A 57,671-nucleotide genomic window follows, 5' to 3' on the forward strand; every position below is an offset into this window, starting at 1 on the left:
CTTATTGGTCCATATTTTGATATCGGGTTTGACAATGGAATTTACGCCAATCACAGTCTCCTCCCCGATCACCGCTCCCTCATATACCTTTGCGTTTTTTTTCAGTGTCACCTTTTTCGCCAGCACGGCACCATCGACATAGCTGCCTTCATCCAGATAAGAGCCGCAGTCCACAACGGAACCGCTGGTTTTCACCCTGTCAGACACTACGCAGGAGGAGCCGATAACCGAATAAGGCATAATTTCCGCTCCTGATTGGATATAAGTATTTTTTCCAATGTAAACCGGAGGCATTATGGTTGCCCCCACTTCCAGAAAGGCACCCTCCTCCAGAAAGACCCCTTTATCCCGGATGATTCCCTCCAGAGAAATATTTACTTTGCCATCCAACAAATCGCGGTGACATCGGAGGTAAGCTCTTAAATCCCCCATATCACACCAATAACCAGGTGCGTTATACCCAAAAAAGCGATCCCTATTTTTCAAGATGGCCGGGAATAGATCTCTGGAGAAATCCATATTGATCCCGGGCTCAAAATAGGACAGCATCTTTTTATTCAATATATAGATTCCGGTATTCACTGTATTGGAAAACGCCTCGCTGGGACTGGGCTTCTCCAAAAAACGCTGTATCCGTCCTTCTTCATTGGTGACGACAATTCCGTATTCTGACGGATTGTTCACCTCGGACAGAACAATAGTGGCAGCTGCATTGTTTTCATTGTGAAAAGAAACCGCCTTTTCCAGGTCAATATCGGTCAGACAATCTCCGCTGATAACCAAAAAGTCCTCTGAGAGAAAATCTTCTGCATTTTTTACGCTGCCGGCAGTACCCAGAGGTTTTTCCTCAACAAAGTATTCAAGGTGCACTCCGAAACGGCTGCCATCTCCAAAATAGTCTTGGATAACATTGGGAAGATAGAGCAGCGTCACTGCGATTTCGGTGATGCCATGCTGTTTCAAAAGTCCGATGATATGCGCCATCATCGGACGGTTCAAAACGTTGACCATTGGTTTTGGAACGTTCAATGTCAGGGGCCTTAAACGGGTGCCTTCCCCGCCTGCCATGATAACTGCCTTCATGTAAAAATCCATTCCTTTCATCAGTCGTTTCTTCTAGTATTGCCTGATGATTGGGGGAATTATACAAGATATGAAATTCATTTTTCAACCGTATTCGGATATAACTGCGGGCAAGATGTCCCCCGCCTCTTAAGGCGGCGGGTTCCATATCCGCAGTCGGCGGGAGTACAATCTCCCGCTGATTGCGGCACTGCTATGCAGTGTTCTTGTCCTCGTTGAATGACGGGACAAGCCCTTATTGAATAATAAGATGAAGCGCTTTTGTCAGACACTGCATGCAAAAGCCGCCTGAAGACTGCGAAACGTGGGGCAGGAACCGTCGCTTGCGCATAAATTTGTATATCAGCAGAGGCGGGGCATGAAAGCCGCAGATAGATTATAAAAACATTAAAATAACCGTGATGTGTTACGATACAATAGATGGGAGACAAATAAAAAAAGAAAATAGACTCCAATATGATATAATGTTAAGTGACTAAACCAAACATATGCCAAAGGAGCTATTTTCATATGAATATAGTAGCATCAAATGCGCACTTTCGTCAACGGGTAATTAAAAAAAGTTACAAAGTGGGAGTAACGGCGGCATCAAAATACTACAGAATCAGCCGGAATGCAATCTACGAGTGGCGAAAGAAATATGATGGGAATTGGAAAAGCCTGATAGACAAAAGTCACAGACCGGCTCATCATCCAAACGAGCATACACAAGCCGAGAAAGAAATGATTTTAAGGCGGTATCCGCGATACAAAGACGATATGATTATGCTGTGGGGCAGCCTTAGAAAAAGCGGGTATACACGCAGTTACACAAGCTTGGTACGGGTGGTAAACAAGTGGATAAAACCTGAAATCAAGAAAAAGGCTGCAAAGAACTGGAAGCCATATAAAAAAGCGGACTATCCGGGACAAAAAGTGCAGGTTGATGTGAAATTTGTGCCGTCATATTGCGTTGTAAGTGGACAGAAATATTATCAGTATACAGCAGTAGATGAGTGCACAAGATGGACGTTCCGAGAGATGTATGATGAACACAGCACTTACAGTTCAAGAGATTTTTTGCTTAAACTGATAGCAGCAGCTCCTTTTCAAATAAGAGAAATACAAACAGACAACGGCAGTGAATTTACCAACGCCAATGTTGATCGTCCGGATGCTCCGTTAACCTCATTTGAGTTGTTACTGCAAAAGATGGATATTATCTACCACCGGATTAAAATAGCAACGCCGCGGCACAACGGCAAGGTGGAACGCCAGCACAGAACCGATGAACAGCGTTTTTACAAGAAAATGAAAATGTATAATCTTGAAGATGGCAGGAAACAGCTTGCCAAATATAATAAAAAATCGAATGACATTCCTAAGATATGCCTTGAATTCAAAACACCAAACGAGGTTATGGCAGAATATTTAGGAATTATGTGAAGATAAAACAGGACGTTATATTTTTTTGGAGAAACTGTCACCCATCATTGACAATTGAACAATAAAAACATTAAAATAACCGTGATGTCCCTTGTATTATTGAAGGAAAGGTAGTATAATAAATATAAATAAGGTTTATTCGGAAAGAATATTAAATAATTAAATTAAGTTTTAGAGGTGTTATATTATGAAAATCATCCGATGCAAAGATTATGATGAGATGTCTGCAATTGCAGGAAAAATTATGGTGGATCAGGTAAAGGAAAAACCGGACAGTATTTTGGGACTTGCTACAGGGTCCACTCCAATTGGCATGTACAAGAAAATGATTGAGGCTTATAAAAACGGTGAGGTCAGTTTCAAAAACGTGCACACTTTCAATTTGGACGAGTATTATAAAATTGAAAAAACCAATGATCAGAGCTATTATTATTTTATGAACGAAAACCTGTTCTCCCATATTGATATTGACAAAAACAACATTGACATTCCGAATGGGCAGGCAGACGACTATCAAGCGGAATGTGAACGGTACGAAAAGGCAATGGAGGAATCCGCGGGAATTGATATTCAGGTTCTCGGCGTCGGTGTAAACGGGCATATTGGTTTTAATGAACCGGAAGAGCTATTATATGAAAAAACACATTTGACCGGGTTAACGCAGTCTACCATTGAGGCAAACTCCAGATTTTTTGATTCGATTGATCTGGTTCCGACCAGTGCGCTCACCATGGGGATGGGCTCTATTATGAAAGCGAAAAAAATTCTTGTCCTTATCTCCGGCAAATCAAAACACGACGTGGTGACCAAAATTCTCGGGGATAGAATGAGTACCCAAACTCCTGTCACTCTTCTGAAAGGCCATCATGACGTGACTGTCATTGTGGATGATGAAGCCTATAATGGTTAATCGAAAAGCCCTGCTAAGCAGGGCTTTTTCTATTAAAACTTAATTTAATATTTTAAACAAGATATGTTGAAAGATAGTTGGTTTTTGGCAAATACAAATGAGGCGAACGGCGCTATAATGATATCGTTCATATGAATTGAATAACGAAAAGCAAGATGTCTCTCATCGCTGAATAATGGGACACAGGCCTTTATTGAAAAAAGGAGGAAGAAAAGTGAGAAAAAAAGTGTGTTCGCTTTTGCTGTGCGCAGGGATGATGCTATCCCTTGCCTTTCCGGCAGGATCTGCTGAAAAGAGCCGGATTGAAAGTGTGAAAGTGGGATCTATGGAGCATTTCGGATATCCTATACAGGCGGCTCAGACAAATAGTTCGGTCTGTTCTGTCATGGATGGAAACAATATTTTCGGCGCTATGATTGAAGGAAAGCCCTCGGTTTTTTATGTTTATGACTTGGACAATAACAAATTGATCGGGCAATATCCGGTAGATGGTGTCTCCGACGGCGCGCACGGTTTTGGAAAAGCGCCCAACGGCGACATATATGTCACCACACAGAGCACTGCAAAGCTTTGTCGCTATTCGGTTTCTGCCAAAGAGTTTACCGTTATCGGTGATCTGCCCGGACAGTCCGCCTCCTATGGCGTTACCTTTGACGAGGAGGGAAATGCGTATGTGGGAACCTATCCGGATGCAAAAATTTTTAAATATGATCCGGTAAAAAAAGAACTGACGGACATGGGAACCCCTTTTCCAGGGCAGAATTATGTGCGGGCTTTGAGCTATCATGGAGGTTACATTTATTGCGGCGGTTATCACAATGAAACAAAGTTTGCCCGTATGAATGTGAAAACCGGCGCCTTTGAAATGCTGGAGAATCCAAACTTTGAAGGTGTTGTAAACAAGGATAAAATCAAGCTTTATTGGTTTATGGATACCGTGCATGACGACGAGGCGGGGGATTTCCTTACAGCTCTTGTCACCCCTTTGGACGGCTCATCCTTTACGGGGATTTACGACCTGTCCAAGCAAAAATGGATTGACACCATCAATGTTTGCTATGGATACCGTACTCCTTCCACTACCGATAACGGTGTTATCTATACCGTTAAGAATTTTCCGGTTTCCGCCGGCGAAGAGGCAAGCTTTTCATCCGGCAACAACCGTATAGCAGGCTATAATCTGAGAACCGGCGAAGAGTTTGATACGGGAATCCCGTATCTGGAACCTGGGTCCGGGGACGGCTTGAGGGGTGCAAGCCTCTTAAGGCTCAAAGATCAGCAAACCTATCCGGGACTGAGTATTGTCACCACCAACTTTGAATTCGGCGTTCCCGCCATCATCAATCTGCAGAATAAAACGGTGACTGTTTTAAAAGAAGAACTGAGAAGCCAGAATTTGATCACCCGTCCCGTTAAGTTGCGCTCCATTGGCTATGCGGGGGAAAACCTGATCGGCTATGGCGGTTATAAAGCCAGAAGTGGTGGTGTTTTTAACACGGACACCAACACGAACATTGATTTTCCTATCGAGCAGGTCGAAGATGTGGAGGGAATTGACGGGAAGGTTTATTACGGTCAGTATGCGGGCGCCAAGCTGTTTGAGTTTGATCCATCGAAACCGCCCGCAAAAGGGGAAAATCCAAAGCAGGTCGCGCGCTTGAACAATGAACAGGACCGTATTTTTGACATGACGAAAGCAGGAGATAAAATCGCCCTTTCCTCCTATCCGATCACCACTTCCCATACCGGAGCCCTTTCCTTCTATGACCCGGAGACAGGGGATCTAGAAGTGGTGCGTCCTATGGACGGGCATTCCATCACCTGCTCCGTGTACAAAGACGGATTGCTGTATGTAGGGACGAATGTTTGGGGCGGCCTGGGGACAAAGCCTGTTGTGGAGCATGCGAAGATTTTCATCTATGATATGGTGAACAAAAAGATTATCAGGGAAGCGCAGCCAAAAATAGAGGGGTACGACAAGCCTATTTTGAACTATGGCGATTTGATTTTCGGGGATGACGGCCTTTTATGGGGAAATACCATAGGCGGAATATACGCCTTGGATCCGCAGACTCTGGAAGTAAAGAAATCCAAGGTGCTGGATGATAAAAGATGGCCGGATTTGATGTCCTCCACGGGGATTGTTCTGTTCCCACAGGATTTGTACCGGCTCAAAAACGGTTTGCTGGTCTCTAAGTCCAGTTCCAATGTACATTTGGTGGATCCGGAAACCCTGGAATCAAAGCAGATTCTTTCCAATGCATACCGTCTGACCGTAGGCGGCGATGGAAATATATACTATACCACTCTGTATGATTTGAGAAAAATACCCCTGTATTTTGAAGGGGAGACGGTTTCTTCGGATCAGGAGGTAACCGAAAAATTGGCGAAGACGATCGTGCTGCAGCTTGACAACAGCAAAGCTTTGGTGAACGGTACCTCCGTGCCGATTGATACAAATGACGGTTCTGTCACAGCGCGAACCATCAATGACCGCACTGTTGTTCCTGTCCGGTTTGTAGGGGAATCGGTGGGAGCTTCGGTGGATTGGGATGATGCCAGCCAAACGGTTACTGTCCGGGCAGGGAGCACGGTGATAGAGACTGTCCTCGGTGAGCAAAAAATCATTGTGAACGGAGAGGAAAAGGCGATTGATGTGCCTGCCCAGACGGTTAATGACAGGACATTGCTTCCGCTTCGCGCCTTTGTAGAAGCGCTTGGGAAAACAGTTTACTGGGATGAACGGGGCTTTATTTTGGTTGGTGACGGGATTGCGTATGACGGGCAGAAGGATCGGGAGCTCATTGACCGCATCCGGTACCAAATCGCGCCGGAACTCCTGGAGGATCTGCAAAAGGGCGGTTCTACTTCCCCGTTTATCGAGGAGTGTAAAAAAACGGTGAAGTTTGAGGCGGTCAAACTGATAGAGCAGGCCGGGACATCCAGCTGGGAATTGGTTCCATTCTCCAATTTGGATCTGAAAAAGCCTATCCAACAGATAGACGACACCAGCTATGAAGGCGCGGCAGGAGCTTATTACAAAATACCGGGAATGGTATTCGGAAAAGATGCCGAAATGCTTTCCTTCCGTCTGATGAATGCCGGTTCCATCAAGAATTCAAACTATTCAAAAAATCCGCAAACCGTTGAAATCATTGACGGCAGCGGGACAAAAGCTTTAAAAATCAACTCTCCTGTCCCTGGAAATGCAATCAATATGTATATGCCTACACTGTATTTTAACGAGACCTATACCAAGGACTGTGATTATAAAATGACATTCCTGGCAAAACGGGCGGCTTCGGCAGAAGGACAGAGTTCTGCTTTCACCGCGAGGATACGCTATGGCAATGATTCTTCCGCCAATCTGGGACAGACAACGGCTGTAGAAATCCCTGTCACTGACGAATTTATGCCGTTTACCATTAAGGTGGAGGGGAACAAAATCCCTTCGGATGCGACCTACTTTACAGGACTGTTTTATGTTACCAGCCAGAATGTATGCAATGACGTGATTTTAAAGGATATCAAAATAGAAGTGAACTTTAACAAGGATAAGTAAAAGTGAGGGACCGTTGCAGAATGAAAATTTCTGAAACGGTCCTTTCGTATTTGTGAAAGTCACCGATTCAGAAAAACACACAAATTTCATATCCGCCTAATACGATCAGGATACCCGCGGAGCACAATTCCAGAACCTTTTTTAGAATGTGATTTGTGAGGTGGCTTCCGATGCAATGCCCGCCCAAAATGAGAAAGAAACTTAAAAGCGCGCACGCGGCAGAGGTGAAGACAGGGGATAGCCCGCTGATGCTTGCTCCGATTCCTATCCCTATATTATTCATACAGAGAAGAGCGCCCAGAAGGATGGATTCTTTGCCTTCAATCACCTGTGAATGATCCGCATCAATTGTCTCGCTGTCACAGAGATCTTTTTTATGTGTGCGCAGGCTTTGCATCAACATATAGGTTCCAAGGCCAAACAAAATACAGGCTCCGATAAGGTCCGAGGCGTTCCCAGGGAGCAGCCGGCTCAGGAAACTACCCGCGGTCATCGCCAGATATGTACCGGTAAAGCAGATGAGTGTAATAAATATATTGGAGAGAAACGGGATTTTTATGTTGCGGGCACCGTAATTGAACCCGATGATAAAGCTGTCGCTGGTGGCCGATAATGCAAATAGAATAAGTGGAATCATAAGAGCACCTCCGTTAAAGATAAGTTTTCGCTTCTTTATCTTATGAGGGGCAATCGGATCTGGTGAAAGGTTGAAAAGCAAGATGCCCCGCTCCCTGCAGACGGATGAGAACCCTCTTTTCAGCGATGATTGAAACTGTCTGTGAAATGTAAAATAACAGGACAAGCTTTTGTTGAAAACAGGACGAAAACGGTTATTGTAGTCAAATAGATAGTGTGGTATAATATGCACAGGGCATATTATACAGGATGTCCGGGCTTCTCGTCCGGAACAAGTCTGGACAACCGAAGCCTATGGACAATGATACCATGAAAAGCCTTGCTTTTATGGTATCATAACCTCACAAACATCATTGGAAATGGATGTGCAACTTTTGGATCTAAAAGAAAAAATTATAAATATAATGATAGAAGAAGGAGCATTTGAAGCAGGCTGTTTCAAGGATTCTTTCAAAAATTTTAACAATGGTATTTCCTTCAGCGTCAAACTGTCTTCTGCGGTGATAGCGGAGATTGACGACAAGCCTACTTACGCATATTTTCATCATTACCGCACTGTGAATGCTTTGATCGATCGAATCCTATTGAAAGCGGGCATATTTCTGGAAAAGAACGGGTACCGCTATTTTCCAATCGGAGCATCTCAAACGGTAGGCGGGCACGATACATATGCTGGGTTATATTCTCATAAAAGAGGGGCGGTGCTCGCCGGCTTGGGCACCGTGGGGAAAAACGGACTGTTCCAATCGGAGAGATGGGGGACTGGTGTCCGACTGGGGACGCTGTTTACGGATCTCGATCTGCATGCGGCGAACGATCCGAAACCATCCAAATGCGGTGCGTGCCGCAGATGTGTTCAGGCATGTCCAGCAATGTGTTTGAGTGGGGAAGCTTTCGATATTGCCCAGCCAGAAAAGTCTCTTGTGGATCGAAAAAGCTGTTCCGATTATATGAAAAAAGCATTCCAAAAGATCGGAAGAGGTTCTGTGTGCGGAATCTGTATGAGTGTGTGTCCGTACACGCAAAAGTAATGGCAAGCAAGATGGGCGCGCCATCGGATCCCATCTATTTTTTAGTGATGTGATTTCATATGAAACGATGCAACAAAAAACGCATCCGGGAAGGATGCGTTCTTATTGGCCTTTTGAAAGATTAGACAGTGAAAGGTTTGATTTCAGAGAGAAAGGCTTCGCAGTCGTCGCTGTGCACTTCTACTTTGATTGGTTTTGACAAATCAAGGCTGAAAATACCCATAATAGATTTTGCATCGACAACGTATCTTTCGGAAGTCAAATCAACGTCAAAGTCGTATTTGCTTACAACATTTACAAATGTTTTGACGTCGTTGATGGAGTTCAACATAATATTTACTGTTTTCATAATTACCAGCCTCCTGTATTTTTATTATGTGCACAGATAAGCGCACATTATTTATCTATGATATTATAGAAAAACCTTCAATAAGTCAATAGGCAAAATGGATAAAAAAACCGAAATTTTTTTGACTAATTATATATTTTGAAAAACGGAGAAGAAATCCGTTTTTCTTCCTACATTTGAAAGACCAGAAGGATGCCTGCAGGATAAAATCAGACTGTGCCCGGGCATAGCGGCAGAATGGAGAATGAAAAATGAAAATTGGATTTTACACCCTTGGATGCAAGGTGAATCAATATGAGACAGAAGCCATCGCGAAACTGTTTACAGATGAGGGATGGGAAACCGGTGATTTCAGAGAGAGCTGCGACGCATATCTCATAAACACCTGTACAGTCACTTCTTTGAGCGATCGAAAATCACGACAGATGATCCGGCGGGCAAAACAGGCAAATCTGGATGCAGTGATCGCCGTATGCGGCTGTTACGCACAGATGGCAAAGGATGAGGTCGCAGCCATAGAAGGCGTGGATATCGTTATTGGAACAAAAGAGAAGGGAAGAGCTTACGAGCTTATTACAAAAAGTCTGCGGGATCATAAAAAATACAATATTGTTTCCGAACTGGGTGAAGAATCCTTTGAGGATATGCAGGTCACTACCTATGAGAATAAAACCAGGGCAATCATAAAAGCACAGGACGGCTGTAATAATTTCTGTTCCTATTGTGTAATTCCCTATGCAAGGGGAAGGGTGCGCAGCCGCGATCCGGAAAGTATATACCGGGAATGCTGTGCGTTGGCGGAAAAAGGATTTCGGGAAATTGTTTTATCCGGCATCCATATTTGCTCTTATGGAAAGGATTTTGAACAGTTTGGACTGGGAGAGCTTCTTCAAAAGATACACGACATTGAGGGAATCCGGCGGATTCGGTTAAGTTCGATTGAACCGAATGCGTTCACGGATCGTTTTATTCAGATCATTCAATCTCTGCCCAAAGTATGCCATCATTTTCACATGTCCCTGCAAAGCGGATGTGACGCTACGCTGAAACGGATGAACCGGAAGTATACTGCAGAAGAATATCGTCAGATTGTAAAAAAACTGCGCGCGGTTTTCCCGGATGTTTCAATCACCACCGATATTATTGTAGGGTTTCCCGGTGAGACGGAGGAAGAGTTCGAGGACACGCTTCGTTTTGCCCGGGAAATTGGATTTTATATGATCCATGTGTTTAAATACTCTGTCCGCAAGGGAACCGCTGCAGAAAAGATGACGGGGCACATTCCTCCGGAAACGAAAGAGCGGCGCAGCAAAATGTTGATGCAGCTGGCCGCTGAGTCAAAGACAGCGTTCGAAAAAAGTTATGTTGGAAAAATGCAGGAGGTTTTATTTGAGCAGCCTCATGATGGTTATTTTTTTGGACTGACGCCCAATTACCTTCATGTCTATGTGAAAACGGAAAAAAATTTGGAGGGGGAATTCCAAAACGTTCAGATAGAGAACTTTGAATCCGGAAAGCTGCAAGGCAGAATTCAGGAAAAGGAAGATCCAAACCTGTAATAATCATGAATTATTTGTGAATTATTTGAGAAAATTTCAAATAACTATTGAATTTTTTTGTATTATCTACTATAATTAGGACAGATACAAGATTTCTTGTACTATTTTACACTGCAATTAAGAGCTTATCTTTGTATGAAAAAGTTCACTGTACAATCAAATTTCTATCCTTTTTAGTTTTATTTTAGTTTTCCCTATAACTAAATATATTTACGTTGATAGGCTCTTAATGTATATAACAATGATTCCCGCAGGATTGTCCTGCGGGATTTTTTTGTCAATGGAATCCAGCAGCAAAATGCGGATGTTTTGATTGTAGAGGGTTGTATCGTGTTTTTTTCAGTTCGAAACAGTTTGTTTGGAAACATGGAGTATATTGGCTCAATTCTTTTGATTGAGACGATATGACTTTCTTAAAATCTTGTTTGTTCTCCAAACATTGTTACCATCATGTTGTTAAAATATATATTTCATAGCTATTCTTGTGTATTATTGCAACTTCAACGTTTTTCGTTTTCATAATATTACAATAAAAAAGAACCCTTTAAAATAGGTTCATGAATAAAAATAGGAAAAGTGAACATTTTAAATGTTATCAGGTTTTTGTCTAAGGATTTCCATACAGATGTGAAACTGAAAAAATCTCTTTATTTTTTCAAAAAACTGTTGACAAACCCCCTGAAAACTGATATCATATGATAGTCACATGTGAGAGACATGATGATTTTTTGATAGTGCGGGTGTAGTTCAATGGTAGAATCTCAGCCTTCCAAGCTGATTGCGTGGGTTCGATTCCCATCACCCGCTCCATTTTTATGCGCCTGTAGCTCAGTTGGATAGAGCAACTGCCTTCTAAGCAGTAGGCCAGGAGTTCGAATCTCTTCAGGCGCGCCACTATTTTTCCGGATCCCTTCAAAACAAAAAATTTGAAAGGGCTGGAGACTTATTAAATATGGTGGGTATAGCTCAGTTGGTTAGAGCACCAGATTGTGGCTCTGGGGGTCGTCGGTTCGAATCCGATTACCCACCCCATTTAATTCATATAATGGGATATAGCCAAGTCGGTAAGGCACAGGACTTTGACTCCTGCATTTCGCTGGTTCGAGTCCAGCTATCCCAACCAAAATAAAATCTGTCACAGATTTTATTTTTTTGTTTTCAGACGAAATATGGGCCATTAGCTCAGTCGGTAGAGCACTTGACTTTTAATCAAGTTGTCCGGCGTTCGAATCGCCGATGGCTCACCAGATAGTCCTGTCAGACATGAAACTGATGGGACTTTTTTTGTTTCTTGTATGCCGCGCCTCTATTTATTTCCTGTAAAAACAATTCCATTATCAGTTTTTTCATTGATAAAAATATTTTTTTGTGATAATATGGAAGAGATTTTAGGGGGGGAGATGTCCGCGATGCTGTTTCAAAAAAATACGCTCAAATTTTATATTATTCAAATTTTTGCATTTCTGTTATCGTTTTTTCTGATTGTGAATGCTATGCTTGGATTCTTCTTAAGAATGAAGGTGACAGAATATAATCAAGAAGAGATGTACGCAATTGAAAAGTTATTATACAATGGTTTTGAAAATTTAAATACGGTGATTCGTTCGGCAGAAAAAATTATCCGCGATAACGGCGCTTTTTTCCAAAATTACTCAGAGACTGGCGGAAGCGAAGAGATGGTCCGGATTGTGCAGCTGGCTAAGGAGATGATGACATACAATACATATATAGAAGACGTGGTGTTCTATAAGGTAGGCAATGACCGGCTAATTACCACGAAGGGAACCATCGATAAACGGGATTTTTTCAATTATGCCTATTTTAATGAAGACACCGGCATTGAATTTTGGGACGAAATTATGCTGAAATATAACACGCCAACGATTATACCTCTCTCCAGCTATACGGATCCTTTTGAGAGTGCCAAGAGGCTGTTTGTAGTACCAAAGATTTGCGCACTATATGACGTGGGAGTGTTGCTCTTTGTGAACGAACAGAACTTTTTGAGCTTTTCGGGTTTGTCCAGCGATGAGCTTCACGCCAAGATCAGACTGTATGACGACAAGGGATATTTGGTTCTTAGCAACGCCAATGATGCAGTCAATTCAAAGCTGAATATTGACGAACTTCAGAAAAAACCTGTAATTACGAAAAACCGCATCTACGGCAGCTATTCCTGCCTAAAGTGGTTTGACTATGAGAACAGCATCTTTTCCTTTGAAAAGTGGAATCCTTTGATGATGGGATTCTTCATCTATATGCTAGTTTTCTTCGCTGCAGTCTGTGGCGCAGGAGTTTATTTTATAAAGATTGCCGACAAGAAAGCGGGGCTTTTCGGGGGCGGCGATAAACGCATTGGTTATCCTATTTTACTAACATCTGCTATTGACAGTGAATATTACCTCTCAAATCGTCAGCTTTCAGACAGCGTTCTGATGGCAAAGGAGGGAGCGAGTTATGCGGTTTGCTGCCTTTTTTCTAATCAAAATGCTCTTACTCAAGAGGAGGCAAGGCAAGCCGGAAGACTGGGAAACATTTTTTATTGGAATTCCTCAATTTGTATGATGCTAATTACCTTTCGGGATGATGAAGGACGGCAGCGGCAAATTTCAAAAATAGCGGAATACAGTTCGCAGCATGGATTTCGTTTTGCGGAAGGGGAGTCTTTTGCCGGAATCGAGAAGCTGAATAAGGCGGCCAGATCAATGTATATGAATATTGGCACATACGAACTGAAAGGACAGGAGGCAGGAGGAAGAAACGTGCTGATTCCCTCTAACTTCCGATCCTCGGTCACAAAATTGGTTGCATCCAAAAACCGGACCGGCTTAAAGAATTATTTAACCGGGATTGTTGATGAAAACATTAAGGCCGGACTTGCTTTTGACTGCCTGTATTATCTGCTGTTCCATCTGTATTATGAACTTGCGGAGGTGACTGCTGTCGCTGACAAGAAGGAAATTTTTGAACCGATTGATGTGATGTTCTACACTGGTCTAAAGACAAACTATTTTAATTTTGATATGGGTCGGATGAAAAATGTATTTTTTAATGTACTCAACGCTTTCATGGATGAAGCGGAGAAAGGGGAAAACAGACTGGATAAGAGAGAGATTATCCGCTTTTTAGAAAGTAATTACCGGAATAATATCTATATGGAACAGGTTGCGGAACATTATCAGATGACAGGAAAGTATTTTTCCTATTATTTTAAAAAGGAATTCGGGATAGGATTCAACGAGTATTTGACACAACTTCGATTGGAGGAAGGGAAAAGGCTGCTTCTGAAAACAGATCTGTCTGTCAATGAAATCAGCAAAAAATCAGGATATGCAAACCCAGCGACTTTCATTGTCGCCTTCAAAAAATATTGCGGCGAAACGCCGGGACAATTTCGGAAAGATAATTTATAAAATTCCTGAGTTTAAAAAATCTGAAAATCTTTAAAAGCGTTGGCATATAAGGGTTTTTCCTTTTTTATGACCGGCGTTTTTTCTTTTTTTAAAATTGAGAATTATTTCTCTTTACTTTCCTTTGAGAATGATCTAATCTTAAATATATCAAAGGAAGACGAACGATTAAAATTCAAGGCTAAAAATGAAATATATTGAATGAATTGCAGAAATGGATTTCAGATATATTTGTATTTTGAAAACTGCATGACAAATAGAGTGTCATTGCAGGCACTCAAAAGGAGGTTATCCAAATAAAGAGAAATAAAAAAATAGCAGGCTTTGTTTTGAGCGTTCTGCTGGCGCTTCAATGCGGGAGCTGCAACTTTTCCAGCAGCGTCACTGCTTCCTCGGAAAGCAAATTGATGGAAGAGTTCAACGAGACCAACGGCTTGAAGCTCCCCTTCACGGATAAACCGGTAAAGCTGAGGCTGCTTACCGAGGGAGAAAACACAGAGCTCAACGATACTGTGTTTACCCGCACGCTGAAGGAATTGACCGGAATTGAACTGGAAATTATGGTTGTCCCCGGTTCCATCATGAGGCAAAAAACACAGATTATGTTTGCTACAAAACAGCTTCCGGATCTTTTTAACAACTCTTTGGACAGGAAGGAAATGGAGGGGTATGTACAGAAGGGAATGATTGCAAGCTTTGATGAAAATCTGGATAAACTCCCCAACATCAAACAGTTATTTTTTGATGATCCTGCCGCGCGGGAGGCGCTGGCAGGAGCAACTTTTAATGACGGGCATGTATACTATGTTTCCGGCTATAACATTGCCAGGGATGTGAACCATGGATTTCTGTACCGGAAGGATATTTTCGACAAGCACCAGATAAAGCTGTGGAGCAATACGGATGAATTTTATAGTGTGTTGCGTAAACTCAAGGATATCTATCCCGAATCCACTCCCTTCGCCACGAAACAACAGATGAAATTTCTGGACAATTTATCAGTAGGGTGGGGCTTGCAGGGGAGAGGCTTTTACTTTGACGAGCAGAGCCAATCTTTTCTGTACGGCGCGGTGCAGCCGGCCTTTCGGGAGATGCTGGACTTTGTAAAGCGTCTGTATCAGGAAGGACTGCTTGACCCTGACTTTCTGACCTGTACAGAAAACAGCTGGATGTTCAAAATGATAAAAGACAACAATGCTTTTGTTACCTATGATTGGATCGACCGCATGGATTTGTTTTATGAACAGGCTAAGGAGAACATACCGGATTATGATCTGCGCTTTGCACCCCCTGTGGGTCCGAAGATGGTATATCAGCGGCAATCCAAAATCGGGAATGCGAACATTGCCGTCTCCAACAATGCCAACCGGGAGTTCTCCTTAAAACTAGTTGATTTTCTTCTGAGCCCTGCGGGAGCGAAGCTGACCACTTTGGGCGTAGAAGGGGAGACTTATGTCTTCGATGACAGCGGAACGGTCAAATATCTTGGATTCCAGCCGGAAGAGATGGTTAACATTCGTTCTTTAGAAAAGAAATACGGACTGTTCACCCAATCGGTTGCCCTGCGGTATGACGACCGCTGCGTATATTATCAGTATACGCCAAAAGTCCGTGAGGTGCAGGAACTGGTTCGGCAGAATCAATATCTTACCGCCGAGCCTGTCAAGGAAGTCGGCGTCAAACCGGAATTTCGGGAGCGCTATGTGGAGTTGGAGTATGCCATCCGTGTAAAGGCTGATCAGTTTATCAGCCGGTATATCTTTGAAAGCGGTGAGCCGGAGGAAATCTGGACAGAGTGGCTGCAGACAGCGGAAGAACTGGGGATTGAAGAGGTGACCCGGATATACAATGAATCCAAAATAACCTTTTAATGCAGAAAAACATTTTGTTAAAAATAAAAATGGGAAAAGAGGGTTTATATGAAACAATTTCATAAGCTTTTTTCAGTAGTAATCACCATCTGCCTTCTGCTGCAGGGCTTTCCAGCTCTCGCCGGGCCGGAGGCAGACGCAGGGGAATACCTGTACTACAATTCGTTTGATCAGAATATGGATGGGCTGACTCGAGATCCCGGTTTTACATCGGGGGATGTCAGCCTTGCAACCACAGAGGACGGCGCCTCTGTTCTGCGCTTTCTGCGCACGCTCAATAGCGGCGAGACGGACGCTTCCTGGGGCGGCGACAGATTTTATTTGTCTGCACCTGTGAAACCAAAAGAGGGGTTTCCAAAGCTAGTGTTTGAATTTCGTTACCGGGTCAACACCACGCTGGGCTATATGTATGGACGGATGCAGGATAAAACACCAATGTATAATCCAAACAGCCCTACTGTGGCAATCTATGATAACGAGGTGTGGTCGGACATCAACAAAACCACCAAGATTGGCGACGCTCCGATAAAAGAATGGCACACTGTAACAATCATCTATGACAACGAGAGCGCCAATCGGATTATCAGGGTGGATAATCAGCCTCCTGTCACGGTGGCGGGAAACAATTACTTTAATCAAAAGCAGTTCCAGTTTCATTGGGCAAGCTATGCCAGAGGCAATGCAGAGGTAGACTATGATTATTTAAAAATATTTGAAGTGCCGGAAACCTTTACGGCACAGGTTGTCAATGAGAGAGCGGCGGAGATGGACAGCATCGCGCTGGAGTTAAACACACCGCTGGATCTGGCCGCGGCAACGGCAGATAAATTCCAGCTGGATGGAAACACAGTGACAGGGATCACGCCGGATCCTGACAACAACCTTCGCTGCACACTGGAGCTGGCGGCTCCTCTGGCGCCGGAGACCGATTACACCTTACATATTGACAATGTGGAAAATATCTATGGCGTTTCCCTCACGGGGGATGTGAGCTTCCGTACCCGGAGCCTGATGCAGTACGCAAAGGACATCGACGTTACTGCTTCCTCGGCAGAGCAGATCACGGTAACCAGCACCTTTGTCAATGAGAAGGAAGTTTTTAATCCCGTGCTGGCCGCGGCATTCTACCGCGCCGACGGTAGCATGAGAAGCTTTGAGACACAGACAAATGCGGTGGGGCTGATCACAGAGGACAACAGTGAGACCTCCGCCTTTACCAACCAGTTTGCCGTCCCACCGGACGCGGAACAGACCGACGTGCTGGAGCTGTATTACCTGAGAGGGGAGAATGTCTGGGAATCGGTTTCCGGAAAATCTATCTATACGGTTGACGGAAAGCAGGAATCCGGGTTCAGTCCGGTTGTTCCGCCCTATGATGGAACCTGCATCGTGACGGTGACACCGAATCCTGAGACGGAGGAGATCACTCTGCTGGCGGACACCGGCGAGGCGGATATCCAGCGGGAAGTGCACTTTGCGGTGTACACTGTGCCGGAACCGGAGGAAACGGAAGCCCTCGTCTACGCGGCTTTGGCAAAAACTGAGGCAGGAACAGCGGCCGCCACCTTCAAGATGGCGGATGCAAACGGTCAGTATCGGGTTTCAGCTTATATCCGGGGCGCTGCTCAGGCGGAGGAGGACAAATCTTTCACCTTCTTCAGCAAGACCATTCTGGACGGAGAGCTGGCAAAGGTAAACCAGACGGCTGATCCAAATGATGTGGGGGCTTTCATCAACGGTTACGGAGAAGCCTGTAATCTGGATATGGAGGGATTCGTAAAATTAAGCGACGCGGGCAAACAGCAAACCTATAAAGCGCTGCTGGCACTGCGGGACGAGCGGACAGACAAGGTGTTTGCATCGACTGCTGAGCTGAATGAGGATCTGCAGACTGCGGTGCTGATGGGCCGTATTCTGGACGGAGACGAAGTGGGAACTTTGCTGACAGAGAATAAAGATGTCCTTGAACTGGACAAAACCGCTGCGGAGCTCTATGCGGGCACCATTTCCAAGGGGGCGGCCAAGGCGGTTGCCGAGAATCTGTCCGGAAAGGAATTTCTTTTGCCGGCGGAGGTGGCGGAAGCCTATACCCAGCGGGTTGTCCTGGACGGAATTGCGAAGGCGGAAAGTTATATTCAGACCCGGCCTATTCTGGAAAAAATGAAGGATACCATTGGTTTGAATTTCGCCGCATACAATACACTGAAAAATCCTGAGAAGATAAGCATGGCTTTGAGCGGAAAGACATACAACGATTATACTGCTTTAAAAAGCGGATTTGATGCCGCAGTCGATAGGCAGAAAAAGACGGAAGATGACAGCGGCAAGGGGAACAGCGGCAACGGAGGCGGAGGATACCGCCCGCCCCAGATCTCTTTTGAACAGACCCCGGAGCCAACCTCCACCGCTAAACCGGAAAAGCAATTTAATGATATGGAGGGGTATGAGTGGGCGCGGACTGCGGTACTCGCTCTGGAGAAGAAGGGAATCGTCGCCGGGAAAACCGAGGACACCTTCGCTCCGGCGGATCAGGTCACCCGCGCAGAATTCTTAAAGCTGATTGTGGGCGCCTTCCGCCTGCCGGGCAAGGACGGCGAAAATCCCTTTGCGGATATCGGTCGGAACGACTGGTATTATGATTATATCTTAAACGGTTACCAAAACGGCATTGTCAGCGGTCTGGAGGCAGACCGGTTCGGTCCGGAGGAGCAGGTGACCAGAGAGATGGCGACGACCATGATCTACCGCGCTTTTCAGGCGATTGACGCAACACTGGTCAACGAGAAAAACGACTTTACAGACCGCGCTGATATCAACGATTACGCCAAGGAGGCAGTCAGCCGTCTGTGCGGGCACAATATCCTCAGGGGCTTTGAGGATCAGACTTTCCGCCCCAGCGCTGTGTGCAGCCGTGCCGAGGCGGCGCAGATGATTTACGCCGCCATGGGACTGTTTGAATAAAAGGAGGATGGCTTGTGAGACGAAAACAATGGATTGCCCTGCTTTTGGCGGCAGTGACGCTGCTTGCGATCTGCCCGGCTATGCCGGCCATGGCGCTGGAGGGCGATAACCTGAAGCAGTATGCGAATCAGCATCCCCGGCTCTTTATTGATGAGGACGGCTTCACGGAACTGAAGCAGAAGATTGTAAATAATGCGGACATGAAGGTTCTGCTGGAGGGATATCTAGCTAATCTGAATACCTATGCTGAGCAGGACGCGCCGGAGTATCACATCGCCGATCTGGAGGATCTCTGGATGCGGAATGTGGGGGATCGCATTGGCGAATTTGCCTTCGCTTACCGGATGACGGGGGATCAAAAATATCTGGACGCGGGGAAACGGTGGATTGTCACGGCAATTTCCTACCCTACCTGGGGACGGAGCGCCTATGAAAATAATGACCTGTCCTGTGCCCATATGCTGGTGGGAATCTCGGTCTTTTATGACTGGTGCTATGACGAGCTGACCGCAGCCGAGCGCAGCCAGATTGTGGATGTGTTCAAGGCCCGGGGCGGCCGGATGCGCCAAGGCTCCTGGTGGAATCAGGCGTATATGCAGAACCATATGTGGATCAGCGTCTCCGGTCTGATGACTGCCGCGGCTGCCATCTATGACGTGTATCCGGAGGCAGAGGAATGGTTTTCCTATGGCATTGAAAAATTCAACAAGGTGTTCACCTTTCTGGAGGATGGCGCGTCCCACGAGGGATATCTTTACTGGCAGTATGGGATGCAGGCGCTGGTCTATCTGTGTGAGATCGGAAACAAATTTTTGAACATCGACTACACCCAGCAGCCCTATATGCAGAAAAGCTGGGAGTACGCTCTGTATATGACTCTGCCCTTCGGCACTATGGAGAATGCGAATACCCTGGGCGTTTTCAACTTCGGCGACGCAACGGCCAGCAACGCGGAGGGTTCTTTGGCCTTTCTCTCTTACATGGCAGAGGTCAGCGACAGCAAGGTTTCCCAGTGGTATGCCAACCAGTGCGTGGATATGTATCTGAAGGCAGGAAAGATGCCTACCTGGCGGGATTTCGTCTTCTACAGCTATGACATGAAGGAGGAAGAGCCTGCAGTCAGTATGCCCACGACAAGACAGTTTGAAGAGCTGAATTATGTGTTTATGCGCTCCGACTGGAGCGGCGACGAGTCGGCCATCGCCTTCCGCTGCGGCCCTGTGATGGGAAAAGCGGCGGCGGCGGATACCTCGCCCTATGATTTGGGGACGGGGCACTCCCATTCCGATGTGAATCATTTTCTGATTTTTGCCAACGGGGAATGGCTCTTCCCCGATGACGGCTATGTGACCAACAGCTCCTTCCAGCACAACACCCTGATTGTCAACGGTCAGGGGCAATATGGGATGGGGAGCTGGACCAAGGAGGCGGTCGCGGCCATGCCCACCATCGACTCCCTGCAGGAGAGCAAGGAGCTGAACTATGTGGTAGCTAACGGCACGGCGGCCTATCCCTCCGCCACAGGTCTGAAGGAATACAAGCGGCATTTCCTCTATGTTAAGCCGGATGTGCTGATTGTGATTGACGAGGTGGAGGCAAACAACCCTACTCCGCTGGAGCTGCGGTTCCACCCGGCAAGCCAGTCGGGCTTCCAGCAGGCGGACGGCGGTTACATCTTCTTTGGCAACAACAGCAAATACGTGGTTAAGCCTTTTCTGGAGAATGGGGTCACCTCGGAGAGCTCAATGATCCCCCAAAATGCCGACAAATCCGGCGGCAAGCGGGATAAGCTGGCCATCCAGGTGAAGAATACTACCGACAACTGGGTGCAGGCCACCGCAATCTCCTGGGCGGACAAGGCGGGCAATCCCAAGCAGGTGGATATGAAACGAAATGGAAAGGAGCTGCGCTTTACCATCGACGACACCACGGTTACTGTCGATCTGGAAAAGATGACCACTGAGATGGAAAAGATGTCCTTTGACCTGAACGTGAAATATGACGGAACCTTCATGCACTTTAATGACACGCCGATCATGGAAAACGACCGGATTCTGATTCCGGTCACCGAATTTATCGACGTGATGAATATGAACACCAGCTACAATCGGGATACCAGAGAGATTCGCTTAAGAACCCCGGAGAAGGAGATCGGCATGAAGCTGCTCTCCAACAGAATGACGGTCAACGGGGAGGAGCGGACGCTGGAAGCCATACCCATCATGCGCAACGGTTCGGTATATATTCCCCTGCGGGCTATCTGCGAGGCGCTGGAGCTGGGGATCTACTATGACGAGGCGGCGTCGGTTGCGAATATCATGACGGACGCTTCGGCGGAGATTGGAATCCTGGGCATGTTTGTAAACGGTATGCCCGCCAAGCTGGTGGACGAGGAAAGCGGACGCTATGAAAGCACGATTTTTGACACCGGCAGACCGTCCATTAATATCCTGCAGCTGGTTAACGGCACCAAGGCGGATATTGCATATACCGAAGGGACATACGGCGAACAGCACATCACCCTGACCTCCCCGGACGGAAAGCAGACGAAGGAGTATATCCTTGAGACGAAGCCCTATATGGGGCTGGGCGAGATCGGTATCTCCAACCTCACCTACTCGGGAAGCGACGGAAACGTGGGGGAAAACACCATCGACGGCGACCTCACTTCCAGATGGTCTGCCGACGGGAACGGTCAATGGCTTCTGTTTGATTTCGGCAAGGAGGTTGAAGTGGGCAGAGTCTCCGCGGCCTTCTATTCCGGCCAGACCAGAAAAACCTTCTTCGAGGTTCAGATTTCCGGCGACGGGGAGAATTTCGCCACCGTGCTGGACGCGGAGTCTTCCGGAAACAGCGAAGAGATGGAAGATTTTCCCTTAAAGGAGAAGGTAAAGACAAGATATATCAGAATCCTGGGCAAGGGGAACAGTAGTAACAGCTGGAACAGTATCTCTGAAGTGGGATTTTATGCGGAATAACGAAACAATAGGAGGGTATCATGAAGATGCAAAATAACAGAAAGCTGCGCAAAACCCTGTCCCTGTTCCTGGCGCTGACCTTGTTTCTGGGATGCCTGGCGATCGCTCAGGCTTTCCCGGCGGACATTGCAGGTCAGTCCTTTGAGAAGGACGCAGAGTTTCTGCTGACGCTGGGGATTATGGAGCCCAACACCATCGAAAACTTCTCGCCTGAGGTGACCATCACCCGCAGCGAGATGGCTGTGCTGGCGGCCAAGATGATGAATCTGGCCATCGGGGAGTTTTCCGGGAATACCGGCTATCAGGACGTCCCGCCAAACTATTACGCCGCCGCCGAGATTCAGGTCATAAGTGCCCTGGGGATCATGGCGGGCAGAGGGGACGGAAACTTCTATCCGGAAGAGTTTATTACCCATGGGGACGCACTGGCGATTTGCGCCAGAATCTTGGGATACAAAGAACTGGCAGATAATACCCCCGGAGAATATCCCTATAACTATTACATTCTGGCGAGGGATCTGGGGTTAACTTCCGGTTTGAACATAAACCTGATGGAAAATATCAATCGCGGTAATCTTTCTATCTTGGTGCGAAATACTTTGGAAACAGAGCTTTATCAGGTCATGTCGGTTGCGAATGGGATGGTTAGCAAGACGGTCAAGGAAGGGGAAACCCTGCTGAGCGAATACCACAGAATCTTCAAGGCGGAAGGCCAGATTATGGGCAACGAGGTGAGCTTTCTGAACAGCTCCGCCAACCTGCCTGAGGGAAAAATCCAGATTGGCAGGCTGATCCTAAACGCCAGCGAATCCGGCATCAGCGATATGCTGGGACGCTATGTGGAGGCCTATTATCTGGAGGAAGAGGAGACGGTTATCTTCTTTGAAGAGGTTGTCAACAAGCTGCCGCTGAAGCTTGACGCGGATGACATCGTGTCTTACAGCGGTTCCACCCTGACCTATGAGCAGGACGGGAAGGAATACCGCTTCACCGTCCCCGCCAGCCTGTATGTGATATACAACAAGAAGGCAGCCACCGGTTTCAGCGCGGAGCTGCTGACTCCGGAGGAGGGATCTTTGGAGTTTGTGGACGGCGACAAGGACGGACAGTATGACGTGGTTTTTGTGGAGTCCTATCAGAACTATATTGTGGACAGACTGAACACCGCGGAGGAGATTGTGCTGTTCACCGACGGCACCAGAATCGACTGCGGTCAGGGCGGCGCCGACGTGATCTTGAAGGACGCTGCGGGTGAAAAGCAGAGCTTTGCCATGCTGAAACCGGGGGATGTAGTCACACGGTTCTCCAGTGACGATGGAAGCTATACCGAGTTGTACAGAAACGAGAAGACTTTCAGCGGCACCATCACCGCCATCTATGAGGAGGACGGCAGAATCGGCCTGACCATTGACAATGGGGAGGAAAAACCCAGCCTTTCTTACACGGACAAAGGCTTCAAGGCGCGTTATCCCGGCATTGCGGTGGGGAGCTACGGCACCTTCACCACCAACATTTACGGGGATGTTGTGGGCTACAGCGTTCAGTCAGCGGATTCTATTCAGCTGGGTTATCTGATTGCCGGCCGGCAGGAGGATACCCTTTCGGGAATCTATCAGGTGAAAATCTTCAGCGAGAAGGGTGAAATGATGATCCGCGACCTTCACGACAAGGTGGAGATGGACGGGGTGAGAGACACTGCGGCAGAAACCTTCAAAAAACTGTATGATGACGGCGACTTCAAAAACCAGCTGATCCGGTTCAAGATGAACGAGAAGGGCAGCATCACCTACATCGACACAGCTAACGGTAAAGCAGCCAACGACCCGGAGGGGGATGTGCGGCTGATCAAAATCAACCAGGGCACCTCCCAGAAATACTATTCCGGACAGATGGTGTTTGAAGGAACCACCTTCCTGCAGGCGGACACGGTGATTTTCTCTGTTCCGGCAGAACCGGCGACAGCGCAGGACGAGGATTTTGCCATCCTGACTCCGGCGGCTCTGGGGAACGGTTCACCTTATACCTATTATGCATACAATGAGGATTACAAGCAGATCAGCGCTTCCTCCCTGGTCATCGAAAGTGAGATGGGGAACAATGTGCAGTTTGCCCAGTACGAACTTTTGTGCTACATCTCCAAGATTACCACAGCGGTGAACGATAAGGGGGATGTGATCCACAAGGTTTACTACCTAAAGGGCGGCGTGGCATCGGAGGCGAGAACGGTGGATGATAAGCTGTTCAAGGATCGTTCGGTGGGAGACGCAATGATGATCAAGCTCAACGTCAACAATGAGATTTTCGCTTACCGGCTGTATTTCGACGGCAAGGAGAAAAAGCTGAAGAAATACAATGAAACTACCGGAGAATACGATGACGCTACAAATCCCAATATGTCCGATTATAACGGGCAGTACAGAACTATCTATGGTAATGTGGCATACACCAAGGGGGACATGGTGGCCATCGTGAACGGTGATGTGACGCAGATCACCGATCCCGTTGCTGTAAACGATTATGCGAATGAAATTCATAGACTGCCCCGGAATCTCTATCTGTTTGACACTGAAAAAAATACCGTGCGGAAGGCCGCCTCGGCGGAGATTGTGGACTACTACACCGATTCGAAGAACTACTGCAAAATGTTCTATTACCAAATTTACAGCCTGGACTATGACGCCATGATCGTCATCTGACAGGCAAAAAATAAAAGGGAGGATATCTATGTTGAAAAAAGCTTTTGCCGCCTTTCTGGCAACCGGCGTTTTCATGCTTCAGGCATCCTTAACGATTTTTGCAGCGGAGAGTGATTTTACCTCCGCCAATAATCCTGTGACCGTCACCAAGGCGGCGGACGGCGCTTATACCGTCACCGTTTCCAATCCTTATTTTGCCGGGGAGACGATCACGGCTGCAGTTATCAGGGAAGGGGAGGATCCCTCCGTTCTGAAAACCGATCCTAGCAAAGTGCTGTATGTCAACGAGGCGACAGCCGATGGAGAAGGCAGCGCAACGTTTCAGTTTTTTCCAAGGGAGAAGGTTCCCTTTTATGTGGCGGTAGGCTCTTCCAGACCAATGTCCTATACCGAGGGAGGCGCTACAACCTCTTACATCAAGGCGTCAGTGAAGACCTACACCGTTACGGTGTCATCGGGTGCAAACGGCACGGTAATCCCAGGGGGAACAACAACGGTGGAGGAGAACGGCAGCTTCACCCTTACAGCAACTCCCAACCAGGGCTACGAGCTGGATAAGATTCTGGTCAATGGCGCGGATACTCCCGCAAACAACGAGGGGAAGGTAACCATCACCGTAACGCGGGACACCGTCATCGAAGTTTCCTTCAAAGCAGCCGCGGCTTTGCCGCCGGAAATTACCCTTCCTGCAGAGGTTGCTTTTCAGTCTGCGGACAAGACTCAGTCGATCACCTTTGGGTAGATCACCCAAAAAGAAGGATATGAAATTATCGAATACGGAATTATCTGCGGCTCCACCTTAGAGGCGGTGCGGGACAATGCAGACAGCTGTAAAAAGTATGCCGCCAAAAACAATGCCAACAGCAAAGGACAGTTTGGCATACAGTTTAAAGGGAACTTGTCTCTCCTGGGCGACAGTTATTATATCCGGGCGTATGTGACCTATACTGATAGAACTGAACTCCATACCATTTACAGCGATAAGATTATCGCTGTAAACAACTGATGGGAGGTGTTGAAATGAAGAAAAAAATAATATCCCTTCTGGTTTTGACAGCCCTTGCGCTGTCGGTGTTCTCGGGAAGCCTGGTTCTGACAGGCGTCGCAGAGGACGTCAATGTGCTGTATTTCAACGATTTTGATACATCCTATGATGCGGGCGAGTGGGAAACTGTTTCCGGTGTAGCGTATCAGGTTGAAAGAAAAATGGATGAAGAAACCGGAAACGGTGTATTGCAGGTAAGCTTGCCATCAGGCACCGGGACGGTCGAATTAAATAAGACAATTCAAAATACCGCGGCAAATAAACCGAAGCTTCTGTTTGAATATCGGTTTCGGTTTGCACAAAACGGCGGCTGGAATGGCTATACCTCTCTGGGGCAAAAAGATCTCTATAACGATCAGACAAGGCACTGCCACGCGGTATTCAACGACGGCGGTTCAATCAGTAATACGGTGTTCGATATGGCCAATGTCAATGACAGGAAGCAGATTGGAACAATCAATGGGGCAAATGTCTGGAATACTATTTCCGTGCTGTATGACAATATTGAAAACAAGAGAACGGTGTTTATCAACGGGGCAGCGGGGGAAGAGATTGCATCCGGCAACACCTGGTCTGCAAGCGGCATGTTTAATATTTGTCTGAAAGCGGGCATCCGTGACAATGTACCTCTGGAATTTGATTACATTCGTATTGCGGCATGTCCCGAAAGCTTTGATTACACGCCTTCCGGTTCCGACGGCGCGAAGGTGGACCTGACCTTCAACAGCCTGCCGGATCCGGGCAAAATGATTCCTGCAAACTTCACGGTGGACGGCGCTTCCGTCGTGGCTGTGGAGAGAAATTATGAAAAGCCCAACACCTATACCCTGGGGTTTGAAACCCCTCTGGCGGCAGGGAATTACACAGTCACAGCCGATGCGGCTGTCACCTCGGCGGACGGCACCCCTGTCAGCACAGAGGCGAAAAGCTTTGCTGCAGTTCCCAAAGCGCCGGCGTATACGATAAATTATCTATATAACTATAATTTTATAGCCGGCGAGAATAGAAGCGGCTTTACCACGACTCCCGGAGACGGAGCTATCGAAATCAAGGAGGAGGAAGGTTATCTGCGGATGACCGGTGTGGAAGGGGATCCCTTTGCAGGTGCTGCGGTTCCTCAGATTGCCAAAAATCAGGGCTCGATTGCCGGTAATCCCAACGTGGTGCTGGAATTCCGTTACCGTACCGACGGTTTTAACACAGAAACCGATCGGCTTCAACCCTTTGTGAACTATGGGAATGCTCCCGGCGTTTGTCTCTATCACGGCGGGGTGCATACAGCAGTAAGAGCAAATACGGCAGACACATCCAAGAAGGTTGCTGACGCCGCAAACGGCGAATGGCACAATGTCAGCATCATCTATAACGGGACAAAACAGGAGCGTACCATCCTGGTAGATGGAGAACCGATGAAAACCACCACCGACGGAAACGGTACGGCAGGCACTGAATACGGAAACAATCAGACCAATACCATCTTTGCGTTCCAGTGGAGAGGTTATTTCAGAAATATCAACTATGTTGATTTTGACTATATCCGTGCTTATACCTATCCCGAATTCAGCATGAAGCTCCCCAAGGAGGAAGGGGTATCCGCCGGTGGCATTGACGTGGATTTCAGCTACTTTCCGGATGTGAGCACGCTGACCAATGCCAATATCTCGGTCAAGGAAGCGGGCACTGAGAAGGTTGTCACCACAGCGGGTAATCCGGTTTCCAATGGCACTGTCCGGCAGTACACCCTGGCGTTTGACGAGTTGCTTATGCCCAACACAGCCTATGACATTACGCTGGATGTGAAGGATATCGACGGACGACCCCTGAGCATCACCAAGACCTTCACCACCGGCGATCCGATGATGGAGATCGGTGAGCTTTTCATCGACAAAAGCGATCTTTCGGCTGTCACCGCAAGCTTTACCGCGGTGAATCAGACTGCAGCCTCTGAAAGCGGCGTGCTGACGGTGGCGGCTTACACGGTGGAAAACGGCGTGGAGAAGATGAACGCCATGGCGTCCAAAAATGTTTTGGTTGCCGCCAACAGCGGCAAGGTGACTTACACCACGGATTCCATTGACGTGTCCGCTCTGGAGGGGGATGTGAAAATCCGCGCCTTCCTGTGGTCGGGCGATAACAATCTGACCCCGTTGAAACCCATGAAGGAAGAATAACAGAGGGTGATGGTATTGAAAAAATGCAACAAGATAATATCTCTTTTCCTCTGCCTGCTTCTGGATCAGCAGGGATTTGACGCATTGAAGGCACAGACCGGCACAGGCAACTATGGAAAAATCTGGGCAGGCATCGAACAGGACGCGGATAGCTATGTGAACCAGACTCCGCCTGACTGGTCGGAGGAGATCAATCAGGGGGAAAACCTCTGGATCTCCGGTTGGGGAGAAAAGCTGTCCACTCTTTGCTTTGTCTATAAGCTCACCGGGGATGAGACAAAAAAGGCGGGCTATAAAGCTTCTGCTACCCGGTATGTGAATCGATTGATTTCCTACCCCGTCTGGGCAAGCCGGGGCGCAACCGCAAACAACGAGATGGCCGGGCAGGGCGCCTTTCTGGGGATTGCTCTGTACTATGACTGGCTTTACCACGATCTGACACAGGAGGAACGGGATGCGGCGGTCAACGCCCTCTCAGTCCGGGGAGAAGACATGATAAAGGGCGGCTGGTGGAAAACCTCCTGGCTGCAGAATCACATGATGTCCTGCTGGGGCTCTCTTTTCGTGGCTGCAACCGCCATCTATGACGTATATCCGGCCGCAGAGGGTTGGATGACCAAGATCTCCGACAACTTCCAGAAAACGCTGGAGCTGTTCCCCGCCGACGGCACTGGCTTTGAAGGGCATATGTACTGGAGTATCACCATGCGGTGGCAAACTATGGTGAGCAGGCTGTCGGATCAGTTCTTAAACACTCAGATGTTCCAACTTCCGGTTTTCCGGAACGCGGCGAAGTGGGGGTTCTACAACGCCATCCCCCGGGACGCATGGAGATACGACACCGACCAGTTTAACGGCGGCGACGCGCCGGTTTACAGCTATTATAGCATGGCAAATTTTATGGCTGCCATTGCAAGCAAGACCGGCGACCCGGTGATCCAGTGGTATGTCAACCAGTGTATTGACCGGCTTTACAACTGGCGGAACCAGATCAATGCGCCCCTTTCCTGGCAGCTAATGATCCATTATAATCCCGCCATTTCGGAGCAGGCGCCTTCGGCGGATAATATGCCGCTGGACAAAACCTTCTCCGATACCGGTTTTACCTATCTGCGCAGTGGATGGGATGGCAGCGAGGATGTTGTCGCCTTCCGCAGCGGAAGGGTGATGGGAAAAAAGGCGGCGGAGTATGTGCTGGCGGATCCTAATCAGTATGATCTGGGGGCGGGGCACCAGCATCCCGATATCAACAGCCCCGTTATCTTTGCTAATGGGGAATGGCTGTTCAAGGACGACGGCTATGTGACCGGAAGTACCGGGCAGCACAACACTCTGCTGGTGGGCGGTCAGGGCCAGCTTGGCGATCTGCCCTCCATGCAGGCGAGCTATGGCCTGAATCAGCTTGATATGAACAAGCTTTGGTATCAGGCGAATCCCAGAGTGGTGAAGATGGAGAGTTATCCCACATTCACCTATGTGGTGTCAGACGGCACTGGGAGTTATCATCCTCAGTCCGGTCTTGAAAAATTCTATCGCCATTTCGTCTATTTAAAAGAGCAGGATGCTCTGCTGGTGCTGGACGAGGTGGAAGCTCAGGAGGAGACGGATCTGACCTTTCGCTGGCGGCCGGAAGGGTCGGCCATCGCGGCTCAGGCGGACGGAAGCTATCTGTGCCGGAGCACAAACAGCAATCTGCGGATTCTCCCCTTCGCCGAGAGCGGGGCGGAGAGCGCAAGCGTCTCTCTGCCGGTCTATACCGGGAAAAATGTCACAGGCAGCGGCCAGTTTATCCAGGTGAAGAAAACTGCGGATAGTTGGACTCAAGCCACGGCGATCACCTGGGCGGCGGGCAGCACGACTCCCGCATCTGTGAAGCTGAACAAAACCCAGCAGGGAATCTATGAATTTGTCCTTGGAGACAAGGTGATCGCGGTTGACCCGGGTAGCCAGACAGTAAAGCCGGCGGATCCGGTGCAGGCGGCGTATCACTTTGACACAAAGACCATCCAGGTCAGCGGCATGGTTTCCGGCAGCACGGAAACGCCGGTGACGGCGGCAGTGGTTTCCGACAGCGGGGACACAGTGTGGAGCGGGCAAATTCCAGTTTCTGCAGACGGTTCCTATGAATCGGAGATTCCGCTTAGCGGCTTTGGGGTTTACAGCGTCAATGTCAGCCACACGTCCTATGGGAGAAGCATTTCCCTTGAGATTACGGCGGAGGAACCGGAACTGCCGGCGTTCACTGTCACGGTGTACGCGGCAGAGCAGATCCTCCGCCTGAAAGGCGAACTTGGCATCGCGCCGGAGAATCGGGTGATGACGGTGCGGCTGACTGCGCCGGATCAGAAGATCATCTATATGAACGAATTTTCCTGCAGGACGGATGGTAACTATTCCGTCAGCGCGGTGGTTGGCCCGCTGCAGGAGGGGAGTTACCGGGCGGAGGTTTACAGCGCTGCTTACGATAAGGTGCAAACCCAGTGGATCCCCGTCGCTCTCAATGGGCAGAGCGCAGCCAAAATCACCGCCGCCGCAGACGGCTATGAGGCGGTTGTCACCAACTGTACCGCCGAATCCAAAGAATTTGGTCTGATCCTCGCCGTCTACAATCAGACGGGGAATCAGCTTGTGGATATCCAAACGGTATACGAGGCGTTCTCCCCGGGAGAATGCAAAACTCTGCGGCTGACATGCGACCCCGGCCTTGAGGCGGATAAAACTGTGAAAGCCTTTGTGTGGGACGGCGATATACAGGCGGCCGCGCTGCAGCCATAAACAGGAAAATTTCCATTTTCCGATCTGCTGTGAATCAAGAATAAGAAAAAGACAAAAAGGGCACGTTTTGCAACGAGTCCTTTTTGTCTATAGTTTATTTTTACGATTCCTATTCACGAAATACTGGAATGGATGGGTGAAAAGAAAACGATTACGTTGCTGAATACGTACTGGACAAAACAAAGCAATGTGGAAATTGTCTGTAAGGTTAGAAAACAAAACTGGAAATAGCTGAGCGGACAGCAGTCGTTGCGGAAAGCAACACAGAAAAAAGCTGCGATGGCATCCCGCTTCTTTTGTTTCCCGGATCCGTTATTTTAATCAATTTGAATGAATAACAATGCAAAACATCTTGATTTTATGCAATACAAGTGGTATAATTACAGCAAAAAGGAAAATGCTTGCGTCTTTTTAAGCGAGGGAAGTGGTTTCTTATTTCATCGGATCGCTGTACGGCGCGGCACACCCCTTATTGAAAACAATTTATTAAAAATCGGAGGAATGAAAATGAAAAAGCTTATGGCATTGGGACTGGCTTTGACCATGGTTATCGCGGTCATGGCCGGATGCGGACAAAAAGACAAAGAGGTATTGACGATGGGGACCAACGCAGGGTTTCCGCCGTTTGAGTACAAAGAGGGAACAGAGATCGTCGGGATTGATGTCGAAATCGCAAAAGAAATTGCCAAAGAAATGGGCAAGGAATTGGAAATTTCCGATATGGAATTTGCATCCGTTGTCACTTCTGTTCAGTCCGGTAAAGTGGATCTGGGGATCGCAGGCATGACGATCAAACCTGACAGACTGGAACAGGTTGACTTTTCCGATACCTATTATAAGGCATCTCAGCTGGTGATTGTGAAAAAGGACAGCACAATTACTGCCGCAGATCTGAACGGCAAAAAAATTGGTGTTCAGGACGGAACAACCGGGGATGACTATGCATCCGAAACATATGGGTCTTCTAATGTGAGCAAATATCCCACCGGTATGGATGCTGTTATGGCACTGACATCTGACAAGATCGACGCGGTTATCATCGACAGCTATACCGCGAAAGCACTGGCGAAGAAAAACGCAGACATTAAAGTGCTTGATGAAGAGCTGACCAGCGAAGAGTATGCGATTGCTGTACAAAAAGGAAACACTGAGCTTCTGGAAACAGTCAACAAAGTGTTGAAGAGGCTTAAGGAAGATGGTTCTATCGACAAATTCACCGATCAGTTCGTAAAGGAATAAATCCGATTGGCTGGAAGGGGCGATGGCTGTTGCGTCGCCCCTTTTTGTTGAGTGCGGTTCCCCGGCGCCGGAAAAGGAGAATGGTTTATGTTTGACAAATTGATGGCGGATATCTACACCTGTTTTATCGACAAGGACAGATATCTTGAAATTATAAGAGGCCTTGGCAATACGCTGATCATCACGTTCTTTGCTCTTTTGATCGGCATAGTAATCGGTTTGATTGTGGCACTGTGTAAGGTTTCTGCTGAAAAGAACAAAAAATTAAAGTTTTTGGATGTCATCGCAAATGTTTATTTGACGGTCATCCGCGGGACCCCGGTGGTTTTGCAGCTGATGATCTGGTTTTATATTGTTCTGGCGTTTGCGAAAAATCCGATCCCCGTTGCAATTCTCGGCTTTGGAGTAAACAGCGGCGCCTATGTTGCCGAGATATTCCGTTCCGGCATTCAGGCGATCGATAACGGACAGATGGAAGCGGGACGCAGTTTGGGGTTGAGCTATTCCCAGACGATGCGCAAAATCATTTTGCCGCAGGCTTTTAAAAATGTTCTGCCTGCGCTGGGAAATGAATTTATCGCACTGCTGAAGGAAACCTCCGTAGTCGGCTACATTTCAGGCCATGATCTGACGCGCGGCGCTTATAATATCCGAAATGCGACATACAGCTCCTTCCTGCCTTTGGTTGGCGCGGCATTGATCTATCTGATTATTGTTATGATTCTGACATCCTTATTATCGCGTCTGGAAAGGAGGCTTCGTCAAGGTGATTACCGTTAAAAACCTGCACAAATATTTTGGCAATCTGGAGGTTCTGAAAGGGGTTGACATCCATATTGAACAGGGAGAGAAAATTGTTGTCATCGGACCTTCCGGTTCCGGAAAGAGCACCTTTTTAAGATGCCTGAACCTTTTGGAAACGCCGACAAAAGGACAAATTTTTATTGAGGGGGAGGAAATTACCGCCCCGAAATGCAACGTGGATCAGATTCGTCAAAAGATGGGCATGGTATTCCAGCACTTTAACCTGTTCCCGCATCTGACCGTGATGCAGAATCTGACGCTGGCTCCTATCATGCTGAAAAAAGCGGAGAAGGAGGAAGCGGAAAAATCAGCGCTTATCCTTCTGGAGCGGGTTGGACTAAAGGATAAAGCCAACGCTTATCCGGTACAGCTGTCAGGAGGGCAGAAGCAAAGGGTTGCGATTGCACGTTCTCTGGCAATGAATCCGGATATTATGCTGTTTGACGAACCTACCTCAGCGCTGGATCCCGAAATGGTAGGAGAGGTTCTGGAGGTTATGAAAAGTCTGGCTAATGAGGGGATGACCATGGTGGTTGTCACCCATGAGATGGGCTTTGCCCGTGAAGTGGGCAACCGCGTTCTGTTTATGGACGAGGGCGTTATCATGGAGCAGGGAACCCCGGATGAAATTTTCGGTTCTCCGAAGAATGACCGGACAAAATCTTTCCTGAATAAGGTGTTGTGAGAGAGGGCTGCCTGTATGGCGGCTCTTTTTTGATAACATAGGAAATTGCGCGGGATCGTGCGCAATTGCATGTTTCAAAAAACAGCGTGCGAAGCGCGGCTGCGTTTTTCGGAAAGAAAAACTTTTTTATTCTTTATGCAGCATTCGTTTTAATTTACTCGTTAAATTATGAAAAAGGCTGGAAAAACAATACTTAAAATGCTATACTGATAAAGAATATATTTTGCAGTTTTCACTGCAATAGATAGGGGAGATTAAAATTGAATCAGGAGCTTTTTCAAGCGTATTGGAGACAGTACAGTGACACGCTGAACAAGCAGGTTATGCCGTATTGGATAAAATACGCCCCGGATCCCAGCGGAGCCATTAATAATTGTATGGCAGAGGATGGGACCATTCTGTCCAAAGATCGGTATATCTGGTCACAGGGGCGGGCATTATGGACTTTTTCTGCCATGTATAACCGCATTGAAAAGAAACCGGAGTATCTGGAGATCGCGAACGGTCTGTTTCACTATCTCCTTCACACCGGGCGGGATGCAGACGGAAAATGGAACTATCGGTATGATGAGCATGGAACCCTTTTGGATAAGGACATCAGCATTTATGTAGACGGTTTCGTGCTGATTGGTATGACGGAATACTACCTGGCTACCAAGGATGAAAGAGCAAAACAAATTGCTGTGGAAACGTTTGAAAACACCTGGTACCGCCAACAGCACCTCGGAAGTTATCAGGTTGCACCCTATGTGATTCCCGAAGGGCTGAAAACCCATGGAGTCAACATGATTTTTTCCTTTTTTTATGACCAGCTTGGAAAGGCGATCGAAAGAGAGGATATCCGTGATGTAGGATATGAATTAGCGTTGGAGGTACTCAATAAATTTTATGTGAAAGAAAAGGATGCCATCCTCGAATTTGTCAAGGCAGAAGGCGGCTTCTCAGATACACCGGAAGGGCGGAGCTGCGTCCCCGGGCATGCCATCGAGTGCATGTGGTTTTTAATCAATATTTTTGAGGATCGCGGTGAGACCGACAAGATTCAGAAGTGCTGTCAAATTATAAAACGACATATTGAACTCGGCTGGGACGCCGAAAAAGGCGGAATGCGTTTGGCGTTGGATATCGACGGAAAAGAGCCCGTCTTCTGGGGCAAGCCAACCTACAAACCGTGGTGGGTGCAGGTTGAGACTCTGGTCGCTACTGCTTATGCATACAAGCACACAAAAGAGGACTGGTTTCTGAATATGCACCGAAAGGTAAATGAGTTTGCCTTTTCCCATTATCCCAACGGACATGGGGACTGGTATAACTGGCTGGACAAGGATGGCAACGTGGGGGAGAGCGCGGCGCTGCCGGTCAAGGATCCTTTTCATCTGCCGCGTGCTTTGATTTATCTTTGCGATTTGTTCCAAAATCAGCTGCCAAGCATTTCATATTCGTGACATATTGAAAACAGGAGGCTTTTATGAACAGGGATTACACAAAGCTGAAAGAAGATTTGATCTGCCTGGGCCTGCAGCCCGGTGATTCCGTGCTGATCCATTCCTCATTCAAGGCGATGGGGAAAATAGACGGGGGAATCCAGACGCTGCTGGACGCACTCCGCTCTGTTGTGAAGGACAGCGGAACACTGGTGTTTCCCACGCTGACCCATGCCGGCGTGACGCCTGAATCGCCTGTTTTCAGTCAGACAGAAACGCCCTCCTGTGTGGGAGCAGTCAGCGAATATGTAAGAACTTTGGGCGAGAGCCTGCGCAGCGTCCATCCTACCCATTCCTGCGCGGCTTTGGGAAAGTTAGCGGATACCTATACCCAAAGCCATCATCTGGACAATACACCAGTAGGAGAACATTCCCCCTTTTTTAAACTGAAGGAGAATGGCGGGAAAATTCTTATGCTGGGCTGCGGTTTGAAGCCAAACACCAGTATGCATGGGGTGGAGGAGGCTTTCCGCACGCCTTATGTACTGTCACCGGAACCCTTTCTCTATACCATCAAAACGCCGGAAGGGGAGTATCAAAAGCCTTATTACCGCCATTGGATTTCGCAAAACGGGTATGCACAGCGCTATGACAGGGTGATAACCGTCCTGAACCAGTTGTATATCATAGAAGGCTTGGTACACGGTGCAAAAAGCTATCTGATCGATTCGGCCGAGATGTGGAAGCAGGCATTGCAGGTTATGAAACGGGATCCACATTTCTTTGTAGATAAAATAGATGAATAAAATTTTTCACAGCAAAAATCAGAATACAAAAGACTGCGCATAGGTTGCGCTGAAAAATAAGGAGGATATCTTTATGATTACAGGTGTGGAGCACATCGGCATTTATGCCAAAGACAGCAAGGCTTTGAAGGAATGGTATGAAAACGTATTTGACTTCGAGCAGGTTTATGACAACAAGAAGGGAACTTATTTTTTAAAGCTTGCGGATAATACCATGCTGGAAATCTGCCAGCAGGTGGAAGAACCCGGAGAATTTACCCCTACCAAAGGCGGGCTTCGCCATATTGCTTTCTATGTGGATGATTTTGAGGAGATGGTTGACCGCATCAAAGCGGCAGGCGCGGAGGTTGTCACTGATGCAAAGGTTTCTGCTTCCGGGGTGAAAACCTTTTTCTTTAAGGATTTGGACGGCAACATCATGCATCTGATTAACCGTCAGACACCGTTGTTTTAATTGAAATTTTGCGGGATGGCAAGGGAAACTTGCCGTCCCTTTTTTGTTGCCTGATGGAGTGCAGGATTTGGCCTGTATTTCGGAAGGAACAAGCCTCTTCCCTACAAGGCTGAAAACTTCATTTTCCTTCTAAAATTTGCTCATAAGTGCAATTTAAAATTCTTTTGAGAGCAATGAGTTCTTTGGCGAAGACATTTCGGTTACCTGATTCAATTTTTGCATAAGTGCTTCTTGAAATATCCACTCCCTCCAATTGCAGTTTGGCCGCTATCTCATCTTGTTTCATGTTTTTCTTTTTCCTTAATGCTCGAATATTTTTGCCGATATCCTTATCTAATATAATCTTATTCACTGTGAGAATCTCCTTTCTTTTTGCTCCGATATAAGAACTTTTCATTGATTATAAATCCAAATTGTGGTATAATTGCTCCGATATAGGAGCGTTTTGAAAAAACAAAGAAAAGGAGATAAAAATGAAAAGCACGAGAGAAAAAGTAGCGATTGTCCCACATGGTATTATGGTGAAATTGGATGAAACAGAATTTCTAAATTTGAAGAAAAAGTTGATGCAGTTAATTGATAAAGGATACCGCTATTTTATTTGCAATTTATGTAGTTATACTGATTTAAGAATTCTTAATTTGCTGTTAGCTTGGAAGAAACCATGTCATTTATATATTGAATTAATCTACTGTTCTGATATTTTAGGAGTGGATGGTAGCTATCTTTCTATATTATTTTCTATGAGTTCCAAAGTAACCAACCTGGATGAGATATACCAAATGGAGGAAAAAAGCAAGTCGATGAAATATATTATTGAAAATGCGAAGCAATTTGTTATTTAGTTTGGACAACAAAGAATAAAAATACTCTGTTCTTTTTCTCAATTCACCTTGAAAAATTCGGGGAAAGCTGGTAAAATAAAAGAATCACAATAAATAAACTGGGGTAATATGTATGATTAAAAGTATGACCGGCTACGGCAGAAGCAAACAGCTTATTGACGGGTATGAGATCAGCGCAGAGGTCAAATCCGTAAACCACAGATATTTCGACTGCACGATCAAGCTGCCGAAGTATTACAGTTTTTTAGAGGATAAAATTCGGGAGACTGCCAAAAACTACATAACAAGAGGAAAAATAGAAATCTATCTGTATATCAAGAAAAAAGAAGAGGATGAAAAGGAGATCAGTGTCAACAAGGCGCTCTGTGACAACTATGTCAGCGTTCTCTCCAAGCTCCGGTCGGACTATGGCATTGCGGAGGAGATCTCCCTCTCTACCCTGACACGTTTTTCGGATATTTTCGAAATTGAGAACAAAGAGGTCGACGAGGGAAAGATAACCTCTCTCACCCTGACCGTTCTGGAAGCGGCGCTTGCCGACATTGTGGCGATGCGAAAACGGGAAGGGGAACGAATCAAGACGGATTTGGATGTGCGGCTTGCCCAGGTTGGAAAGCTGGCGGACGCTGTGGAAGAACGGTTTCCGCAGATTGTCCGGGATTATGAAAACCGTCTGGTTGAAAAGCTGAAGTCCATTTTAAACAATGTGGATGAACAGCGGATTATCACCGAAGCCGCCATTTTCGCGGATAAGATTACGACTAGCGAGGAGACGGTGCGCTTGAAAAGCCATATCAAGGAATTCGGCGCCCTGCTCACCAAAGACGGCGCGGTCGGGAAGAAGCTGGATTTCATCGTCCAGGAAATGAATCGGGAATCCAACACCATCGGTTCCAAGGCGAACGATCTGGAGACCTCGAAAATGGTGGTTGAGCTGAAATCTGAGGTGGAGAATATCCGCGAACAGGTTCAGAATATAGAATAGGGGTGACGAAATGAAGCTGATCAATATTGGATATGGAAATGTGGTTTTAGCAAACCGTATCGTGGCAATTGTGAGTCCGGAATCGGCACCCATCAAACGTATCATTCAGGATGCCAGAGACAAGGGATCCCTGATTGATGCTACCTACGGCAGAAGGACGCGGGCGGTGATCATCACCGACAGCGATCATATCATTTTGTCATCGGCACAGCCGGAAACGGTGGCGAACCGTCTGGATGACTACAATACGGAGGATGAAGTGGATGGTTAAGGGGAAAATGTTTGTGATATCCGGTCCGTCCGGAGTGGGAAAGAGCACCATTGTCAGTGAGGTGCTGCGGAAGAAAGAGGACATCTTTCTCTCTGTCTCCGCGACAACCCGTGCAAAGCGGAACGGGGAAGAGGAAGGGATCAATTACTATTATAAAACGGAAGCGGAATTCTTGAAAATGTTGGAGGAAGGCGAATTTCTGGAATGGGCCCAGTTCTGTAACAACTATTACGGAACACCGAAAACCCCTGTCCAGAAGATGCTGGACGAGGGCAAGGACGTTATTCTGGAGATTGAAATTCAGGGAGCGATGGAAGTGAAGAAAAATTTTCCGGAAAGTATTTTTATCTTTGTCGTCCCTCCCACGCTGGATGAGCTGGTGTCCAGGATCCGCAAGCGGGGTACGGAGACGGAGGAAGTCATCGCACTGCGGATGGAGACCGCGAAAAAAGAAATTCAATATGCCCAAGAATATGATTATATACTCACCAACCATTCGGTGGACGATACCGCCAACAATATCCTGTGTATTGTTGCGGCGGAACGCTTCCGGATGGAGCGCTGTATCGATGAATTGGAGGTGCTGAAATAATGCTGTATCCGGTGTATGGAGATTTGATTGACAAGACAGGTTCCAGATACGGACTTGTGATTGCTGTTACCAAGCGTGCCAGAGAATTGATGGAGGGTTCGCAGCCTCTCGTCAGAACAGACAGTGACAAAGTCATAACCGTTGCCACGGAAGAGCTTGCGCAGAACAAACTGCAGGTTAAGATGTAAGGCGGAGAGGGGGCATTCTGAAAGAATGTCCCCTTTTTGAACGATAAGCAATAGTTAACCATGGAAAGGAGGGGACAAAGAATGTATGCCCAGGTTGCACTGAATAATCCATCCTACAGCGTAGACCGCCTGTTCACCTATCAGGTGCCGGAAGCTATGGAACGGAATATAATGCCGGGGAAAAGAGTATTTGTCCCCTTTGGGGCGAATAATAAAAAATATGAGGCGGTTGTGGTAAGTCTCACGGAGGATGCGGTCGGGGTCAAGCGTGTGAAGAAGGTGCTCGAGCTCATCGACCGGGAGCCGGTTGTCTCCGAAGAGGGATTTCTGATTGCGCACTTTATGAAGGAGCGGTATCTTTGCACCTATTATGAGGCGTTGAAGCTGACCATGCCGCCGGGCTTAAAAGCGCTCTTGAAAGAGAAAGTATCCTATAAAGGGAAAGAGGAGCCCAGGGAAGAGGAGGAACTTCTCTTCTTGCTGTACCAGAACAGGGATGGGATTTATCTTGTGGATTTGGAGGAACGGTTCCCCGATGCGCGCCGCCAGGTGGAACAGTATCAGAGGCAAGGAATTGCGGAGGTGGCACTGGAATACAAAAACAGTCTGAAGGATAAGTTTGTGAGCCTGGTAAGCCTGTCGGCTGAACCGGAGGAGGCACAAGTCTTTATAGAACAAAACCGTACAAAAAAACGGGCGCAGTGCCGTGTTCTGAAAATTTTGATGGACAACAGGGAGCTGGAGATGAATGATCTGCTTCTGTTTGCGGGATGCACCAGAAAGACGATAACGCTTCTGGAACAGCAGGGGTATGTCACGGCGGAAAGGGTGGAGGTACTGCGAAACCCATACGCCCATATGGCAGGAAAGTCGTCGGAGAAAAGAAATCCTACGCCGGAGCAGGCAGAATGCATTGAGGAGATCAACCGGAGCGCCGAATTGCGGGATTCTAAGGTGTTTCTGCTGCATGGCGTGACCGGAAGCGGAAAGACGGAGGTTTATCTTCAGACAATAGAAAATGTCATTTCCTGTGGCAGGCAGGCGATTATGCTGGTACCGGAGATCGCACTGACCCCTCAGATGGTCGACCAGTTTTACCGCCGGTTCGGCGATCGGGTTGCGGTGCTCCACAGCGGTCTTACGCTGAACGAACGGTATGATCAATGGAAACGGATCAAAAACGGAGAGATTGATACGGTGGTGGGAGCGCGCTCAGCGGTTTTTGCCCCTCTGACCAACATTGGCCTGATCATTGTGGACGAGGAGCACGAGCTGTCCTATAAGTCGGAAGGATATCCGCGCTATGACGGAATCGAGATCGCCCGCTACCGCGCGAAGCTGCATGGCGCCAGTTTGATCCTGGCCTCTGCAACACCAAGCATTGTAAGCTATTACCATGCTCTCCAGGGTGATTACCGGCTGTTGTGCATGCATAACCGAACCAATGACAGCCCCCTTCCCTCCGTCTCCGTGGTGGACCTAAAACAGGAACTGAAAAACGGGAATTTTTCTCCCCTCAGTCTGGAACTGCAGGAGGAACTGCGAAAGAATCTGGAACGGAAGGAGCAGACCATCCTGTTTTTGAACCGGAGAGGATACTCCACCTTCGTCAGCTGCCGGATGTGCGGATACGTGGCGAAATGCCCCCACTGTGACATCAGCCTGACGTATCACAGCAGTGTGGATAAGCTAGTTTGCCACTACTGTGACTATAGCATTCCAAATCACTTGTCCTGTCCCGAATGCGGCAGTAAATATATCAAACGATTCGGAACCGGGACGCAGAAAATCGAGGAGGAAGTGCATCGTCTGTTTCCGCAGGCAACTACGATCCGTATGGATGTGGACACGACGCGAAAAAAGTTTGCTCATGAAAAAATTTTGAATACCTTTCGGGATGAGGGGATTGACATTCTCATCGGCACCCAGATGGTGTCGAAAGGGCTGGATTTTCCAAAAGTGACGCTGGCCGCTGTGCTGGCCGCGGATTCCGCCATGTATATTGACGATTACCGCAGCTATGAGCGGGCCTTTTCCCAAATTGCCCAGGTCTGCGGCCGGGCGGGCAGGGATGAACTTGCCGGGCGGGCGGTGGTGCAGACCTATAATCCGGAAAACTATGTGATACAAAATGCTAGGGAGCATGACTTTGTAAGCTTTTATGAGAGTGAAATAATTTTCAGAAAAGAGATGATTTATCCGCCATTTTGTGATATAATCAATATCGTCTCCCAAAGCGGAGAGGACAGTTTGGCGAAGGAGAGCATAAAAAGCGCTTACCGGATCCTCCGGGAAGAAATCCTGGCAGACGGGAAAAAGGGCGAGATTTTGAAAGTTCTTCCGCCCGGACCTGCTCCTCTGCGGAAAATAAAGGATAAGTTTCGGTACCGGATTCTTCTTAAGTGCAGAAATTCTTTTCATTTAAAGAAGGTATTCAACCGGGTGTTTGAGAGGCATTACGACCGGTTTAAAAACAAAAAAGTTTCGTTGACGATAGATGTAAATCCCACGAATATGCTTTAGGAGGTATGAAAATGGCGTTGCGGAAAATTGTGTTGGAGGGCGATGAGGTTCTCACTCGGAAATCCAGAGAGGTGGAGAAGTTTGACAAACGTCTTCACGATTTAATCGACGATATGAAGGAAACCATGTATCAGGCAAATGGCGTGGGGCTTGCCGCACCTCAGGTGGGCATTCTGAAACGGGTGGTCACCATCGATATTGGAGACGGGTGTCTGGAACTGGTAAACCCTGAGATTATCGGTGCGAAGGGAGAGAGTGAGGATGTGGAGGGATGTCTGAGCGTTCCCGGCGTGTACGGCGTCACGGTACGGCCCAAGGAGGTATTGGTGATTGCGCAGGACAGAGACGGCAAGGAAATTCATATTACAGCAACCGATCTGCTGGCCCGGGCGCTTTGCCATGAGATTGATCATCTGGAGGGAATCCTCTTCCGGCAGCATGTCAAAGAATATGTGGAAACCGAAGAATAACGGAAAGAGGGGACAGCATGAGAATCTTGTTTATGGGAACGCCGGAATTTTCGGTGGATTGTCTGAAAATGCTTGTGGAGGAAGGGCATGAGGTGGCTATGGCCGTTACGCAGCCGGATAAACCCAGAGGCCGCGGGCACAAACTTCAGGCGCCGCCGGTGAAAGAATTTGCGCTTTCCCGCAATATTCCGGTGGGACAGCCGCAGACTTTAAAAAACGAGGCATTTCTGGAAACGCTCCGCGAAGTGGATCCGGAATTGATTGTAGTGGTGGCCTATGGGAAAATACTCCCGTCCTATGTTCTTCATTATCCGAAATATGGATGCATCAATGTACATGCGTCCCTGCTTCCCAAGCTAAGGGGAGCGGCTCCGATTCAGTGGAGCATTATAAATGGAGAAAAGGAAACCGGCATCACCACGATGCAGATGGACGGTGGGATAGACACGGGAGATATGCTTTTGAAATTTCCAATCCCGATCGAACCCGATGAAACTTACGGGACACTCCATGACAAACTGAAGGAGTTGGGCGCCTGCGCGTTACGGCATACCATTGAGAAATTAGAGAAAGGGCAGCTGCAGCCGGAAAAACAGGATGACAGCCTTTCCAGCTATGCGCCCATGATTTCGAAACAGGACGGACGAATCGACTGGTCCACGGAATATCGGCAATTGTATGACAGGATACGGGGGCTGAGCCCTTTTCCGTCCGCTTATTCCTATCTCGGCGGGAAGATGGTAAAATTCAGCGCCGTAAGGCTTGGAGAACCCTGTGAAGGAAAACAAGCAGGAGAAGTTCTTTCCTATGATACGGAAAAGGGATTGGCAATTGCCGCCAAAGGTGGTATTCTCTATGCCGGGGAATTACAGTTTGAAAAAGCCAAACGGATGCCGGTAAAAGACTGTTTGAACGGACACAAAATCGCACTGGGCGATCGGTTTGAATAAATTGTGTAAAATAGGAGGAAAAAGATATGCCATATTTTTATCCGACTGATATTTATTACTTGATTTTAGTGGTACCCGCGTTGCTGGTTGCGCTGTTTGCGGACATCAAAGTAAAATCAGCCTTTTCCAAATATTCTAAAATCCCGGCGAAAGCCGGATATACCGCCCGGGAGGTGGCGCGGTTTATATTGGACAGCAACGGTCTGCAGGATGTGCAGATTGAACGGATCGGCGGTAATCTGACGGATCACTATGATCCGAGAAGCAACACGGTTCGGTTGTCTGATAATGTGTATGCAAGTACCTCGGTGGCCACCCTCGGGATTGCCGCGCATGAGGTAGGGCATGCGATTCAGCACAGTAAGAATTATACGCCGATTAAGGTTCGCAACGCCTTGGTGCCGGTCACACAGATCGCTTCTTATGCGGCGATTCCTTTGGCGCTGATCGGCTTGATTTTCGGGAATATTCTTCTGAAAGTGGGGATTATTCTCTTCGCGGTCACCGTCCTGTTCCAGCTGGTGACTTTGCCGGTAGAGTTCAACGCTTCCTCCAGAGCGATGGAAACCCTAAAGTCCAATGGATTTATGGAAAATGATGATCTGGCCGGAACCAAGAAAGTATTGAGTGCCGCGGCATTTACCTATGTTGCGGCCGCGCTGGTGGCATTGATGAACCTGCTTCGCTTGATTTTGCTTGCAAGGGATCGGAGGGACTAGAACGTGAAGGAAGAGATTGTCCCAATCTGGGAGAATGAAGGGCCCGATATCTGCCGCTTCTGTGCTTTTGCAAGGCGCCGGGAAGAAGAAACGGTTTATTGCGAGAAAAAGAAAAAGGAATTCGCCGAGGACGAAACCTGCAAAAAATTTCAGTATGACATTCTGAAAAAGGATATGCGGCGGATGAAAAAGCCGGAGAAAAAGAGAGTGACATTTGAGCTGTAGAAAAGGAAGCGTATCGTTTCGGTTTTTTGAAAAATTGCCGGGAAATTTTCAACGATTTCCCGGCAATTTTTATGTGTATGGACTGTTTCCGCTTTCATGCTTCGAACTTAAGAATGCATACGGTGCTGGAGAGGACTTTTTCCATAGGTGCGTTTAAATAGCTTGCTGAAGTAAGAAACATCATGGAATCCCAGCTGCTGTGCGATTTCGTTGATTGGAATGGAGGAATGATCCAGCAGCTCGACGGCTCTGTCCATCCGTAGCTTATTAATATATTTGATGGGCGTGGTTGAATAGATGGATTTAAAAAGCCGGATGAAATGGGTAGGAGTGATGTCTGACATTTTTGCCAGATCATTCAGGTCAATAAAATCCTTGTAATAATTTTCCTCAATATAGTGAACCGCATTTTTGATGGTGTTATACCCGTGAAGGATGTCATTGATCATCAAATGCTCTGCTAATAGATTGCGGAAGATATCATAAAGCGTCATCTTGGTGCGGAGGCGGTAGCCAAAGGTTTTGGATATCCAACCCTTTTCCAGGCTTTCAAAAAGCTTGGAAAACTTTTCAGGAAACTGAAGATTATAAAGGGATTTAAAGGGATAGTCGTTCGGTCCATCATTTCCCAGTGAAAACATTGCGCCAATATAGTAAAATTCAGAGGAGAGACTTTCCGACTGATAACTAACTTCGTTGGGAACATAGAGAATTTGATTCTTTTTCACAGTGATAGGAGCGCCGTCAATATAAGCAATGAATTCTCCCTCAAATACAAAGAAAAGCCGGTGAAAGGGGTTAACCTTAGGGGTATGCTTCCAGCTGTTTGTCAGATGTTGATTAAATACAGCATCGATATATGTAATATTTAAATCTGATTCGGCATATCTCAACATATTCTCATTGTTGGTTTTCATAATATTGTGCTCCTTTCCCAAAAATACACCTTTATCATAGCAGATAATGATATTGTTGTCAAATAGGAAATGAAAAGGAAAATGTTTAAAAAATACAAAAAATACATAGAAAATCTATTTATTTATATAAGGAAAGATATTATAATAAAAATAGAACAGAAAAAGGAGAGGTGGAAGGTATGCCGGAAAGATGGAGCAAGACATTTGCTGTGGTTTTGACAGCAGTATGTTTTTTAAATTTACCACCATACAATGCGGCAGCTGCGCAGAAGGAATATCTTATCAATGAAACTTTTGCAGAGGAAGCTGGTCAAAAACCCTCAGGATGGATCCTCAAGGAGAGCGGCGGGGCGATATCCATTGGCTCGGCAGCCGGTACAACACAGGACAGCAATGCTTTGAATCTATCGGACACCGACAAAAACGGTTCTTCCGGAGTTGCGGCGATGCTTCGGTTTTCTCCTCAAAAGAGGACAACCGCATTTGAAACCCGATTTAAATTTGATAAACAGATGGGAGATCTGTCCTTTGTCATAGGAGGCGGTTCTGCAGAAGCTATACGGATTACCGCCGGAATGGACGGTATTTTTACCAGCACTGCGGGAAACGGAACCCGGCAGTATACCAAGTCCACCGCCAAGCTGAACAACTGGAACAGCATCCGCATTGTCATCAATCCGAACAAAGGGACTGCGGATGTGCGCATCAATCAGGAACTGGTTACCGGACTTTCCACAAAAGAAGATTGTTCTTCAAGCGGCCTTGACTATCTGCTGTTTAAGACGGAAAAAGGGACGCCGAATATATTTGTCGATTTTGTTACCGTGGAGACAGGAGACAATCTGAATGCACAGATACAGCCAATCCAGGCTCCAATTGTGGAGGATCCAAAGCCCAGACCGGTACCGGATAGGATCAATGTCAATTACAATGGCGAGTATATTTATTTTGACTATCCTCCTATTATGATAAACGATCGGGTAATGCTTCCCCTTCGGAAAATTTTTGAACTTTTCACCATGCAAGTGGATTGGAACCAGGAAACCAGAACTGCGATTATCAGCAATGAAAGCTGCAGGATAGAAGTCACGGAAAACAGTGCGACCGCGAAAGTCAACGGCAGCGAAAAAAATTTGGATGCCCCAGCGCCTGTGATAAACGGCAGGATGTATGTGCCGGTACGGTTTATTGCGGAGAGTATCGGTGCGCAGGTCGACTGGGATAATGAAAACCAGACTGTCATTATCAGGCGATAGGAGGAGAGGAAGAATGAAGAAAATAATATCTGTTTTTTTGACCGCTGCCTTGATTTTCAGCACGGTCCCGGTGTCCTCCATCGCCGCCGGCGAGCTCAAGTGGGAAGACAGGGAGAGCACCTTCAAGGCTACCGGGCAGGAGTGGCAGTTCCGTCCGCCGGTTCAGTATGTAAGCGAGCAGAACCCTCCGGATTTTTCCTGGCCCAAAGTCAACGGAGCTTCCGGTTATGAGTTGGTTGTCTGCCGGGATGAACAGATGACCGATATCGCCTATGAAAATCGGAATCTGGACAGACATTACTACAATTTTTTGGTTGCTTTTGAGCCGGGCGTTTATTACTGGAGTGTCCGGTATAAAATGGACGGAAAATTTTCCGAATGGACAAAGTCCAGCCGTTTCATCATTACGCCGGATGCTCCGGCGTTCACGGTAGACGATATCGACACAATGCTTGAAAAGCTTCCAAAATCCCATCCTCGCATTGTCCTCAATCAGGATAATCTGCCGGCATTCCGGGAGATGGTAAAGGGCGACGGCAAGGATATGTATGATGCATACCGCGTGCAGGTGGATAACGATTTAAAAAGTTCTATCCCGGAGGAGCCCACAGATGTGGCTTCTCTGAGAAGCGTTTGTATGGGATATATGTATCTGATACAGCGTCTCGGTATTGTTTGGCTGGCAGAGCAGGATCTAGAAGTTGGAAAGTTTGGTGTGGAAGCGCTGATGAAGCTGACGGAATGGGATCCGAACGGGGTTGCTTCCTATGCGAATCAGGATCAGGCCTTCCGTGATATCATCAAAGGGCTGACCTTTGGATACGACTTTTTATATGATCTGATGACAGCGGACCAGCGGAAAAAGGTGCTGGACGCATTGCAGACAAGGATTATTACGCTGGAGCATCCTACCGACGGTCTGGTGGGAGATGCTGCTTACCGACTGGAAGAAAGCCCGTTCATGTCCCATGGATTCACGGCAATCCATTACCTGATTGAAGCGGGCTTTGCAGCTTACGGCGATCTGCCGGAGGCCGAGGCTTATCTGCGCAAATATCTTCCGATGTACATAAATATTCTTCCCCCTTGGGGAAATGAGGACGGCGGATGGTCGCAAGGAGTAGGCTATGCGGGGGTTTCCCTGTTTGAGGAATCCAACATTGTTTATACTCTGTATACAAATGGCATGACCAATATGTATAACAAGGCGTTTCTAAGAAATATGTACCGCTATCCGCTTTATAATCTAGGGCTTTCCACCGGAGCGCTGTGGGGCGACGGCTCCACCGGGAAGACGGACGGTAACTGGAGCATTGTTTTAAATATGATTGCCCAGAGCGAGCAGTCAGGATATATGAAATGGCTGATGGAGAAATTCGGAAGTTCTCTGATGCTCTACTTTTCAAATCTTTATTTGAATATGTTCCAGGCTCCGGAGAGCAAAGCGCCGGTGGATCTTCCCCGCTCCGCTTACTTTAAGGATATCGGCTGGGTATCTATGCATTCGGACCTGACTGATATCAACGGAAGAACCTCTCTGTACTTTAAATCCAGTCCGTATGGATCCCACAACCACTCCCACAATGATCAAAACGGGTTTACGGTGAGTGCTTACGGGGAATCCCTGGCGATCAATTCCGGATACTATGATGCCATGTGGTCTGATTATTACAATAATTATTATAAAAAAACCTATGCCCACAACTGTATTACAATGGACGGCGGTGTGGGGCAAGCACCCAACGCCAAAGGTGCCAACGGGGACATCGTCAATTATCTGACCCACCCGAATTTTGATTTGGCAAGCGGAGATGCAACTGCGGCTTACAACTTGAAAACGGATATGACAACAGGAGTTGTATCGGAGGATGTCAAGGCGGACAAAATGAAACGGCATATCATCTATGTCCGGCCCGATTCTTTTATCGTTATCGACGACTTAAAGCGAAACAATGGGGAGAAATCCTCCTTTGAATGGTGGCTGAACGCGTCGGATAATATCAGCTTGTATGAGAGCAAAACCGGAGCAAGAATTACAAAGGGCAGGGCGGCTCTTGATGTAAAAGTTCAATATCCGCAGGATATCAAGGCTAGCTATGCAGATATTTTTTCCGGTCCTGATTTGGTCGCTTTCGCACCCAGCGGCTCCTATTTGAATGAAAAGGTGCATAAAAAGGTATGGTTTTCCACGCAGCCGGCAGAGCAGACGAAGATTGTTACCACAATGTCAACCCATAAAACAGATGAGGAAGCTCCTTATGTGAAGTCCGCCATGGAAGGCAATGTAAATAAGCTGGAGTTTGAAGATGGTACGGTTGCTTATGTGAGAACAGACGAAGCCGGAAAAATAGAGATAGAGGGTATTGAGAGTGACGGTCTTGCCGTGGTCAGGAAAAAGGACAGCTATATGGTTGTGGACGCAACGGTTTTTCAGGTCGACGGAAAAGAGATTCTGCGTTCGGATAAACCGGTCTCCATTACATGGGGTGACAATGAATTGGGTGTATCCGCCTATGAGGACGCACAGATTGAATTGTCTATCGGGCAGGTTGATTCCATAAAGAACGAGAAGACAACGGTGATTGAAAGAAATAACGGGGCTTACGGCTTTTCCTGGGACAATACCGAAAATGGAATTACAGCAAATGTATATAAAGGCTTTTACTCCTTCTATCTGAATGGAAAACCGCTTCCTGGAACGGAAGCCAATGACGTCATGCTTTCGTATGAGATGGACGGAGTTTCCAAAGAGATTACCATGAAGGGCTACTACAATCACGACGGAGAAACCGTTTTGAGCGGAAGTCTCGGCAATGAGGCGGGTTTCTATACCGTGGAAGAAATACGGGATGTCAATCTGAGAAGCGGCGCCAAAGCAGGCGAGCTTTTAATGCTTTCCAATGATGAAACCGTCTATGCGGAGGGAGCCCAACCTTATCTGAAACTGAAATCCGCAGCGGGGGGCGAAAAGCTGGAAGTCGAAAAAATTGACAATCCGGAAGAATTCCGGAAAAAGTGCTCTGTGATTGTGGAAGCGGAAAACTTTTATGAAAAATCGGGCGGCGGTGTTCCCTATACTACCAGGAGCTTTCTTTCCGGCGGTGCGGGGCTTACCGAGTTTAATACCTTCGGTGATTCCATGAGCTGGAAAATAAAAGTTCCAAAGACCGGAGATTATGATTTGGTTATGAAGTATGTTGGATGGGATGGCGCAGACGGAGCAATCCAGAGGCTGTTCCAGATAAACGGTGTTGTGGGCACGGCGTATCTGCCGGCGACAAACAACTATGGGCAGAGTGAATCAGAGTGGATCGCAAGCCGGGTGAAAGCAAAAATTCACCTAGAAGAGGGCGAGAACATCCTTACGCTTTATCCGCAGATGGGCAGCTGGAACTTTGATTGGATTGGGCTGGTTCCCTCCAATGAGTAAGGAGGATGATTCGAAGAAATGAAACGTTATTGTTCTTTCCTTCTTGTACTTGTCCTGTTGTTGGGGATACTTCCTGTTTATGCGGCGGAAGAGGATCTTTCCAATCGGATTACAGTCGGAAGAGTTCGCTTCTATCAGAATGATCAGGAAATCCGTACATTGCACACAGGCGACGCGGTCACGGTGAAATGCGAGCTTTGGAATAAAACGCCGTACAGCGGCGGTCAGGACGCTTACCTGTTTTTGCAAATCACCAGAAACGGCAAAGTGATTGACCTTAAAAAAACAAACACAACCCTTTATACAAACAGTGGTACCCACAGATTAAGCGTGACCTCCGATCCCATCGGAGACATCGCCGGCTGTGAGGTGGAGGCGTACGTTACAGCGGATCCTGTCACCATGCTTCCTCTGGCTTCCCCCGCGAAGCTGGGGAGTACGGATGCCAGACTGCATACCATCTGGTTAAATGGCCAAGAGTTTTCCCTTACGGACGGTGTCTATGAATACGAGTTTGAAACGGCAGACAAAACGTTGCCTTTAAAGTTGGTCATAGAGCCGTACGATCAGGGAACAGGACTTTCCGTTTCGCAGGATAAAGGTATCATGAGAGTGACAGCAACTTCTAACAGCGGTACTGGAAGCGTGCAGTATCTCTTCCAGACCAATCTCCTGAAATGGGAAGACAGAAGCAGTGTTTATCGAACGATTGGTACGGAATGGCCGTTCCGGCCGGAGAAAGACTATCAAAGCCGGCAGAATCCTCCGGACTTTTCCTGGCCGTATATCCCGGAGGCGGTAGCCTATGACTTGAAGATCTGCAGGGATTTACAGCTACAGCAGATCGCTTATCAGGCAACAGGTTTGAACACAAATTACTATAACTTCCCAGCCCCTTTTGAATCGGGAACTTATTATTGGAGTGTTCGATACCACACCGAAAATGGTGTGTCCGCATGGACTGAGGCGTCCCGATTTCTGATCCTGCCGGATGCGGCAGAATATAGGGTGGATTCCATTGATACGATGCTTTCCAAAATTCCCGCGTCCCACCCGCGCATTGCGGTAGGGCAGACAAATTTGGAACAATTCCGCAAACTGCCCGGGGGGCAGAACTATGCCGATGAAATGACGGCCAATGTTCGCGCTTATATGAAAGAGCCCATGCCGACGGAACCAACAACAACCGAGGATTTGCGGACGCAGATCGCGCCTATGACCAACCGGGTGAACAGCAGCGCGATCTCCTATCTGCTGAAGCAGGATCCCGATATTGGCGCATACGGTGTTTCAGTGCTGCTGTCACTGGCTGCTTGGGATCCGCAGGGAACGACTTCTTACGTCAATCAGGATCAGGCTTTCCGCGATATTATGATTGCAATGGTACAAGGGTATGACTATTTATATGATCTTTTGACACCGGAACAGAGACAAACAGTGCTTTCTGCTATCCGAACACGTGCGATCACCTTGGAGCACCCCACGGCAGGTCTATCGGATGCGGCATACAAGCTGAAGGAAAGCCCGTATATGTCTCATGGGGGAACTGGACGGGATTATATTCTGCTTACCTCTATCGCTCTGTATGGAGAATTGCCGGAGGCTGAACAATGGCTGCGGGAATACCTCCCAATGTATCTGAATATGGTTCCCGTCTGGGGCAATCAGGATGGAGGATGGGCGCAGGGTACTGGATATGCCGCTGCATCCTATACAATGGGCGAGGATTTAAGGTTTACCCTGTACACCCATGGCATAGCAAATGTTTACAACAAGGCGTTCTATAAAAATATTGATAAATTCGGAATCTATTTCGCAGGGAAATACGGCGGGGCGGAATTCGGCGATGGTTCGACCGGAGCTTTCTCGCCGGATTGGGCGCTTATCTTTAAAACGCAGGCTTACCTGCTGCAATCTCCTTATTCGGCATGGCTGCGAACAAATTGCGGATACGGAGCGGCAGGAACCTACGCCAACTATTATATGCTGTCCTTTCCGTGGCCTGCGGAAAAATCACCGGAGGAGCTCCCGAAAGCGGAAGTGTTTCCGGATATCGGCTGGACAGCAATGCACTCCAGTCTGACGGATTATGACAATCGGATATCCGCCTACTTCAAATCCAGTCCCTTTGGATCCTACAATCATTCCCATCCGGATCAGAACTCTTTTGTGATTCAGGCCTATGGGGAAAGACTGGCCATTGACAGCGGATATTATGATTATTATTTTTCTCCCTTCGATCTGGGCTATACCAGAAAGACATATGCCCACAACGGGGTGACGATGGACGGCGGGATTGGGCAGGCACCGACCGTTATGGTGTCAAAGGGAGACATCACTGGATTTGTCCATCATCCTTCCTTTGATTTGGCATCGGGGGATGCGGCGGAGGCCTACAACTATGCTCTCAATTACAATACGGGTATTCCCACCGCAGTCAACCGGCTGGAACGGGCAAAACGGCATTTCATTTATCTGAGACCGGATACCTTCCTTGTCATTGACGATTTAAAGAGAAGCGGGCAGGAGACCTCCTCCTTCGAGTGGTGGCTGAATGCGCTTGCGATTGACAGCTATACGAATCAGTCCGCATTCATTCAGCAGGGGAGGGCGGCCATGGATACCGTTATCCAGTACCCCTTAAATATGGCGGTGCATTACAGTGACAAATTTTCCGGACCTGACGGAGCGGCATATACGCCTTCCGGAGAATATGCGTATCAGCCAGTGCACCAGCGGGTATGGTTTTCCATGCCGCCGGCAAACAGCACGAAAATCGTTGCAACCATGTCGGTGCATCCTTCCGGTACGGAAGCGGAAGCGCCGTCATCCATACAAATTGGAAACGCATTGAAAATAAGCTTTGCAGACGGAACAACAGCTTATGTGAAGACTGACAGCGCGGAACGTATGACAGTGGAAAATATCACGACAGATGCAACCGCAGTCATTGTAAAAGACGGAAGCTATCTGATGGCGGACGGAACCTTCCTCACAGTGGACGGGAATACGATCTTCCATGCGGATAAACAGATTTCTGCAGCGTACGGCGGCGGACAGCTGAGCATTTCCTGCAGCCAGGACGTGGCTGTGACCGTGGATACAGCACATGGAATTACAGCGGTGACAACACAGGAAGGGAAGGAAATCCCCCGTCTGGACAACAGCTATGGGATCCAGTGGGATATCGGTGCAGCAGGCTTCACAGCGAAACTATTTAAGGGTTTTTATACATTATCTATTCAATAAATAGAAAGTGAGTGATACCATGAAAAAAAGGTTCTTAGGGTTATTTTTAGTGTTCGCGATGCTCTTTGCATGCGTGCCCGGGATGGCAGCCCGGGCGGCCGGCACAGATCTCTCTGCCAATGTCAAGGTGACCGATTTCCGTTTCCTGGTGGACGGCACCGAAACCACAGTTTTGACACCGGGAAAAACAGTGACAGCTGAGTGCAAACTGGAACGTACCGCAGTCGGTACAGGTGCACAGAACTACTGCTTTATTCTGCAGGTGATTGACAATGGAAAGCTGATTGACCTGAAAAAGATCACCGGCTCCATTTCTGCTGCAGACGGCAAAAAACAATTTCCGTTGCCAGCGCGGCGCTGGGACAGGACACAGCAAAGTATGAAGTTGTAGCTTTGCTGGTTTCCGACATGACAACCATGGCACCTTTGGCGATGCCCGCAAACTTTAAAAACAGCACCTGCGATATCGCTTCTATTACGGTTGCAGGAAACAAGGTTCCTTTGGAAGCTGGGAAAACCGACTATTCTATGGATCTGAATATCATGGAAAGTGAAATGTCTCCTGCAATCGAGGTTATCCCCTATGATCTATCCACTGATATCACGGTGAACAATATTTCCGGCGACAGCGGAACAGCGACGGTAACGGCTGTGTCTCACGACGGGAAAGCAACCGTACAGTATAACATCGCATTGAATATCACAACGCTGAAACCGGCCTCCCTCAAAAGCGTCACGGTGGACGGAACACCGTTGGAAGGCTTTGATCCGAACACCTTGGAATATCGCATCAACGGAAAAACAACCGTTCCTGTCATCGCCTTTGAAAAAGCGCTGGAAACAACGCAGACAACCGTGATCGCGGCAACGGAACTGCCCGGAACCACCGTTGTCAAAACCAAGGCGGCGGATGGAAGCGAGCTCACTTACAAATTCCAGTTTACGAAGACGGTTGAGGTTCCGGTAAGCAGCGTTGCAAGATCCCTTGATTTCAATGGATATAAGGTCTTGCAGCTCGCCTCCGAACCGGCGGCTTTTCCTAATTTTCAACAGGTTAACGCAAATCGGCCGAACGGCCCCGAAAATCAGGATTATACCTATGGTACCACAGGGCAAATGATGCTGATCAAGAAAACTTATGGCTATTTCGGATTTAAAACCAATTTGCCTGCTGGTGTAAAAATTGAAAAAGGGGAAGTAACCTTTACCTTACTGGCGGAGGACAGAGCGGATAATTCGCTGTCCGGCGCTCAAAAATACGGCAATCTTCATCTGGACGTTTATGAAAATACCGACATCGCCTGGACAGAACAGCCCACCGGGGAATATCGGGATGGAATCATCAAACCCGCCTATACCAGCTCGGTCATCAACAATGAGGTTGATATACCAGCGCAAATGGCAAAACAAACCTATGAGCAAACGATCACCTATCAGGTGGATCCGGCAGGATTGCAGGGGAAATCTGTCATCGGACTTGCAGCGGAAATCAGAGAGCCATCCACCTCTTACAATTCGTTTATCACGATACCGCTGAACAATACAGAGAAACTTCCCAAGCTGAAGCTGACTTACTATAAAGACTATGTGGAACCGGAAAAACTGGCCTTCGTCACCTTTGACGGCAAGGCCTACGGCTCTTTCGATCCCGACACACTGGAATACAAAATCCCTTCCGCGGACGGACAGACCGCGTCTCCGGTTATCGCAGCAACAGCAGGCGCTTCTTCCACAAAGGTAACTGTAAAACAGGCCTCCGGTTTCCCAGGAAAAGCGACGGTGACAACCGAGGCTGCGGACGGAAAAATCCTGACTTATACGTTTCTCTTTATGAAGACGGTTGAGGTGACGCCAGTCGCCGCGGCCGCGTCCTTTACAACCGGTCAGCGAGAGCATCTGGGCGTCGCGCAGGGCACAGACGTCGGTACCTATCTGTATGATAAAAAGCTGGCGGACGGATCCGCCGGACGGATTAACCAGCCCGGAAGGATTTTTCTTGCTAACGGCAGCTTTGACGACAAGGCACATTTGCTGTTCCGTCCGGAAATTCCATTGGATGCAGTGGTGGACAGTGCGGAACTGGATTTAAGCGTATCCGCGCTGGGTTCCATCCGTCATATTGACGTTTACGAGAATACAGATACCTCGTGGAAAGGCAATGCAACCGGTACAACCGAAGAGGCAGGTCCGAGCTTTGATTCCTCCAAGGTTCTGAACAGTGATATCGAGATCAAAGCGGATCAAAATTATTATCGTTATACCTATCAGTTGGATCCTTCTCTCGGCTTTGAGGGGCGCAATGAGATATCCTTCACTGCGTTCACGAGGGAAAGAGGAAGCTGGAGTAATTATGCGGTTCTTGAGTTAAGAGAAGGATTACAGCCGACTTTAAGGATCAACTACTACAAGGAAGACAGCACCGCCGAAGAAGGTCAGGTCACTGCGGTTACCGTCGGAGGGAAAAGACTGGAGGAGTTCAATCCGGCGCAGTATGAATATGTTATAAAAACGGATGCGGGCGCCACGGAAGCGCCGGAGATCCAATATGCTCTGGCGGACAATACCACCGCAACCTACACTCCGGCGACGGAGCTGCCCGGCACGGCCACGATCGTGACATCGGGCGGTCTGACTTACCGGTTTAAGTTAGCCAAGACCATTGCGGTTGCCCCTACCAAGATCGCACAGAAGCGTTTTGACGAGCAAGAGGCAGGAATGCCATTTCAAACGGGGAACAACGGTGACTTTGAAAGCTATACAGGAATGAATTATGGATTTGTTCCTGGTACAATGCTAAATCTTAGCCGGGGTTCTGCATATGATGGACAAACTTCATACAGCTTCTTCTATTATGATACCGCTTTAGCCTCGGACTGTGTTGTCTCGGAGGCTTCATTAACGGCATACTTAAGAGCGGTTAACGGTAAAGACACCGCGACACCTTTGCATATAGATATTCTTGAAAACACAGATACTGGCTGGGTGAGCAATCCTACGGCTTATGCGGTTGCAGGTTCATTCCCGGCAGTGTCAGCGGACAGAATCAATGTAAGCGACAATGATTTACCGCATGCGACTGAGCTTAGCGCAAAGACCTATCAGCTGAAACCGGAGAAGATTTCTGGCAGAGCTTCCTTTGGTATTGCGGTTCGGACAAGAGAATATTGCAGTTCTATTAGTGATCAAAAGTATACAATGATCGGTGTAAAATCAGCACAGCTTCCGGTTTTGGAACTAACCTACTATAAAGACTAGAGGAAAGGAGTGATAACAATGAAAAGAACGATATCATTCTTCTTGATAACTGTGCTTCTTTTGTCTTTCACATCCTTTGGAACGGTTTTTGCGGCAGAGCCTACCCTTCAGGCAGTCATGAACTGGGATGACTTGGATACCGGAAGACTGACGGTAATCGGAAGTTTCCCGACCGAGTATGCGGGCAGGAAAATTATCCTATTTGTGACAGATCCGGCAGTGGATTTAAACGATTCCACAATTGCGGACAGCGAAAAGTATTTTGGAATCCGTCAGGGATTCATCAACGAGGACGGCTCTTACCGCTTTGATAATCCGTTTTATGCGCGTCCCGGCATCTATCAGGTCAATGTGATTGCGGACACTATGGTCACGCCGATTACAACGCCTTTGACCGTCACGGGAACCTATTATGATTTCGCGGTGACTGCAAATCCAGGCGGAACGGTTACACCCAGCGGAACAACACAGATACTGAGAAATGATTCCGTCAGTGTAAAAATTATCTGTAATGAAGGATATCATATAAAGTCCATCACAAAGAACGGCTCCGCACTTCCGGTGCTGAATGAGTTTGACATTGACGCGGTCACCGAAAACATCGCGTTGGATGTCGTGTTTGAGAAAATTCCGGATGTCAAACCAAGCTTTACGCAATCTTATGAAACCTATGTGCCGGCAGAGAAAGAGGGAAGTGTTACCTTCGGCAGTATTTCACTCGGCTCTGGCTGGACAATAAAGGACTATGGGATTGTATATTCCGAGACAAACCCTAGCCCGATGCTGGACGGTGCGGGCTGCGTAAAGCTGCCGCACAAAACGCCTATGAATCGTAAGGGGCAATACGGCATTCAGCTGCAGGGCAACTATTTGATTGGAAAATTATATTACACCAGAACTTATGTAACCTATGAAAAGGACGGGGTAACCGATACAACATATGGTGAAACGGTTGTAACCAATTTGCAGTAAAGAGAACCAAGAAAAAAGGGAGGCAGGATGATGTACGGACTGAGACATTTCTATCAGACGGCGGGCCGCAGAATTGCGGCCGCTGCCGTTGCGGCGGCAGTACTGTTGTCAAGTGCGGTTTTCACCGTGGCTGCCGCGGATCCCGATCCGGCGGCGAAGGTAAAAATCGTCAGGGAAACCGATACGGTATCTGGGGACATCACACAGAAAATACAGGTGACCGGAGCATTTCCGGTTGATTTTGCAGGAAGAAAGGTGACTTTGACGATCTCGGATCCGAAGGCAGCGGAAGGGGAAGACTTAGAGAAATATCTGGGAATCCGGGAAACTGTTATTGAAAAGGACGGCAGTTTTACATTTCTTTGCCTCTTTCATGCGCCTGCCGGCGATTACCGGGCATCTATTATGGCTGATACGATGGAGAAACCGGTCTCTTATGATTTTTTTGTATCCTCCATCGATGACATTATGGCGCTCTTTGAACAGCTGGAGGCAGGGTCGCTAGATAAAAATACATTGCTTGACAAACTGGATACACAGCACAGAGAGCTGGGGTTAGATGGTACCATATATAAAAGTCTGAATCAGCTTGGGAGGCTCTCGGTGTGTGAGGCAATCATCAAAGATTTTAAGCAGTTTACAGTGGACGCGTTTGTGACCTTTTTTGACACAGCCGTGATTGTAAATGGGCTTGACACAGCGCAGACAGAGGATACGGTGAAAAATATCCTCGCCTATTATGATAAAGAGTATATTAAATTGAGCGGGGAGCCGCTTTACAGTGATTATAATGCGCTGGATAATAAAAATAATGTATACAGCGGAATGCTGAATGAAACATACGGGACACTCCCGGATGTGAGAACGGCATTTAATAAAAATGTAGTGTTTGGATCTTTTAAGTCTATCCATTCCAGTTCGCAGATAGGTGGATTGATTGAAAAGTACAA

Annotated in this window: 42 protein-coding genes and 5 tRNA genes (2 of these 47 cut by a window edge); 42 read left to right on the forward strand and 5 right to left on the reverse strand. The window is 47.5% G+C overall.

The genetic code is table 11. The annotated features are described in order from the left end of the window. Positions 1-1,104: the beginning of a sugar phosphate nucleotidyltransferase gene (locus KQI32_RS02505; protein WP_216423807.1), read on the reverse strand. Its footprint begins 1,281 nt before the window's first position; 1,104 of the gene's 2,385 nt are visible here — the first part of the coding sequence; the start codon lies at positions 1,102-1,104; its stop codon lies beyond the left edge, outside the window. Positions 1,105-1,593: 489 nt separating this feature from the next. Between KQI32_RS02505 and KQI32_RS02510 the strand changes: the two genes are divergently transcribed. The 3 genes from KQI32_RS02510 (at position 1,594) to KQI32_RS13555 (ending at position 6,980) form a co-directional block, all read left to right on the forward strand. After that, positions 1,594-2,508, forward strand: a complete 915-nt coding sequence (locus KQI32_RS02510) for a DDE-type integrase/transposase/recombinase (protein ID WP_216423808.1) — start codon at positions 1,594-1,596, stop codon at positions 2,506-2,508. Positions 2,509-2,695: 187 nt separating this feature from the next. Continuing rightward, positions 2,696-3,418 carry a glucosamine-6-phosphate deaminase gene (gene nagB / locus KQI32_RS02515; protein ID WP_177690503.1) on the forward strand — a complete coding sequence of 241 codons (723 nt, stop codon included), beginning with the start codon at positions 2,696-2,698 and terminating at the stop codon, positions 3,416-3,418. A gap of 214 nt (positions 3,419-3,632) precedes the next feature. Continuing rightward, on the forward strand, positions 3,633-6,980 hold the full coding sequence (locus tag KQI32_RS13555) for a stalk domain-containing protein (RefSeq protein WP_216423810.1): 3,348 nt from the start codon (positions 3,633-3,635) through the stop codon (positions 6,978-6,980). A gap of 67 nt (positions 6,981-7,047) precedes the next feature. Here KQI32_RS13555 and KQI32_RS02525 read toward each other — a convergent pair whose 3' ends face one another. Beyond that, positions 7,048-7,617 carry a manganese efflux pump gene (locus KQI32_RS02525; protein ID WP_216423811.1) on the reverse strand — a complete coding sequence of 190 codons (570 nt, stop codon included), beginning with the start codon at positions 7,615-7,617 and terminating at the stop codon, positions 7,048-7,050. A gap of 373 nt (positions 7,618-7,990) precedes the next feature. On the opposite strand from KQI32_RS02525, the gene KQI32_RS02530 reads away from it, so the two are divergent. Beyond that, positions 7,991-8,647: a 4Fe-4S double cluster binding domain-containing protein gene (locus tag KQI32_RS02530; protein ID WP_216423813.1), complete on the forward strand. Its 657-nt coding sequence runs from the start codon at positions 7,991-7,993 to the stop codon at positions 8,645-8,647. Positions 8,648-8,768: 121 nt separating this feature from the next. On the opposite strand, the gene KQI32_RS02535 is transcribed toward KQI32_RS02530, so the two are convergent. After that, positions 8,769-8,996 carry an HPr family phosphocarrier protein gene (locus tag KQI32_RS02535; protein WP_177691780.1) on the reverse strand — a complete coding sequence of 76 codons (228 nt, stop codon included), beginning with the start codon at positions 8,994-8,996 and terminating at the stop codon, positions 8,769-8,771. Positions 8,997-9,247: 251 nt separating this feature from the next. Here KQI32_RS02535 and mtaB point away from each other — a divergent pair, with 251 nt between their 5' ends. The 21 genes from mtaB to KQI32_RS02640 all read left to right on the forward strand — a co-directional run bounded on the left by mtaB (position 9,248) and on the right by KQI32_RS02640 (position 35,874). Continuing rightward, complete coding sequence (mtaB, locus tag KQI32_RS02540; protein ID WP_216423821.1) at positions 9,248-10,555, forward strand: tRNA (N(6)-L-threonylcarbamoyladenosine(37)-C(2))-methylthiotransferase MtaB; 1,308 nt, start codon at positions 9,248-9,250, stop codon at positions 10,553-10,555. Positions 10,556-11,291: 736 nt separating this feature from the next. Continuing rightward, positions 11,292-11,365 (forward strand) — tRNA-Gly (locus KQI32_RS02545). Between the two features lie 7 nt (positions 11,366-11,372). Then, positions 11,373-11,449: transfer RNA gene (locus tag KQI32_RS02550), tRNA-Arg, on the forward strand. 61 nt (positions 11,450-11,510) lie between these two features. Further along, positions 11,511-11,587 (forward strand) — tRNA-His (locus KQI32_RS02555). A 14-nt stretch (positions 11,588-11,601) separates the two neighbouring features. Next, positions 11,602-11,678, forward strand: a tRNA-Gln gene (locus tag KQI32_RS02560). Positions 11,679-11,726: 48 nt separating this feature from the next. Beyond that, positions 11,727-11,802: transfer RNA gene (locus tag KQI32_RS02565), tRNA-Lys, on the forward strand. Positions 11,803-11,964: 162 nt separating this feature from the next. After that, positions 11,965-13,968 carry a helix-turn-helix transcriptional regulator gene (locus KQI32_RS02570; protein WP_216423823.1) on the forward strand — a complete coding sequence of 668 codons (2,004 nt, stop codon included), beginning with the start codon at positions 11,965-11,967 and terminating at the stop codon, positions 13,966-13,968. A 326-nt stretch (positions 13,969-14,294) separates the two neighbouring features. Further along, entirely contained in the window at positions 14,295-15,836 is a 1,542-nt protein-coding gene (locus KQI32_RS02575; RefSeq protein ID WP_216423824.1) for an extracellular solute-binding protein, read from the forward strand. Between the two features lie 48 nt (positions 15,837-15,884). Further along, on the forward strand, positions 15,885-18,797 hold the full coding sequence (locus KQI32_RS02580) for an S-layer homology domain-containing protein (RefSeq protein WP_216423829.1): 2,913 nt from the start codon (positions 15,885-15,887) through the stop codon (positions 18,795-18,797). A gap of 14 nt (positions 18,798-18,811) precedes the next feature. Then, on the forward strand, positions 18,812-21,775 hold the full coding sequence (locus KQI32_RS02585) for a DUF4962 domain-containing protein (protein WP_216423831.1): 2,964 nt from the start codon (positions 18,812-18,814) through the stop codon (positions 21,773-21,775). A 20-nt stretch (positions 21,776-21,795) separates the two neighbouring features. Beyond that, on the forward strand, positions 21,796-24,471 hold the full coding sequence (locus KQI32_RS02590) for an S-layer homology domain-containing protein (protein WP_216423833.1): 2,676 nt from the start codon (positions 21,796-21,798) through the stop codon (positions 24,469-24,471). A gap of 28 nt (positions 24,472-24,499) precedes the next feature. Next, positions 24,500-25,213, forward strand: a complete 714-nt coding sequence (locus tag KQI32_RS02595) for a hypothetical protein (RefSeq protein ID WP_216423834.1) — start codon at positions 24,500-24,502, stop codon at positions 25,211-25,213. A gap of 66 nt (positions 25,214-25,279) precedes the next feature. Then, positions 25,280-25,477, forward strand: coding sequence for a hypothetical protein (locus tag KQI32_RS02600; RefSeq protein ID WP_216423836.1), 198 nt, complete (start codon positions 25,280-25,282; stop codon positions 25,475-25,477). Between the two features lie 14 nt (positions 25,478-25,491). Continuing rightward, positions 25,492-27,687: a hypothetical protein gene (locus KQI32_RS02605; RefSeq protein ID WP_216423838.1), complete on the forward strand. Its 2,196-nt coding sequence runs from the start codon at positions 25,492-25,494 to the stop codon at positions 27,685-27,687. 9 nt (positions 27,688-27,696) lie between these two features. After that, complete coding sequence (locus tag KQI32_RS02610; protein WP_253290998.1) at positions 27,697-30,462, forward strand: DUF4962 domain-containing protein; 2,766 nt, start codon at positions 27,697-27,699, stop codon at positions 30,460-30,462. A 507-nt stretch (positions 30,463-30,969) separates the two neighbouring features. Next, positions 30,970-31,701, forward strand: coding sequence for a basic amino acid ABC transporter substrate-binding protein (locus KQI32_RS02615; RefSeq protein ID WP_308167031.1), 732 nt, complete (start codon positions 30,970-30,972; stop codon positions 31,699-31,701). Between the two features lie 87 nt (positions 31,702-31,788). Continuing rightward, positions 31,789-32,481 (forward strand): amino acid ABC transporter permease, encoded by a 693-nt coding sequence (locus KQI32_RS02620; RefSeq protein ID WP_216423842.1) that lies wholly within the window; start codon positions 31,789-31,791, stop codon positions 32,479-32,481. Beyond that, positions 32,468-33,190, forward strand: a complete 723-nt coding sequence (locus KQI32_RS02625) for an amino acid ABC transporter ATP-binding protein (protein WP_216423844.1) — start codon at positions 32,468-32,470, stop codon at positions 33,188-33,190. Before KQI32_RS02620 ends, KQI32_RS02625 begins: the two co-directional genes overlap by 14 nt. A 260-nt stretch (positions 33,191-33,450) precedes the next feature. Further along, positions 33,451-34,635 carry an AGE family epimerase/isomerase gene (locus KQI32_RS02630; protein WP_216423846.1) on the forward strand — a complete coding sequence of 395 codons (1,185 nt, stop codon included), beginning with the start codon at positions 33,451-33,453 and terminating at the stop codon, positions 34,633-34,635. Positions 34,636-34,658: 23 nt separating this feature from the next. Then, positions 34,659-35,420 carry an AAC(3) family N-acetyltransferase gene (locus KQI32_RS02635; RefSeq protein ID WP_216423848.1) on the forward strand — a complete coding sequence of 254 codons (762 nt, stop codon included), beginning with the start codon at positions 34,659-34,661 and terminating at the stop codon, positions 35,418-35,420. Between the two features lie 73 nt (positions 35,421-35,493). Then, positions 35,494-35,874 carry a VOC family protein gene (locus tag KQI32_RS02640; protein ID WP_177691773.1) on the forward strand — a complete coding sequence of 127 codons (381 nt, stop codon included), beginning with the start codon at positions 35,494-35,496 and terminating at the stop codon, positions 35,872-35,874. A gap of 118 nt (positions 35,875-35,992) precedes the next feature. On the opposite strand, the gene KQI32_RS13510 is transcribed toward KQI32_RS02640, so the two are convergent. Next, positions 35,993-36,226 carry a helix-turn-helix domain-containing protein gene (locus KQI32_RS13510; RefSeq protein ID WP_177691772.1) on the reverse strand — a complete coding sequence of 78 codons (234 nt, stop codon included), beginning with the start codon at positions 36,224-36,226 and terminating at the stop codon, positions 35,993-35,995. 121 nt (positions 36,227-36,347) lie between these two features. Between KQI32_RS13510 and KQI32_RS02650 the strand changes: the two genes are divergently transcribed. The 10 genes from KQI32_RS02650 (at position 36,348) to KQI32_RS02695 (ending at position 43,642) form a co-directional block, all read left to right on the forward strand. After that, positions 36,348-36,719 (forward strand): hypothetical protein, encoded by a 372-nt coding sequence (locus KQI32_RS02650; protein WP_216423850.1) that lies wholly within the window; start codon positions 36,348-36,350, stop codon positions 36,717-36,719. Between the two features lie 112 nt (positions 36,720-36,831). Continuing rightward, positions 36,832-37,704 carry a YicC/YloC family endoribonuclease gene (locus KQI32_RS02655; protein ID WP_216423851.1) on the forward strand — a complete coding sequence of 291 codons (873 nt, stop codon included), beginning with the start codon at positions 36,832-36,834 and terminating at the stop codon, positions 37,702-37,704. A gap of 10 nt (positions 37,705-37,714) precedes the next feature. Continuing rightward, entirely contained in the window at positions 37,715-37,975 is a 261-nt protein-coding gene (gene remA / locus KQI32_RS02660) for an extracellular matrix/biofilm regulator RemA (protein ID WP_177691769.1), read from the forward strand. Further along, positions 37,968-38,567 (forward strand): guanylate kinase, encoded by a 600-nt coding sequence (gene gmk / locus KQI32_RS02665; protein ID WP_177691768.1) that lies wholly within the window; start codon positions 37,968-37,970, stop codon positions 38,565-38,567. Before remA ends, gmk begins: the two co-directional genes overlap by 8 nt. Then, positions 38,567-38,755, forward strand: a complete 189-nt coding sequence (gene rpoZ / locus KQI32_RS02670) for a DNA-directed RNA polymerase subunit omega (RefSeq protein ID WP_177691767.1) — start codon at positions 38,567-38,569, stop codon at positions 38,753-38,755. The genes gmk and rpoZ overlap by 1 nt, the downstream gene beginning before the upstream one ends. 81 nt (positions 38,756-38,836) lie before the next feature. Then, positions 38,837-41,278: a primosomal protein N' gene (gene priA / locus KQI32_RS02675; RefSeq protein ID WP_216423853.1), complete on the forward strand. Its 2,442-nt coding sequence runs from the start codon at positions 38,837-38,839 to the stop codon at positions 41,276-41,278. A gap of 11 nt (positions 41,279-41,289) precedes the next feature. Beyond that, a complete protein-coding gene (def, locus tag KQI32_RS02680; RefSeq protein ID WP_177691998.1) occupies positions 41,290-41,748 on the forward strand; it encodes a peptide deformylase in 459 nt (152 codons plus the stop codon). Between the two features lie 17 nt (positions 41,749-41,765). Next, positions 41,766-42,698 (forward strand): methionyl-tRNA formyltransferase, encoded by a 933-nt coding sequence (fmt, locus tag KQI32_RS02685; protein ID WP_177691997.1) that lies wholly within the window; start codon positions 41,766-41,768, stop codon positions 42,696-42,698. A 26-nt stretch (positions 42,699-42,724) separates the two neighbouring features. Next, on the forward strand, positions 42,725-43,417 hold the full coding sequence (locus KQI32_RS02690) for a zinc metallopeptidase (RefSeq protein ID WP_216423854.1): 693 nt from the start codon (positions 42,725-42,727) through the stop codon (positions 43,415-43,417). 3 nt (positions 43,418-43,420) lie between these two features. Continuing rightward, the gene (locus KQI32_RS02695; RefSeq protein ID WP_177691995.1) at positions 43,421-43,642 is read left to right on the forward strand and encodes a hypothetical protein; all 222 of its coding nucleotides are present in this window, start codon (positions 43,421-43,423) and stop codon (positions 43,640-43,642) included. Between the two features lie 107 nt (positions 43,643-43,749). On the opposite strand, the gene KQI32_RS02700 is transcribed toward KQI32_RS02695, so the two are convergent. After that, positions 43,750-44,559, reverse strand: a complete 810-nt coding sequence (locus tag KQI32_RS02700) for a helix-turn-helix transcriptional regulator (RefSeq protein ID WP_177691994.1) — start codon at positions 44,557-44,559, stop codon at positions 43,750-43,752. Positions 44,560-44,738: 179 nt separating this feature from the next. On the opposite strand from KQI32_RS02700, the gene KQI32_RS02705 reads away from it, so the two are divergent. The 7 genes in view from KQI32_RS02705 to KQI32_RS02735 are tightly spaced (at most 30 nt apart) and all read left to right on the forward strand, a layout consistent with a single transcriptional unit that may run on beyond the window. Next, positions 44,739-45,815 carry a copper amine oxidase N-terminal domain-containing protein gene (locus tag KQI32_RS02705; RefSeq protein WP_216423859.1) on the forward strand — a complete coding sequence of 359 codons (1,077 nt, stop codon included), beginning with the start codon at positions 44,739-44,741 and terminating at the stop codon, positions 45,813-45,815. 13 nt (positions 45,816-45,828) lie between these two features. Then, entirely contained in the window at positions 45,829-49,245 is a 3,417-nt protein-coding gene (locus tag KQI32_RS02710; protein WP_216423861.1) for a DUF4962 domain-containing protein, read from the forward strand. A gap of 18 nt (positions 49,246-49,263) precedes the next feature. After that, positions 49,264-52,494, forward strand: coding sequence for a DUF4962 domain-containing protein (locus KQI32_RS02715; protein ID WP_216423863.1), 3,231 nt, complete (start codon positions 49,264-49,266; stop codon positions 52,492-52,494). Positions 52,495-52,513: 19 nt separating this feature from the next. Further along, on the forward strand, positions 52,514-52,885 hold the full coding sequence (locus KQI32_RS02720) for a hypothetical protein (protein ID WP_216423865.1): 372 nt from the start codon (positions 52,514-52,516) through the stop codon (positions 52,883-52,885). Between the two features lie 17 nt (positions 52,886-52,902). Next, the gene (locus tag KQI32_RS02725) at positions 52,903-55,749 is read left to right on the forward strand and encodes a hypothetical protein (protein WP_216423867.1); all 2,847 of its coding nucleotides are present in this window, start codon (positions 52,903-52,905) and stop codon (positions 55,747-55,749) included. Positions 55,750-55,767: 18 nt separating this feature from the next. Next, positions 55,768-56,721: a hypothetical protein gene (locus KQI32_RS02730; RefSeq protein WP_216423869.1), complete on the forward strand. Its 954-nt coding sequence runs from the start codon at positions 55,768-55,770 to the stop codon at positions 56,719-56,721. Between the two features lie 30 nt (positions 56,722-56,751). After that, positions 56,752-57,671: the 5' portion of an S-layer homology domain-containing protein gene (locus tag KQI32_RS02735; RefSeq protein WP_216423870.1), read on the forward strand. 826 nt of this gene lie beyond the right edge of the window; 920 of the gene's 1,746 nt are visible here — the first part of the coding sequence; its start codon is at positions 56,752-56,754; its stop codon lies beyond the right edge, outside the window.

This window comes from Acetivibrio sp. MSJd-27 (assembly GCF_018918095.1).
Lineage (GTDB): Bacteria > Bacillota > Clostridia > UMGS1840 > HGM11507 > HGM11507.

Excerpts from the sequence above, each read along its gene's own strand:
- KQI32_RS02700 (WP_177691994.1), bottom strand. The coding sequence starts at position 44,559 with ATGAAAACCAACAATGAGAATATGTTGAGATATGCCGAATCAGATTTA.
- KQI32_RS02640 (WP_177691773.1), top strand. The coding sequence starts at position 35,494 with ATGATTACAGGTGTGGAGCACATCGGCATTTATGCCAAAGACAGCAAG.
- mtaB (WP_216423821.1), top strand. The coding sequence starts at position 9,248 with ATGAAAATTGGATTTTACACCCTTGGATGCAAGGTGAATCAATATGAG.
- rpoZ (WP_177691767.1), top strand. The coding sequence starts at position 38,567 with ATGCTGTATCCGGTGTATGGAGATTTGATTGACAAGACAGGTTCCAGA.
- KQI32_RS02620 (WP_216423842.1), top strand. The coding sequence starts at position 31,789 with ATGTTTGACAAATTGATGGCGGATATCTACACCTGTTTTATCGACAAG.
- priA (WP_216423853.1), top strand. The coding sequence starts at position 38,837 with ATGTATGCCCAGGTTGCACTGAATAATCCATCCTACAGCGTAGACCGC.
- KQI32_RS02510 (WP_216423808.1), top strand. The coding sequence starts at position 1,594 with ATGAATATAGTAGCATCAAATGCGCACTTTCGTCAACGGGTAATTAAA.
- KQI32_RS02715 (WP_216423863.1), top strand. The coding sequence starts at position 49,264 with ATGAAACGTTATTGTTCTTTCCTTCTTGTACTTGTCCTGTTGTTGGGG.
- nagB (WP_177690503.1), top strand. The coding sequence starts at position 2,696 with ATGAAAATCATCCGATGCAAAGATTATGATGAGATGTCTGCAATTGCA.
- KQI32_RS02570 (WP_216423823.1), top strand. The coding sequence starts at position 11,965 with ATGCTGTTTCAAAAAAATACGCTCAAATTTTATATTATTCAAATTTTT.
- KQI32_RS02615 (WP_308167031.1), top strand. The coding sequence starts at position 30,970 with ATGAAAAAGCTTATGGCATTGGGACTGGCTTTGACCATGGTTATCGCG.
- KQI32_RS02710 (WP_216423861.1), top strand. The coding sequence starts at position 45,829 with ATGAAGAAAATAATATCTGTTTTTTTGACCGCTGCCTTGATTTTCAGC.
- KQI32_RS02525 (WP_216423811.1), bottom strand. The coding sequence starts at position 7,617 with ATGATTCCACTTATTCTATTTGCATTATCGGCCACCAGCGACAGCTTT.
- KQI32_RS02655 (WP_216423851.1), top strand. The coding sequence starts at position 36,832 with ATGATTAAAAGTATGACCGGCTACGGCAGAAGCAAACAGCTTATTGAC.
- KQI32_RS02720 (WP_216423865.1), top strand. The coding sequence starts at position 52,514 with ATGAAAAAAAGGTTCTTAGGGTTATTTTTAGTGTTCGCGATGCTCTTT.
- KQI32_RS02610 (WP_253290998.1), top strand. The coding sequence starts at position 27,697 with ATGGTATTGAAAAAATGCAACAAGATAATATCTCTTTTCCTCTGCCTG.
- gmk (WP_177691768.1), top strand. The coding sequence starts at position 37,968 with ATGGTTAAGGGGAAAATGTTTGTGATATCCGGTCCGTCCGGAGTGGGA.
- KQI32_RS02595 (WP_216423834.1), top strand. The coding sequence starts at position 24,500 with ATGTTGAAAAAAGCTTTTGCCGCCTTTCTGGCAACCGGCGTTTTCATG.
- fmt (WP_177691997.1), top strand. The coding sequence starts at position 41,766 with ATGAGAATCTTGTTTATGGGAACGCCGGAATTTTCGGTGGATTGTCTG.
- KQI32_RS02650 (WP_216423850.1), top strand. The coding sequence starts at position 36,348 with ATGAAAAGCACGAGAGAAAAAGTAGCGATTGTCCCACATGGTATTATG.
- KQI32_RS02690 (WP_216423854.1), top strand. The coding sequence starts at position 42,725 with ATGCCATATTTTTATCCGACTGATATTTATTACTTGATTTTAGTGGTA.
- KQI32_RS02725 (WP_216423867.1), top strand. The coding sequence starts at position 52,903 with ATGACAACCATGGCACCTTTGGCGATGCCCGCAAACTTTAAAAACAGC.
- def (WP_177691998.1), top strand. The coding sequence starts at position 41,290 with ATGGCGTTGCGGAAAATTGTGTTGGAGGGCGATGAGGTTCTCACTCGG.
- KQI32_RS02705 (WP_216423859.1), top strand. The coding sequence starts at position 44,739 with ATGCCGGAAAGATGGAGCAAGACATTTGCTGTGGTTTTGACAGCAGTA.
- remA (WP_177691769.1), top strand. The coding sequence starts at position 37,715 with ATGAAGCTGATCAATATTGGATATGGAAATGTGGTTTTAGCAAACCGT.
- KQI32_RS02535 (WP_177691780.1), bottom strand. The coding sequence starts at position 8,996 with ATGAAAACAGTAAATATTATGTTGAACTCCATCAACGACGTCAAAACA.
- KQI32_RS02605 (WP_216423838.1), top strand. The coding sequence starts at position 25,492 with ATGAAGAAAAAAATAATATCCCTTCTGGTTTTGACAGCCCTTGCGCTG.
- KQI32_RS02730 (WP_216423869.1), top strand. The coding sequence starts at position 55,768 with ATGAAAAGAACGATATCATTCTTCTTGATAACTGTGCTTCTTTTGTCT.
- KQI32_RS02635 (WP_216423848.1), top strand. The coding sequence starts at position 34,659 with ATGAACAGGGATTACACAAAGCTGAAAGAAGATTTGATCTGCCTGGGC.
- KQI32_RS02580 (WP_216423829.1), top strand. The coding sequence starts at position 15,885 with ATGAAACAATTTCATAAGCTTTTTTCAGTAGTAATCACCATCTGCCTT.
- KQI32_RS02590 (WP_216423833.1), top strand. The coding sequence starts at position 21,796 with ATGAAGATGCAAAATAACAGAAAGCTGCGCAAAACCCTGTCCCTGTTC.